At 39.4% G+C, this 57,671-nt stretch carries 39 protein-coding genes and 3 pseudogenes (2 of these 42 cut by a window edge); 9 read left to right on the top strand and 33 right to left on the bottom strand.

Annotated elements, in window-relative coordinates:
- The 6 genes from esaA to AC3ISB_RS01840 all read right to left on the bottom strand — a co-directional run.
- Positions 1-2,150: the 5' portion of a type VII secretion protein EsaA gene (gene esaA / locus AC3ISB_RS01865; RefSeq protein WP_489275403.1), read on the bottom strand. 778 nt of this gene lie to the left of the window's left edge; 2,150 of the gene's 2,928 nt are visible here — the first part of the coding sequence; it begins with the start codon at positions 2,148-2,150; its stop codon lies off the left edge, out of view.
- Complete coding sequence (essC, locus tag AC3ISB_RS01860) at positions 2,143-6,624, bottom strand: type VII secretion protein EssC (RefSeq protein WP_489275402.1); 4,482 nt, start codon at positions 6,622-6,624, stop codon at positions 2,143-2,145. The genes esaA and essC overlap by 8 nt, the downstream gene beginning before the upstream one ends.
- A gap of 30 nt (positions 6,625-6,654) precedes the next feature.
- Positions 6,655-7,992: a type VII secretion protein EssB gene (gene essB / locus AC3ISB_RS01855; protein WP_489275401.1), complete on the bottom strand. Its 1,338-nt coding sequence runs from the start codon at positions 7,990-7,992 to the stop codon at positions 6,655-6,657.
- A 71-nt stretch (positions 7,993-8,063) separates the two neighbouring features.
- Positions 8,064-8,303 carry an ESX secretion system protein YukD gene (gene yukD / locus AC3ISB_RS01850; protein ID WP_053537134.1) on the bottom strand — a complete coding sequence of 80 codons (240 nt, stop codon included), beginning with the start codon at positions 8,301-8,303 and terminating at the stop codon, positions 8,064-8,066.
- Between the two features lie 96 nt (positions 8,304-8,399).
- Positions 8,400-8,690 carry a WXG100 family type VII secretion target gene (locus tag AC3ISB_RS01845; RefSeq protein WP_034306171.1) on the bottom strand — a complete coding sequence of 97 codons (291 nt, stop codon included), beginning with the start codon at positions 8,688-8,690 and terminating at the stop codon, positions 8,400-8,402.
- A gap of 595 nt (positions 8,691-9,285) precedes the next feature.
- On the bottom strand, positions 9,286-10,200 hold the full coding sequence (locus tag AC3ISB_RS01840) for a nucleoside hydrolase (protein ID WP_480340278.1): 915 nt from the start codon (positions 10,198-10,200) through the stop codon (positions 9,286-9,288).
- A 380-nt stretch (positions 10,201-10,580) separates the two neighbouring features.
- Here AC3ISB_RS01840 and AC3ISB_RS01835 point away from each other — a divergent pair, with 380 nt between their 5' ends.
- On the top strand, positions 10,581-10,763 hold the full coding sequence (locus tag AC3ISB_RS01835; protein WP_098373529.1) for a hypothetical protein: 183 nt from the start codon (positions 10,581-10,583) through the stop codon (positions 10,761-10,763).
- Between the two features lie 382 nt (positions 10,764-11,145).
- On the opposite strand, the gene cuyA is transcribed toward AC3ISB_RS01835, so the two are convergent.
- The 11 genes and pseudogenes from cuyA to AC3ISB_RS01780 all read right to left on the bottom strand — a co-directional run bounded on the left by cuyA (position 11,146) and on the right by AC3ISB_RS01780 (position 24,673).
- The gene (gene cuyA, locus AC3ISB_RS01830; RefSeq protein ID WP_489275398.1) at positions 11,146-12,138 is read right to left on the bottom strand and encodes a D-cysteate sulfo-lyase; all 993 of its coding nucleotides are present in this window, start codon (positions 12,136-12,138) and stop codon (positions 11,146-11,148) included.
- Positions 12,139-12,230: 92 nt separating this feature from the next.
- A complete protein-coding gene (locus tag AC3ISB_RS01825; RefSeq protein ID WP_098373527.1) occupies positions 12,231-12,608 on the bottom strand; it encodes a RidA family protein in 378 nt (125 codons plus the stop codon).
- A gap of 95 nt (positions 12,609-12,703) precedes the next feature.
- On the bottom strand, positions 12,704-14,182 hold the full coding sequence (locus AC3ISB_RS01820) for an amino acid permease (protein ID WP_480340281.1): 1,479 nt from the start codon (positions 14,180-14,182) through the stop codon (positions 12,704-12,706).
- A 218-nt stretch (positions 14,183-14,400) separates the two neighbouring features.
- Positions 14,401-15,846, bottom strand: coding sequence for a sigma-54 interaction domain-containing protein (locus AC3ISB_RS01815; protein WP_144529401.1), 1,446 nt, complete (start codon positions 15,844-15,846; stop codon positions 14,401-14,403).
- A 63-nt stretch (positions 15,847-15,909) separates the two neighbouring features.
- Positions 15,910-17,085, bottom strand: coding sequence for a MalY/PatB family protein (locus AC3ISB_RS01810; RefSeq protein ID WP_489275396.1), 1,176 nt, complete (start codon positions 17,083-17,085; stop codon positions 15,910-15,912).
- Positions 17,086-17,326: 241 nt separating this feature from the next.
- Positions 17,327-18,730, bottom strand: a complete 1,404-nt coding sequence (locus tag AC3ISB_RS01805; protein WP_480340284.1) for an MBL fold metallo-hydrolase — start codon at positions 18,728-18,730, stop codon at positions 17,327-17,329.
- Positions 18,731-18,789: 59 nt separating this feature from the next.
- A complete protein-coding gene (locus AC3ISB_RS01800; protein WP_489276838.1) occupies positions 18,790-19,989 on the bottom strand; it encodes an NAD(P)/FAD-dependent oxidoreductase in 1,200 nt (399 codons plus the stop codon).
- A gap of 405 nt (positions 19,990-20,394) precedes the next feature.
- Complete coding sequence (locus AC3ISB_RS01795; protein ID WP_144553213.1) at positions 20,395-20,736, bottom strand: thioredoxin family protein; 342 nt, start codon at positions 20,734-20,736, stop codon at positions 20,395-20,397.
- A gap of 51 nt (positions 20,737-20,787) precedes the next feature.
- A pseudogene (locus AC3ISB_RS01790) lies at positions 20,788-20,889 on the bottom strand (thioredoxin-disulfide reductase); the annotation flags it as partial.
- A gap of 846 nt (positions 20,890-21,735) precedes the next feature.
- On the bottom strand, positions 21,736-23,463 hold the full coding sequence (locus AC3ISB_RS01785) for a glycine betaine ABC transporter substrate-binding protein (protein ID WP_480340286.1): 1,728 nt from the start codon (positions 23,461-23,463) through the stop codon (positions 21,736-21,738).
- Positions 23,464-23,467: 4 nt separating this feature from the next.
- Positions 23,468-24,673 carry a quaternary amine ABC transporter ATP-binding protein gene (locus AC3ISB_RS01780; RefSeq protein ID WP_098373519.1) on the bottom strand — a complete coding sequence of 402 codons (1,206 nt, stop codon included), beginning with the start codon at positions 24,671-24,673 and terminating at the stop codon, positions 23,468-23,470.
- A 2,048-nt stretch (positions 24,674-26,721) separates the two neighbouring features.
- Between AC3ISB_RS01780 and accD the strand changes: the two genes are divergently transcribed.
- Positions 26,722-27,585 (top strand): acetyl-CoA carboxylase, carboxyltransferase subunit beta, encoded by an 864-nt coding sequence (gene accD / locus AC3ISB_RS01775; protein ID WP_480340287.1) that lies wholly within the window; start codon positions 26,722-26,724, stop codon positions 27,583-27,585.
- The gene (locus AC3ISB_RS01770; RefSeq protein ID WP_489275394.1) at positions 27,582-28,535 is read left to right on the top strand and encodes an acetyl-CoA carboxylase carboxyltransferase subunit alpha; all 954 of its coding nucleotides are present in this window, start codon (positions 27,582-27,584) and stop codon (positions 28,533-28,535) included. The genes accD and AC3ISB_RS01770 overlap by 4 nt, the downstream gene beginning before the upstream one ends.
- A 562-nt stretch (positions 28,536-29,097) precedes the next feature.
- On the opposite strand, the gene AC3ISB_RS01765 is transcribed toward AC3ISB_RS01770, so the two are convergent.
- From AC3ISB_RS01765 to hutP, 3 genes are all read right to left on the bottom strand, one after another.
- Positions 29,098-30,495 (bottom strand): amino acid permease, encoded by a 1,398-nt coding sequence (locus AC3ISB_RS01765; RefSeq protein WP_489276836.1) that lies wholly within the window; start codon positions 30,493-30,495, stop codon positions 29,098-29,100.
- 324 nt (positions 30,496-30,819) lie between these two features.
- Positions 30,820-32,337 (bottom strand): histidine ammonia-lyase, encoded by a 1,518-nt coding sequence (gene hutH, locus AC3ISB_RS01760; protein WP_141993413.1) that lies wholly within the window; start codon positions 32,335-32,337, stop codon positions 30,820-30,822.
- Between the two features lie 115 nt (positions 32,338-32,452).
- Positions 32,453-32,902 (bottom strand): histidine utilization transcription antiterminator HutP, encoded by a 450-nt coding sequence (gene hutP, locus AC3ISB_RS01755; protein ID WP_141993412.1) that lies wholly within the window; start codon positions 32,900-32,902, stop codon positions 32,453-32,455.
- A gap of 107 nt (positions 32,903-33,009) precedes the next feature.
- Here hutP and AC3ISB_RS01750 point away from each other — a divergent pair.
- Positions 33,010-33,324, top strand: a pseudogene (locus AC3ISB_RS01750) (ATP-binding cassette domain-containing protein); the annotation flags it as partial.
- 100 nt (positions 33,325-33,424) lie between these two features.
- On the opposite strand, the gene pbp4b reads toward AC3ISB_RS01750, so the two are convergent.
- Positions 33,425-34,798 carry a penicillin binding protein PBP4B gene (gene pbp4b, locus AC3ISB_RS01745; RefSeq protein WP_489276834.1) on the bottom strand — a complete coding sequence of 458 codons (1,374 nt, stop codon included), beginning with the start codon at positions 34,796-34,798 and terminating at the stop codon, positions 33,425-33,427.
- A 682-nt stretch (positions 34,799-35,480) separates the two neighbouring features.
- On the opposite strand from pbp4b, the gene AC3ISB_RS01740 reads away from it, so the two are divergent.
- Genes AC3ISB_RS01740 through AC3ISB_RS01730 form a run of 3 tightly spaced genes read left to right on the top strand, consistent with a single transcriptional unit; the run spans position 35,481 to position 39,383 of the window.
- On the top strand, positions 35,481-37,055 hold the full coding sequence (locus AC3ISB_RS01740; RefSeq protein WP_336058552.1) for a spore germination protein: 1,575 nt from the start codon (positions 35,481-35,483) through the stop codon (positions 37,053-37,055).
- Between the two features lie 26 nt (positions 37,056-37,081).
- Positions 37,082-38,185, top strand: coding sequence for a spore germination protein (locus AC3ISB_RS01735; RefSeq protein WP_489275391.1), 1,104 nt, complete (start codon positions 37,082-37,084; stop codon positions 38,183-38,185).
- Complete coding sequence (locus AC3ISB_RS01730; RefSeq protein WP_489275389.1) at positions 38,169-39,383, top strand: Ger(x)C family spore germination protein; 1,215 nt, start codon at positions 38,169-38,171, stop codon at positions 39,381-39,383. Before AC3ISB_RS01735 ends, AC3ISB_RS01730 begins: the two co-directional genes overlap by 17 nt.
- A 100-nt stretch (positions 39,384-39,483) precedes the next feature.
- Here AC3ISB_RS01730 and AC3ISB_RS01725 read toward each other — a convergent pair whose 3' ends face one another.
- Entirely contained in the window at positions 39,484-42,669 is a 3,186-nt protein-coding gene (locus AC3ISB_RS01725; RefSeq protein WP_489275387.1) for a biotin/lipoyl-containing protein, read from the bottom strand.
- A 38-nt stretch (positions 42,670-42,707) separates the two neighbouring features.
- On the bottom strand, positions 42,708-43,400 hold the full coding sequence (locus tag AC3ISB_RS01720; RefSeq protein WP_480340292.1) for a coiled-coil domain-containing protein: 693 nt from the start codon (positions 43,398-43,400) through the stop codon (positions 42,708-42,710).
- A gap of 1,846 nt (positions 43,401-45,246) precedes the next feature.
- Between AC3ISB_RS01720 and AC3ISB_RS01715 the strand changes: the two genes are divergently transcribed.
- Complete coding sequence (locus AC3ISB_RS01715) at positions 45,247-45,474, top strand: hypothetical protein (RefSeq protein WP_489275385.1); 228 nt, start codon at positions 45,247-45,249, stop codon at positions 45,472-45,474.
- Between the two features lie 229 nt (positions 45,475-45,703).
- Here the strand turns inward: AC3ISB_RS01715 and gnd are convergent, their stop codons facing one another.
- The 5 genes and pseudogenes from gnd to AC3ISB_RS01690 form a co-directional block, all read right to left on the bottom strand.
- Positions 45,704-47,107 carry a decarboxylating NADP(+)-dependent phosphogluconate dehydrogenase gene (gene gnd / locus AC3ISB_RS01710; protein WP_098373503.1) on the bottom strand — a complete coding sequence of 468 codons (1,404 nt, stop codon included), beginning with the start codon at positions 47,105-47,107 and terminating at the stop codon, positions 45,704-45,706.
- A 77-nt stretch (positions 47,108-47,184) separates the two neighbouring features.
- Complete coding sequence (locus AC3ISB_RS01705) at positions 47,185-48,531, bottom strand: GntP family permease (RefSeq protein WP_076372451.1); 1,347 nt, start codon at positions 48,529-48,531, stop codon at positions 47,185-47,187.
- 18 nt (positions 48,532-48,549) lie between these two features.
- Entirely contained in the window at positions 48,550-50,094 is a 1,545-nt protein-coding gene (gene gntK, locus AC3ISB_RS01700; RefSeq protein WP_480340294.1) for a gluconokinase, read from the bottom strand.
- Complete coding sequence (locus tag AC3ISB_RS01695; RefSeq protein ID WP_098373501.1) at positions 50,087-50,818, bottom strand: GntR family transcriptional regulator; 732 nt, start codon at positions 50,816-50,818, stop codon at positions 50,087-50,089. Before AC3ISB_RS01695 ends, gntK begins: the two co-directional genes overlap by 8 nt.
- Positions 50,819-50,963: 145 nt before the next feature.
- Positions 50,964-51,155 (bottom strand): annotated as a pseudogene (locus AC3ISB_RS01690) (DDE-type integrase/transposase/recombinase); the annotation flags it as partial.
- A gap of 171 nt (positions 51,156-51,326) precedes the next feature.
- Between AC3ISB_RS01690 and AC3ISB_RS01685 the strand changes: the two are divergent.
- Entirely contained in the window at positions 51,327-51,536 is a 210-nt protein-coding gene (locus AC3ISB_RS01685; RefSeq protein WP_480340295.1) for a hypothetical protein, read from the top strand.
- A 1,227-nt stretch (positions 51,537-52,763) separates the two neighbouring features.
- On the opposite strand, the gene AC3ISB_RS01680 is transcribed toward AC3ISB_RS01685, so the two are convergent.
- The 5 genes from AC3ISB_RS01680 to AC3ISB_RS01660 all read right to left on the bottom strand — a co-directional run.
- On the bottom strand, positions 52,764-53,111 hold the full coding sequence (locus tag AC3ISB_RS01680; RefSeq protein WP_489275381.1) for a hypothetical protein: 348 nt from the start codon (positions 53,109-53,111) through the stop codon (positions 52,764-52,766).
- Positions 53,112-53,648: 537 nt separating this feature from the next.
- Positions 53,649-54,356 (bottom strand): SH3 domain-containing protein, encoded by a 708-nt coding sequence (locus AC3ISB_RS01675; protein WP_098373498.1) that lies wholly within the window; start codon positions 54,354-54,356, stop codon positions 53,649-53,651.
- 730 nt (positions 54,357-55,086) lie between these two features.
- A complete protein-coding gene (locus AC3ISB_RS01670; RefSeq protein WP_098373497.1) occupies positions 55,087-56,418 on the bottom strand; it encodes a peptide MFS transporter in 1,332 nt (443 codons plus the stop codon).
- A 548-nt stretch (positions 56,419-56,966) separates the two neighbouring features.
- A complete protein-coding gene (locus AC3ISB_RS01665; RefSeq protein ID WP_141993400.1) occupies positions 56,967-57,602 on the bottom strand; it encodes a response regulator in 636 nt (211 codons plus the stop codon).
- Positions 57,599-57,671 carry the final stretch of a sensor histidine kinase gene (locus AC3ISB_RS01660; RefSeq protein ID WP_489275378.1) on the bottom strand. Its footprint extends 1,268 nt past the window's final position, so only the last 73 of its 1,341 coding nucleotides appear in the window; the start codon falls outside the window, past its right edge — the gene reads right to left on this strand; its stop codon occupies positions 57,599-57,601. Before AC3ISB_RS01660 ends, AC3ISB_RS01665 begins: the two co-directional genes overlap by 4 nt.

The raw sequence follows: 57,671 nt of genomic DNA, 5'->3' as shown, positions 1-57,671 counted from the left end.
AGTTCGGAAATGAAGCCGACAGTTGTTGCCGTATTGTCTTGAAGTGATACAAACATTTCTCCATCAAGATTAACTGGAGGTTCGGCTTCCACTTCAGGAACTTCCATATGATCTGACAAATTGGAAGACACTTCTTGAGCATTCCCGGTAATTGCCGCTAATTCAGCTAAAGTGGCTTTCTGCCCCGTTTCAACGTTAGCATCATATTCTTTCATATAACCCTTAATGGAATCTGAGAACATGCCGAAGTTCTCATTGACTCCTGCTAAGCTGGCTTTAACGAGTTTCGCTTCTTCATCTACGTTTCCGGAAACCCCATTTTTCAAGTTTTCCAATTCTTTTATATTGGCTGCAAATACCTTATCTACATTTGCTTCCGTGACTCTTTCAGCCAATTCACCATAAGATGAGAGAGAACCGTAATAGGCAAGGAGGGTAGTTGAATCCCGGTTGGAGATAGGATTCTCAAAGGCCCTCACCAGCACCGCTCGCCTTTCTCCCCCCACTTTTTCAAGAAGTGACCGTTCGAGAGTCTTGATTTCTGCGATGGCCTCATCGATTGTCATACTCTGGATGTCCTGTAATTTTTGAATATCTTCCTGTGACTTTTTCCATTGGTCACCTAAATCCTTATAATTCGTGCCGAGTTCATTATAATCAGCTTGTAATTGCGTAAACTGCGCCATCAGATCATTATATGAATCTACCAGTGTATTAAACTCAGTTATCACTTGGTTATAATTTCCTGTCCTGCCGTTTACCGTTCCGCTGAGATTATTGATTTCCGTTTGGAGTTCTGCTGTAAGGATGTTGATTTGTTCAGCAGCACCTTCACTTCCTTCTGCCGGCACCAAACTTTGAAGTGCCGTGTTGATCCCATTGATTTGATCCAGCAGTACCTGTAGCGACAGTTCATCAATCGGGTCCTTCTTTTCAGGTGCAGCAACCGATTCACCTTTGCCCGTTTCCGTTTCAATATCTTCTATAGGCGCCGTTCCTTCACCAATAACCCCCCCATCACCAGAGCTGCTTGCAAGATTTCCTCTTTGCACAAGCAAAGTAGACTGAAGGTTATCAAGACCCGCCTCTTCAGATTGTTTCAATTGTTCAATCGAGCTTTGTTGATCTTGGGTGATTTTCGTAATTTGTTCTACTTGTTTGTCTTTCATGCTTGTTGAAAATTGTTCCAATTCATTACTGCTGGAATCGAGTTTCTGCTGCATGATTCCAACATTCTCACTAATGCCTTGATCATTAAGGCTGTATTTCGTATTCATCCCTTGCTGAATCTCCGGTAACGACTGGTTCCCCTCATTCAGCACCTTGTCATAAGATTGAACACTCTCGTTGACAAGTTGCTGATTCTGAGCCGAAGCCTTCTCAAAAAGAATACTTTGAGATTTTTGATATTCCTCAAAAGAAACTACATCTTCTACAAAGGAAGCCATTTGAGTCTTGGTGTTCCCTATTTCATCCATTGTTTCATTACTCGTTTTGCCAGCATCCTTCGTTTGGGCAAAGACTCCTTCAAGCATTTCCTTATGCTGCTTGATTTCGCCGGCGAGGCTTTCCGAGCTTGGAGTATAAAACTCGTACATCGTGTTTTGAAAAGCGATTTCTTTAGCAAGGACATTATCGAACTTCTTACGGATGTCCTCGACCGATTGGGAAACATAGCTCCAATACTGTGTTGAAATATGCTTATTCATTTTACTCTTTGTCTTCTCTAATTCCTTTTGTACCTTTTCCATGTTCTCTGCATTCAAACTAGGTTGCACCTTGTACTTTATCCCCGCCTTGACAGGCTGTTCATCATCGAACGTATAAATATTCTCTGAAAAATCGGATGGGAAATATATAACTGCATCATACTTTTCATTTGCAAGTCCACTTTCCGCCGTACTTCTATTAACCACAAACCACTCATATTCAGAATCCTTGTCCAATGTAGTAACAAGCTCTGAGCCCACGAAAATAGGATTATTATTAAATTCAGTGCCATTATCTTCATTTACAATGGCGATTTCACGAGAAGCCGTTTCTGTCTTTTTCATTGGATTTTGGCCAATATAAGAAAAAAACAAGATTGGCAGCGCTAATATCACCAGTATTTTACCGATTAATAGCATCGGTTTTATTTTTTCAGACACTCTCTTGCACTCTCCTTCTTTCTTCACTTAGTGGTATTTGGATTTTACTCTCCTGGCCATTCAGCACAAAGTATCCGTAACCCGGCTGTATTTCTTCTTCTTTTCTGGAATAGGAGAGGGTATACAAGCTTTGGTCCGATTTTTTAAGAAGCAAAACAGCCTGTCTGACTTGTTTCAGTTCGGTTGTCAAAGAATCATACCCCTTCGTGAAGTCGTTGGCATTTCCAGCGACAATCAGACTAAAGCCGAGATGGCTGTACTGTTTCATCAAACCGCTGATCCTATCCTGAATCCTGCCGTCTATCGTCTGCTGGATCCTTGAAATGCTATCTATGACAAACATGATCGGCGGGAATTCCAGTTGCTTCATCGGTTTCATTTCCAATGCCGCTAGATAACTTCGTTCACGTTCTTCAAATATTTCAGTGATATGATCGAGCCATTCGATTATCTGATCTTTTGTTTCCACATAGCTCACCTTCTCCTCTAAAGCATAAGAAGATAGGCCACGGTCAACTCCGTCAAATAAACCAATTTCCCCAATTGCCTGTGTAAGCAACGATTCCAAGAGCACTTTAATGACATTCGTTTTCCCTTTACGTGACTGTCCTACGACAAGCAGGAATGGATTGGAATTCAACTCCACGAAAACAGGTGCAACACTTTCCTCTGAAAGCCCGATTGGTATGGAATCCTTCTTAATGGCTTGTGAGCAATAACGCTTGAAGCTGCTGGAATCAAGATGTGCCGGTAACATCGGAATCGCCGGCGGTTTGGCTGTTTGCTTATATTTAACCTTATGTTCTGCCACAGCTTGTTTCATTTCTTCTAAAACGGCTATATCATCCGCACCATCGGCTGGTAAATAAACCTGCGTGAGATAGGTTTGGTCCTTTTTCACCAACGCCCTACCCGGAACAGGTTCATTTTCATAAGGGGTTCTCCCCAAAACAGAATATTGTTCCGAACTGTCCATTAAGTAATGGACGACCTTCGTCTTAAGACTATTCATTAACGGCTGGCGAATCGCATTGATTCTCGTTGCCGTTAAAATCATGAATATTCCAAGTGACTGTCCATCACGTGCAAACTGAACGAATTGCGCTTCCTGGTCTTGCATCTCATCCTTCACTAAGTCAAAATTATCGACCACGATATAAATAATCGGCAATTTATCTTCCACTAATGCATTATAAAGCTTTATGTTACTAAGCTCCTTTTCTGAAAAAAGCTGCTTACGCCTTTCCATTTCCGCCTTCATAAATAACATGAATTTTTCAATTTTCCTTAGCTCATCGAACCTAAAGTATTCCCCTGTATGAGGCAGCTGCCGCATTGGCAATAGAGCGCTATTCCCGAAATCGAAAATATAATAATGCAGCTCTTTTGGACTGAATTGATCTGCAAAACTAAAGAGAAGTGTCAAAACGGTGGTTGACTTGCCGTATCCGGAAGAACCAAAAACCCCAACATTCCCGTCTTCAATCCAGTTATATACATAATTTGTCTGGCTCTGCAATTCGGGCTCATCCTTCATTCCCAAGTGGAATTGATTGCTCGTCAAGCTTCTTTCAGTGTTTCTCGATAAACGATCTGAAAGAGGCGGCAGCCACGGGCTTGCCAACTTCTTAATCTCCAATTTTTCCTGTGTCGCCACAATTCGATCTGCCACGGCTTCAATTTCACTAATCTTTTCTTTCCTCTTATTAGTGATCTGTTCCGATACATTTGAGATTTGAACCAGACCGAGGTCTGTGACAAGTGCCACTTCATCCTCAGATCCAATCGTATCCTCTAAATATGGTGCACCGCTCCACGCAGACTGGAACAATTCATAAACCTCGTTATTTCCTACCTGCAAATATCCCCGTCCGGTGACAGTAATATTTGCCGCATCGCTATTTTTAAGAATTTCCTTACTATCATTGGCATCCTGCACTTTCAAGGAAATTTTAAAACGGGCATTACTCCAAATCTGGTTATCAATTACACCGCCTGGCTTTTGTGTAGCAAGAATTAAATGAACTCCCAAGCTCCGTCCAATACGCGCCGTACTCACTAATTCACGGATGAAATCTGGTTCTTCGTTTTTAAGTTCCGCAAACTCATCTGATATCAAAAATAAATGCGGTAACGGTTCATCCGCTTTGCCTTCTTTGTATAAGTCCGTGTAATCATTGATATGATTGACTTCGTATCGATCAAACATGCGCTGGCGTTTCTTCAATTCACTATTGATGGAGGCTAGTGCCCTGGCACTGAAGTTCTTGCTTCCCTCAATATTCGTAATGACTCCGAGCAGATGTGGAATCTGCCTGAATGGCTGTGCCATTCCCCCACCTTTATAATCAATGAGCAAAAAGGCAACTTCATGTGGATGATAATGAACGGCTAATGATAGGATGTAGGTTTGCAGTAATTCACTTTTCCCCGATCCTGTCGTTCCAGCAACCAATCCATGGGGGCCATGCGCCTTTTCATGCAAGTTCAATTCAACCCTATCCGTTTTCCCTTTCAATCCAATGGGAACTGCCAAGGATTTGGAAGACTGATTGGTCCGCCAGTTCTGGCTAATAGGCAGATCTTCCACTTCACGAGCTTTTAATAATTCCAGAAATGATACCGTTTCCGGTATGGAATTGTTCATGCCTTTTTGATGATCTAGTGAACGCAGCGTACGTGCATAACGCTCATTCCCTTCTTTTGAATGGGCATCAAGCTTAAAAGGAGTATGTACGGCCTTCGTTTGCTGGATGAGAATTTCACCTTCAAGATCATTTATATACTTCACAAGCGTATGGACATTTTCAGTCAAACTTTCTTTTGCATCCGCGGCAAAAATCGTCGAGATACCTAAATCGTCTGTTTTACCTTCTAAATATTCCAATATGACATGCTCCGCAATTAAATTACGATCCGTGACAATAAAGACAAAGTGGGGAGTAAATCTCACTTTCCCTTTGTTCTCATCCAAATCTCTTTCCCTCAATAGCTGATAAATCGAGGTCAGTAGCTGGTCACGTGATTGCTCATTATATATAAAGCCTTTTGCATAGGCATGCGGCAATTGAAAATGAGGGAGCCATTTCATCCATTCCCATTCTTGGTAATCCTTTTCCGGAAAAATGGCCACAAATCGAACATCATGATAACTATGAAAAAAGGCCAGTTGCCCAATCAGTTGTTGCAGCTCCCGTTTAACAATCGATTCCTTTCCGACCAGGCCCATCGATCCGCTTGATAAATCGATGGATAACGGAAGATCATCCAGGTTTTTGTATACATCCACAAGTTCTTGCGACTGCTCAAGTAAATCATCTATATCCCGATTGGACATATCGCTACTATTTACCGATACCTCATAACTTGAGGGTATGGTCGCCGTTCCGATCTTAAAGTGCAGGGCATCTTCACTTTCCAAAGTCCGCTCCCATATACGGTCGCTGATACTATCAGTTAGAAGCTTCATCCTTTCAAAGGAAGGGTAATGATAGAACAGCACATCCTTTTGTTTTTCAGACAGCTCTTGCAACTCTTCCCTCTTCTGCTCTAAATACCTGGTATATACACGTTGACGTTTTTCTTCTCTGAATTTTTGCTTCTTTTTGTCTTTAAAGTATTGTACCGTCGAAGTAACTAAAGTCGTTGTGAACATCACAATCGATATGATGATGAAAATGCCCCGAGGCTGAATCATCGTGATGACCCCCATGACGATTAACATCATTAAAGGCGGCATAAGGATTAGCCATAACCCTCTATTATTATCTTCCGATTCCTGGCTCGGAAAAGATATCGTCACTTTCTCATCCGGCAATTCGTAGATCATCCTTGGTGTCCTGCGATATTGAGGATAGTTTTTTTTCATTTCAGAGATCGGCTTCTTCATTTTAGATAAAGAAGTTTCATAACTCTCGGCACAGTGGATCATCAATAAGTCGCCTTCAACCAACCTCAGCGCCATATTCGGCCAGCAAATCAGATCACCATTTTGAATGGGAACAGCCTTCGCCACCCTTTCACCATTCAGGAATATCGTGCTATTTTCCTTAGGCATGAGAAGCCATTGCCCTTTATGAAGCAAAAAGGAAAATCCATTGCCGGAACCTGGTCCTTCTTTACGGATAGTCGCTCCCGCCTTGGCCGATAAAGTGATTTCTTTCAAATTGCCTATATAATAGAGGCTTTCTTCCAATTCCCCTGCTGTATAAAAAATCTCGACCGTTTCTTCTCCTTCATGAAAGGTGAAGCTTTGGAATGGCTTTACATCGCCAAGCTTCTTGTCCTCTCTAAACACCTCATATCCATCAAGTCCTTCATGTTTTTTCAGCTTGATGGGACCATGTTCAAAGGGAATGGAATAAACCGTGATCGTATCCTGTTTTGATGGCCCAATCGTAATTGGACCGTTATGATCATCCTTGATCGTATAGGATTGGTAGGTTTCCTTAGAATAAATCCATAATAAACTCATTAAATCTCACCTCCGCAAAAGGCCCATTGCTCACTCTTTGCTTTTCTCTTTTTCTTCAGATGATTTATTGGAGGAATCCTTACTTTCCTCTTTCCCCTCAGAAGCAGATTCCTTTTCCGCTTCTTCTTTTACAGCAGGTTTTGCTTCCGCTGCGCCTTTATCCTCTGTTGAAGGCTGGTTCTGATCTTGCTGTTCCTCCAATTGCTTTTGCAATTCCTTTAGTTCCTTTTCATATTCGGACAACTCAGTATCGATTTCTTTAATTTGCGTTTCCTTTTCTTCCCCAGAAAGGTTATCGTCCAACTTGATTTGTTCTTTCTGATTTAACAGACCATATGTAATTAATTCGCGATCCTCCATGATTCTCGCCAAATCGATCGCGTCCTCGTTCATGCCCCTGCCTATATAGATCCAATATAGGAGATACTGGCTATCGGTCTGCAATGTGATTGCATTTTCCACATTTTTCCTAGCTACTCCCTCCAACGGTTCATAGGTGACGTAGGACTTCGCCAGTTCATACTGAACGACATACGGCATTTTTTTCGGATCATAGTTTTCCAAACGGTCAATGACTTCACTATATTTTTGTTTTAAGAAGCTTTCACCGCTTTCTACATACGCCTCCTGCTTAGGTTGGGAGAAGAATAGTGTGTAAATCGCGAACAACAGCAGTGGCACTAGAACGATAACCGTACCCCAAAGTATATAACGGCCCGTTTTCCATTTCTTTTCAGGGATATGCACAAATGCTTTTTCTTCCTTCTCTAAAGCTTCTATCCGAGTTTGAATGAGAGTGGAAAGTTCATCCCAAGTCCCCGATTCCAATATACTTTGTGATTCGTTCGATAGTTTTAGTGTTTTATGGTAAAGCAAATACTCTTCGAATGTATACTGCCCATCCACAAGTGCCGAAATCGTTGCCTTCGTTTCTTTAAATAGCTCATCTTGATCATGCTCATAAGGAGGCAAACTGTCTTTTACGCCATAATGCAGGAAAAATGGGGCCAAGCCTGAATCAAAAACGATATTTTCCGGACAGACGACTAGTTGCAGGCGACTCAATTCATGATTCCTGATTTTCTTCAAGATTTGATAAGACGATAACCATCTACTTAACGGATTTTTTTCTTTAGCTTTGGAAAAAACAAAAAAAGAGGCTGGTGGATTTACTCTGATCTGCACCTCGTCCTCTGTCACTTCTATATGTTTCTGGAGAGTATCATCCGCTTCATGAATAAGCTGTAATTCCAGTGGGTCTTGCATCGATAATTTTGCCCGTTGGAAAACTAACAAATGCCCATTATCATCCTTCATCATTGCAGCTTCTGTTTTTTTCTCCAGATATGAGGATTTTTTCTCATCCATTTTATGTAACTCCTTTACCCCTGCTAAAGGGCTTTAGACTTTTTTCCTATAAAGAGTCCACACTTAATCCATTAGAGGATCTCAAGGCGGTCCCCCGTCGTAATTCCGCTATCAAGCAGGGTTTCATAACCTGAACATACGAACTCTTTATTCTGGACCCGCACCCAATAGCCTTCTTTAGGTGCACTGGCAATATCCTTTACCTGCCATATTATTTCCACAACCTTCTTGATGGATCGGTAATTCGACACTTGCAAATCAAACACTTCCCCTGTATACCTGTTTAAATCGATCGTCAGTTGAATATATATGGAAACCACCTCTTTTAAAGCAAAAAAACACCACGATCTACATAAAGAGTCGCGGCGCTTTTTCCTAGAAAATTCTTTATCTCATTGACCTAATGATTATCCGCGAATTTGACTAGCAATCTGATTATCTGTGTCTTCAAGGATTTGAGCTGATTTATTCAATTGTTGAGAAACTTCATTCAACAAACGAGCCATATCCATGAATGAAGGCTTTAATTCTTCGTACTGACCTACGAAAGCCTCACTGGAAGAACCTTCCCAAATACCAGTTAAATGATCTCTCATTCTATCTAAACGACCAATCATATCCGTTACTTGTTGGCTCTCATTATCATATTGTCTAGCTACATCTTTCAGTTCTGAAGGTGTTACACGAATTTGTGACATAGAAAAAATCCTCCTTTTATCTTATATAGTACATTTTAATAGAACCATACATTTTCTGCCATATAAATAAGCGCAAAGTCGAAAAATGGTAAATTATGATTATGCAAAAAAACCTAAATATGGCATTATGAAAGTCTATGTACCTGTTTTCTCAAATATTTAAACCCTTTTTTTAATTAATTTTTAACTTTTTACTTTTTCATGGTAAAAAAAGTTCCTTATACCCAATATTTCTGAACCATTATCGAATAATATGGTTTACACCATAATAATAGTGACTTTAGACTTTCTTTTCTAGGAAATTAATCAAACGTTTGATTAAAGTCTGAAAATCAAACGTTTCCATACTGTTCGCCTTTATAATTGATCGATCCCAAATCATTCAAAATGGACATCCGAATGAACGGGGGACCTTTTTTGCAAAGATATATTGTCCTGACTCCCTTTTTCGGCCAACCACTCACTTCAGCTACAGCAGGAATACGTCATATAGCGAGAATCGGTATATCCAACAGAAACAGGCCATCTCTTCCCAAAGGTTTTTGGAAAAGTGATGGCCTTTATACTTAATACATGATTCAATTACGTTGCTTAATCAAATAACCCGTTCCAAAAAATGTTTCAAAAACCGATCACTTTCCACATTCGTACAGACGCGGATTCTAGGTTCGCCATCCTCTTGACCAATTGTCCTGCCTGTTTCTTCACCCTCGGTCACCACCTTGACGTTCATCCATTCTGTATTCACAAAACTTGAATCAATCGCAACCCCGACAGCAAGCGGATCGTGAAGGGCGCAACCGCCCAAACCTGGATGGGAGTTTTCATATGCTTTCATATAATAATCGGTCATTTCCGCTAAAAATTTGGCGCTTTCCTTACCAGTGGCACGCCAATCATCAAGCTTCGATTTCAACAGATATGTTTGGAGTGTCACATCAAGCCCCACTAGGGTGATTGGCAGTCCTGAAGCAAATACCTGATCAGCTGCTTCAGGATCTGATATTATGTTCGCTTCAGCATAGGGCGTTACATTTCCTGGTACGTTTACGGCACCGCCCATAATAATGACCTCTTTTACTAAGGACATGATCGTTGGGGCTTTTTTAATCGCCAATGCGATGTTAGTCAGTGGTCCAACTGCAATAATCGTAATTTCATGCGGTCGGCTTTTCACTTGATCGATAATGAAATCTGCTGCATTTCCTTGTGATGCTTTGATGGTTGGTTCAAACTGAAGAGTATTTCCTAACCCGTCTTCCCCATGAACATGCTTCGGATATTTCTTCTTCCTTCCGCGCACCAAAGTTTGGTCAGCACCTTCAAAAACCGGAATACGCCTGTTTAATTTCTCCAAAACGGCAAGTGTATTGCGGGTCGATTCAACAACGGGCACGTTACCAAAGCAAGTGGTGAATCCGAGCACTTCCAATTCCGGGGAATTTAAAGCATATGCCATCGCCATGGCATCATCAATCCCAGTATCAACATCGAATATGATTGGTTTCAATATTTCCACACCTTCCAAAATCACTTTTTGAGAGCTTTTTCAATAGAGAAATAACAAATTGATTGCCTTCACTTTTCTCTTTCTTATGTATAATGAAACACTGTTTTCCAACTGAATTTTAACATTCAACGATAGGCAGTTCCACAGAAAGTTAGGAATACTCTTAATTTGCAAACAAATGACAATGCCAGCTGCTTCTTGTATCTACCAGTAATAATAGTTGACCGCTCATAAATATCAATGATATAAAAAGTGAAAAGAAGAAGTTGTATCTTAGTAGTGACCAATCCTTTTCAACTTTGTCAAAGCTATTACGTCTACTACAAAAGCAGTTATGAATACACGCGTTACGAATTTATGATATCCAAGGTGGAAAAAGGATGAAAATGTTTAAGTTGATTGAAGATGTTCCTTCTGCGTATAAAAAAGGAACAAAATTCTTTTTAATATCACATTCAGAATTCATTGGCGTGAAAAGTTATGTATTACTGGCTGAAGATTTGAAAGGAAAGATCGAAGTAACGGAAGAGGAATTGAGGAGTAAATTCGTTTCCATACATTGATTTAAAAAGCTCCATTTGGTTAAGCTGGAAGCTGCTTAGCCAAATGGAGCTTTTCCTTTCCAAGTCGCTGGTATTGAACCGGCGACTGAAAAAAACTGAATATGAGGAAGGAAAGGACATGTACATTATGGTGAATGTTTTCTTAAAAACTATGATTCTAATGAGGCGGAAATTTTCATCATATTCTATCCCACAGCAGGAGAAAGCATTGTTAAAGTCTGTACCAAATCAGATGAAGTTCATTCATATACTATTTGGTATGGCTTCATGGGGCTGATTCTATATATCTCTTTCAAATAAATGCATCTTAGAATCAGAAGCTCCTTTGCCTTCTATTTTATTGTTTTTTTGATTCACACTATCGCCATATAATAATCAAATTTCAATTAAAGAGAGAAGTATTGGCGTATAGCGATGAAGCTCCACCAGAGTGAACAAATAGAATGTTATCCTCAGGCTTAAGGGTGCCTTTTTGTATTAAATCGATGAGTCCCGCTGCCGCTTTACCCGTATATACCGGATCCAGCAAAATCCCTTCCGTTCTTGCCATTAGCTTGACTGCTTCCACCATTTCAGGTGTAGGCAAAGCATAACCCGGTCCGACATACTCATCAAAGCACGTAACAGCCTCACGAGGAATTGAATTTGAAATGCCGATGTGTGCTAAGGTTTCTTTAACTAGCTGATAAACTTTCTCTTCTTGTTCAGCTTTTCCTCTGCTTACGTTTATTCCAATTACTGATATTCCACTTTGGTTTCCATGAAATCCGGCCACCAAACCAGCATGCATTCCACCGCTTCCACTTACACAAATAACAGCTTTCAAATCAATTCCTTGGTCAAAGGACTGTGCCAAGATCTCCTGTGCGCAAGCAACATATCCCGTTGCACCAATGACATTCGATCCCCCAACCGGAATGATGTACGGGCTATGTCCATTCTCTGTTACCTCTTTAGCCACTTTCTGCATTTCTTGCATTAAGTCCGCCCCATTAGGCACTACTTTGATTTGTTCAGCGCCCAATAAATGATAGAGAAAATAGTTACCATTAAAATCTGGTTCAGAATTTGCAAGACCTTCTTCCAACACAAGAATGCACTTCATTTTCTCTTTAACCGCTGCCGCTAATGTTAAACGGCAATGATTTGATTGAATGCCTCCACATGTAATTAACGTATCAGCCCCTTTATCCAATGCATCGGCAACAAGGAATTCCAGTTTTCTTGTTTTATTTCCCCCAGCCGTCAGACCAAGCATATCGTCTCGTTTAAGATAAATAGAAGGACCACCAATAACTTCGGAAAAATGATGTAATTTCTCAATGGGTGTATCTGTTGGTGTATATCGCTGTCTGGGGAATTGTGCTAAATTCATTTTTAAAACTCCTCCTGATATTTCTGTTTAAGACTAGCCATATTACATTAAAGAAAATTGAATATCAATCTTCCCTTTTCAATTATATATAATTAAATAATAGCCACCGCTTCTATTTCAATAAAAGCATCTTTAGGTAAACGAGCAACTTCAACCGCACTTCTTGCCGGATAATTATCAGGGAAAAACTCTCCATATACTTGATTCATCACGGCAAAGTGATTCATATCACTTAAAAAAACCGTTGTTTTTATTACCTGCTGTAAGCTTGATCCCGCCGCTTCTATAACTTTCTTAAGATTCTCCAATGACACCCTTGTTTGCTCCTCAATATTATCAGGCATTTCTCCAGTTTCAGTCTGAATTGGAAGCTGCCCTGAAGTATACACTACATTCCCTGCCTTAATTCCTTGTGAATAAGGACCGATCGCCTTGGGAGCTTCATTGGTTATGATTGTTTCTTTTATCATATAAACCACCTCTTTTTTTGTAATCCTATTAAAAAACGGAATTGAATTTAATTTCCTTTAAATAAAACGCTTACATTCAACACAAGCCTTCCCTCTTATTCTTTGCGCTCAAAATCACACTCCATTAGCGGCACCATTTTTGTTTTCTTAATGATTTTATACCCAAGCCAGAGAAGCAAGAAAATAGGAAGACCTATATACGTCGCTATAATTTCTGCCCAGCTAATTTGATCTCCGTAAAAAAGAGTCTGTCCAAAAATGAAAACCACAAAAAATAACAGCGTGATAACTGGGCCCAGCGGGTACCATTTGGCTTTAAACGGCAATTCATTTAGATCTCTGCCTTGGGCTACATAGGCCTTACGGAAGCGGTAATGACTAACGGCAATCCCGAACCATTTGATAAATCCGGTAAGGGCTGAAGCATTTACCAACCAAATAAAAACTGAACCATTTCCAAAAAGGGAAGCCAAAAAAGAGGCAAGTCCTATAAAAGCAGTTGTACAAAGGGCCCACATGGGAATTCCCCTCCTGTTAAGCCTTGCAAAGACCCGTGGTGCCTTTCCTTCTTTCGCTAGTGCCCATAGCATACGTGAAGAAGCATACATTGCTGAATTCGCTGCGGATAAAACAGATGTAAGAAGCACCGCATTCATGAAGGAAGCAGCTAATGCCAACCCAGCTCTCTGAAGAACAAGAGTGAAGGGGCTGATAGATACATTTTGAACGCCTGATTTAAGCAGGTTTGGATCCGTATAAGGGATAATCAAACCGATAACAAAGATCGTCAGCACGTAGAAAATAAGGATTCGCCAGAAGATTGACCGAATCGCTTTCGGTACGTTTTTCGATGGATTTTCGGTTTCACCTGCTGCCGTCGCAATCACCTCAGTTCCCTGGAACGCAAAGCCCGCGATGAGCACTACACTAAAGATAGATACAAGCCCGCCATGGAAAGGAGCATCTCCTTGGGTAAAGTTACTGAACCCGACCGCATGTCCTCCCATAATTCCAAAAATCATGGCAACCCCAATAACGAGAAATACGATGATCGAGATGACCTTAATGCCGGCAAACCAGTATTCACTTTCCCCATATGCCTTGACTGATAAAACATTTAAGATTAGCAACAAACCCAGAAATAGTGCACTCCACAATATAGAAGGTGAGTCTGGAAACCAATACTTCATAATAAGAGTAGAGGCCACCAAATCTGCAGGAACCGTTATCGCGGTTGTATACCAATAGTTCCAACCTAACGCAAAGCCTAACGCAGGATCAATATACTTTGAGGCATAGATGTCAAAGGCCCCCGGGACCGGTAAGAAGGCCGATAGCTCTCCTAAACTATTCATGACAAAATAGACCATGATTCCTACCAGAATGTATGCAGCAAGCGCTCCCCCCGGCCCCGCAGTGCTAATCGTCGATCCGCTGGATACAAACAATCCAGTTCCAATAGCGCCACCTATAGCCATCATCGTTAAATGCCTGGATTGCAGCTTCCTTTGTAATGATCCTTTTGTATTTCGCTCTTCTAGGGTGTTACTAATCTCTGCTTCTAATTTCCCCATAGAGTATCCCCCTTTTTACTCATCGTTCAAATACAATTTGTATGCAGGCTCATCTTGTTGTTCTTTTGAAAAATCTCTTCATTGAAATGTTTTTATAATTTTCTGTCAACTTTCAAAATACCTCTACCTTCCGCTTTTATCCCCTCCTCTCAAATTCAGAAGAGAAAATGCTATAAGCACTCTCCCGCATTAATTTTAATTGAGTAAAATAGATGAAGTTAACATAATTTATACTTTTCCAACTTGCGATATAGAGTAGACAGGCTAATCTGTAGTTCCCTGGCAATCTGTTCTTTATCATCTCGATATTTTTCAGCCAGGAAATAGCTCTGGATTACGTCCTTTTCGTATTCTGAAATCATTTGTTCTAAGCTTAATCCACTGCACTCAACAGAGAGATGATCCTGTTGAAAGAGATAGTCAGGTAAATCTTGAAAGCCCACAATATCCGATTCGGCCATATTGACCATATATTCTACGGCATTTTCCAATTGCCGTATATTCCCAGGCCAATCATAACGGATAAGCCATCGCTCCAACATGGGGTCAAGTCTCAGTGGATTCCTTTGCATGATCATACAATGTTTATGAATGAAATGTTCGAGATACAAAGCAATATCATCACGCCGCTCTTTCAAGGGTTTGGTATGGAGAGGGAGGACATTGAGACGATAATATAAATCCTCGCGAAAAGTTCCGTTTTTCACCATTTCCTCCAGGTTACGGTGAGTGGCTGCAATCACCCGTACATTAATCTCGATTGATTTATTACCACCTATTCTTTCAATCTCTTTTTCCTGTAAAACCCGTAATAACTTTGGCTGCAAGAAAAGCGGCATATCTCCAATTTCATCAAGAAAAATGGTTCCGTTGTGCGCTAATTCGAATTTCCCCATTTTCCCATTCCGCCTTGAGCCAGTAAATGATCCGCCCTCGTATCCAAACAATTCACTTTCTAACAAGCTTTCAGGTATGGCGGCGCAATTAACTGCCACAAATGAATGCATTCGGCGCTTGCTTTCAAAATGAATCGCCTTAGCTAATAATTCCTTACCCGTACCGCTATCTCCCCTAATCAACACAGTGGATGGACTGTTTACAATCCTTTTTGCTTTTTTAATAACATCTTGAAGCCCGGAATCTTTACCAAGAATGTTTTCAAAAGTAATAGATTTCGTAGGTATCGGTATATCTTCTTGAATTTTGCACCCCTGTTCTTTACCAAGGTCCAGCATTGCTAATTTATTGACTAATAATGTACTAACATTGCGTAAAAACTGTATCAGGTTCTCTGATTCTATAATCATTTTCTCCTTTTGTTCAAGGGAAAAACCAATCATGCCGATGACGCCAACCGGTTTGTCTTGCTTTACAATAGGAAACCCGATGGTAGCGAGTTCTTTGCATTGATTTACGAATTTACAACTCCTACACTGCGACTCATCTTTTTTCACATCGTAAACCACTCCAGGCTCCCCTGTTTCCAATATCATTCTGAAAAAGGAGCCTTCCGGAGCCGTTTTGCCAATGAGATCTTTATAGTAGCCAGTTCCGCTAATGCGAACCCCCTTTTCATCAAGCACCGTTATATCCAGACCAAGGATTCCTGCTGTGTTCTCAGCGTAATCTTGAATAAACTGCTGCATGCCGATAAAGCCTGCCATATTATCCTCCTCTGCTATTGCGCTTTATGAAATAATAAAATTAATTTATTATAAAATAAATTTCTACGCTTTGCACAAAGAGGAGACAGCTTTTTCTATGCCACCCAGAGCATTTTTCAACATCGAACGCGGGCAAGCGATATTAAGTCGCATAAACCCTTCACCTTCCATACCGAAGATCTGCCCTTCATTCATTGCAACCCTTGCTCGGCGCAACATAAATTGATCCATTTCTTCAACTCCCAATTCCCGGCAATCAAGCCATACAAGGTATGAGCCTTCAGGCTGAATGACTTTGATTTGTGGGATGTTTTTGCTGAAGTAACTCAGAGTGAACTCCAGATTCCCCTGCAAATATTCAAGGAGCTGATCCAACCATTCTTCTCCATAGCGGTATGCAGCCTCTAACGCAACAACACCAAATATGTTCGGCGAACCAATAGATAATGTATTAAGTTCTTGATTATACCTTTCACGGTGTTGCTGGTTTGGAATAATGATACTTGACGTCTGCACACCCATTAGGTTAAAAGTTTTGCTTGGCGCAATGCAGGTAAGAGAATAATTCGCAAACTCTTCTGAAATAGAAGCAAAAGGAATATGGGTATGTGTTTTATAAACAAAGTCAAAGTGAATTTCATCTGCGACAACGAGAATATTGTGCTTCATACAAAGCTGCCCCAGTCTCGTCAATTCTTCTCTGCTCCATACCCTTCCTATTGGGTTATGGGGACTACATAGGATCAACATTTTCACTTTTGAATCCATCTTTGCCTCTAGGTCTTCGAAATCTATGGAATAACGCCCATTTTCAAGCTTAAGCGGGTTGTTTACAATTTCACGGCCGTTCGCTTGGACTACACGGGCAAAATGATGGTATACAGGAGGTTGGATAATTATTTTGTCCCCTGTCTGCGTGAAGGACTGAATCGCCAACGATAGAGCTGGGATCACTCCTGGGCTGTGGGTAATCCATTCTTTCTCAATGGACCATCGATGTCTTCTTTTCAGCCAACCAACAATGGATTCCATGTACGAGTCCGGTCTTAGCGTGTATCCATATACACCGTGGACCACACGTTGTTCCAATGCATCGATGACTGGTTGCGGAGACTTAAAATCCATATCAGCCACCCACATCGGAATAACATCCTTTACGCCAAAATGATTTTCAAGATCATCCCACTTTTCGCAGTCAGTGTTCAGTCGACGGATTTCTTGGTCAAAATTATATTTCATCGAGTATCTCTCCTTCTCATGTTTGCTTGTGTACCTTGCCTCTTTATATATGCAATTGTCATGCCAACCCATTTCTCTTATAAAATCTCCTTATTTCCTTAGAATATCTTGTTTGATTACCCTAAACACGCGGTCTTTTTTTTTAAAACCCTTTTATCCTAAGCTTTAGCACTTTTGCAATGTTAGGAAATATTTTCTTATAGATGATAAAATCAAAACATTCATTAAGATTCCTGGTGAGTCACAACTTCTTCTGTTTCCTCCATTCCTCATATCCACCTACAAGGCTTTGTACCTCTTTAAAACCATGAACTTGCAGAAGGCTTGCAGCGATGGCTGATCTTCCTCCGGTTTTGCAATAAACCAAAATTGGTTTATCATGTGGAAGTTTAGGTGCCTGTTCTTGTAAATGGCCAAGCATGACATGATTAGCTTGTGGAAGATGGCCTTCCTTCCATTCGGCCATGCTTCGGACATCTAGCACATATATGCTTTCTGTTTGAATTGCGTCATCTATCATGTCCATTGTCACTTCTTCATATTTCATAACACGTGAATCAGATTCGCCAGCCTGCTCAATGATATATGGATCCAATGTTGCAATGACGCGATCCAACCCAATGGACTGGAGATCTTTCACAATATCTGCAACATCAGCATTGCTTGCCAGAAGATATATAGGTAAGTCATAATCCAACAGCCACCCCGCCCACGTTACAAATGATTTGTTATATGGAATATTAATTGAGCCTCGTATATGCTTGGTGGCAAATTCACTGGCCGGACGCGTATCCAAGACTATTCCCTGTTCCGTCCACTCCTGCACAGTATCTATTGACCCCATCATTGGAAGTGGTGCTGCTATCCTTCGGATTTGTTGCGCTCCATCTTTATTCAACCGCTTCATCATTGAAAAATAAGGGGGTGCCTCAGGCTGCCCAGCCAACAGCGCTTCAACAAAGAGATTTTCATCATTATATTGCAGTGCCCAATTTGTCCGTTTTTCATAGCCGATGGTTGACGACGGAATCGCACCTAGCGCTTTACCACAGGCACTGCCCGCTCCATGCCCTGTCCATACTTGCAAATAATCTGGAAAGTTTTTAAATTGTTGCAATGACCGATACATCATGCGTGCCATTTTTTCTGAGGAACCATGTACCCCTACGGCTTTTTCTAATAAGTCGGGACGCCCCACATCACCGACAAATATAAAATCCCCCGTAAATATGCCAAGTGGGTCCGCACCCCCATCTGTTACGAGCAGCGATATATGCTCAGGTGTGTGTCCTGGCGTATGTACCACCTCAAAATTGATATTTCCAATGGCAAATACATCTCCATTTCTCAGAAAGCGGTGGTCATACCCAGTTGCGTACTCATATTTCCAGTCCGGCCTTCCTTCATCAGACAAATACAATGTCGTTTCAAGCCTGGAAGCCAGCTCCAGCGAACCAGACAAAAAATCGGCATGAATGTGTGTTTCCGTTACGCCCACGATCCTCACACCATGTGCTCTTGCCGTTTTTATGTAAGGCTCTATATTACGTGACGGATCGACAATGATCGCTTCACCGGTAGCCTGACATCCCACAAGGTATGAAGCTTGAGCCAGTTTCTCATCATAAAAATACTTCAATAGCATAAATCCTTCTCCTTTCAAGCACCTCGGATACTTTTGTTTTGTTATGACTAGCAACGTTTTTACATCTTTCCTTTAAGCATTCCGTTCCAATACATAATGGGAAGCAAGTTTTTCTTCAATAAATACATACTGAACCTCTCACGGGATTGATCGATTGGAAAGGTTTCTTGCGGCTGTAAATCATAATTGAACTCAGCCAGTATAAGCCGCCCATATCCGGTAACAAGCGGACATGATGTATAGCCGTCATATTTATGAACCATAAGTTTGGCACACATCCGATGAAGCAAATTTTGCACAAGCACGGGCGCTTGTTTGCGAATCGCAGCCCCCGTTTTCGACGTAGGCAGGTTTGTACAATCCCCTATCCCAAATACATTGTCATAGTGTTGATGCTGAAGTGTATATTTGTCCACATTCAGCCACCCATTACTTGCCGCGAGCGAACTATTCTTGATAAAATCAGGAGCGCTCATCGGTGGTACCACATGTATCATGTCATATTGCATATTCACGCGCTCTTCTGTGTTCAGGTTTTCAAATGTCGCTCGCTTCTTGTCACCATCAATTTCAACAAGATGATGCATAAAATATGTCTCTATTTCTTTTCGTTCAATTATTTTATTTAGTGCCTGTTCATATTTTTTCACATTGAATATGGATGGGTTCCCTGAAACAAAAATAACCGAAGATTGCTCGCGAACTCCCGATTTTCTGAAATAGTCTTCTGCCATATACATAATTTTTTGAGGAGCCCCACCGCATTTTACCGGCGTGTTCGGGTTGGTGAAAATGGAAGTCCCCCCCTTGAAGTTTCTGATCGCCTCCCATGTGCCATCAACATAATCATAAGAGTAATTACTACATACCCCATTCTTTCCAATACTCTCTTTTAAACCTTTGATTTTATGCCAGTCAATTTGAATCCCGGCTGCGACAACTAGATATTCGTAGTGCAGTTTCTTTCCGGATGCTGTTACAACAACATTTTCATCGGGCTCAAATGTGTTAACCGCATCCTGTACCCACACGGCTCCGCTCGGAATAACGGATGCTTCCTCCCTTTGTGTTACGGTTTTGTCAGCTTCGCCAGCTCCCACAAGTGTCCATAATGGCTGATAATAATGTTTCGTCGCAGGATCAATGATGGCAATGTTTCCGCTCAGAGTACGTGATTCACGCAAGAGACGAGCTGCGACCGTAATCCCGGCACTGCCACCCCCTACAATCAAAATTTTGTAATGGTTTTCATCCTTCATCTTTGCCATTCTAAGCACCTCATCTCAATTTTATAAAGTACCTCACCAATCTAACGCTTCAGCATTAATGATTAGCTTGTTTCGCCGACAGCTCCCCCTCCAACAAATGCGAGCATAATCCCCTAAAGCAAAAAAGTTATATTAAAAGTTATCTATTCTTCTCTTCTAGCCCTAAACACTGTATAGTTCCTATAAAAAAATAAGATGATAAAATCGGTGATTTTGAATATATTCCCAATAAATATTGTGTAACTACTCAATATTTATTGGCTTCAGATTAATGCGGGTCTCTGATTAACGTTACAAAGTAGAGCAGCTCTAATTGAGTTTCAGTATTGGATTTGTATGGAAACGGCACGATAATCTTTTTGGATAGGCGCCCTCCAATTAAATACTAGTAAATGATTATCTTTTTAATTTTCCACTTTCTACGATTTGATTGAGAAACTGTTCAACCTCTTCCTGGCTTTTTCCGATTTTACTTACAAAGCGATTAAGTTCCTTCCCTTCTTGAAAAGCAATAAAGCTTGGGATTCCATACACATCTAGCTTCTCTAATAGCTCCGGAAAATGGTCTCGATTTACTGCGATCATATCTATTTTTTCTTTATACGCTTCTTCTACAATTGGCATGAATAAATTGGTATTCTGACAGTCCGGGCACCATTCAACATAAAATTTGGCAACAACTGGTTTTGTTGATAAAATCGCCTCATCAAACTCTTGCTCAGTTTTGATCTCTTTCATAATTACAATCCTCCCTATATTTTGTTCTCAATGTTATACTGATTGTCTCCATTACTTGATCGCTCTTGCATCAAGATATCTTTCGCAATCCAGAGCAGCCATACAACCACTTCCTGCAGCAGTAATTGCTTGGCCGTATTTATGATCTTGTACCAGGATTCACGATGATATATTCCATATCGTCCGTAAATTGATCCATATCCGCCGAGCAAACTAAGTACGAATCCGACAATAGTTCCTGAAACAATGGAGAGGAGTACTTTAATAGTCGTCATTCTCTCCGAGACTCTTACCAACAAATAGTTGGCTATTCAGCTCTCCCTCCTTTCTTGATTTACTCTTATTATATAAGCAAAAACCATGCCAACTAATTTCTCCTGTAAAACCGCTTGTTTTACACACCCCGCACTTTATTAATTCTCAATTTTGCCACCATTTCCCTTAAAAAGACTTTCTCATCAAGCTTGATGCCTTCTTAAGAATGGGAACTACTTTTGCACCTGTAATAAAATCAACTTGTATAAAATGGTTCATTAACATATCGGTTATCGTTTAACTGAAATAGGATACATAAACAATGTTATTGTGTTACTTCTGATGAAAGAAAAAATCGCCCTAAATTTATTCAGGCGATTTAACGTTACTGGTATTATAGATTTTAAAGCTGGATGTATACTGTCGTCCTTCAGTTCAATCCTAAGCCAGGCCAAAATTGAGCTGAATAGGTCTTACATGGACAAAATTTGCGGCTAACTTCTGACGTGCTTCCAAACATCACGTTTATCTTCAAAAAGCTTTATTGGGCATCTTCCTTTTGGTATCACTCTTTAAACCAAATCGCTCACGAAGCTGACTATATGACTAACCCTTCATCCAACTTAAATCGTTTGACTTCTTGCATAAATTCTTTGTCGCTTTTTTGCCATAAAAAAATCCCCTACAGGTAAACTGTTAAGAACAGTCTACCTGTAGGGGATAATACAAATTTCCCTCGTTTTCTTATTTCAAGTCTTCAATCGAATCAATATCGACGTAATCCGGTACGACCAGACCAAGCTTTGTTCCTTTTAAGTTTGGTCCAAGGTCAACGATATCATCTTTATACTTATTATAGTATTCAAGATGTGTTCCCGGGAGCCATGCAGCCACCATTGCGTCCGCACTTCCGTTTGCTACACCAGCAAACATTGGCCCTACTTCGACCTGACTCAATGTTACATCATAGCCATTCTGCTCCAGTACCTTGCCAATCACATTCGTACTGGCAATTTCAGTGTCCCAAGCAACATAAACCAGTTTGATTTTTTCACCATTTCCTGATTCAGCACCTTTGGTCCATTCGGATACTTTGTCCTGATTTTCCTTTATCCATTTTTCTGCTGCTTCTGAAGGAGACATACCTTCAGTAACTTTGACCATTACATCTTCCATATCTTTAGTATCCCAGAAGAATTGATCAAGAATTTTATAAGCGCCAGGGGCATCTTGTTCAAGACCTTTTCTGGCAATCGAATTAATATTTTCAGCCTTGCCGAAGGATTCATTCGGATCTTCGAGATATTTCAAGTCATATTTCGAGAACATCCAATGCGGTGACCATCCTGTAACGACGATTGGTTCTTTTTTATCAATTGCTTTTTTCAATTCTGCAACCATCGCTGCCGATGACCCTTCAACCACTTTCCAATCATCCAGCTTATAATCATCTATAGCCGTTTTAGTCAACTTCATTATTCCTGCTCCAGGTTCAATTCCGATGATTTCATAATTGGCCTTGGCAGCAAGACTGTTTTCATCCCCGTTCACAGCTTTTTCTTTTGTAAAAGCACCGAATATTGCAGTACCCACAACAAGTAAAGCCAATATTGTAAAAATGATTTTCCTGCTAACGATATGTTCGTAAGCTGGTTTACGAAGATTTTGCGTGATACGATCTAAAATGATTGCAATGATTACGATGGATAATCCTGCTTCAAATCCTTGCCCCACATTAATTTGGCTGACAGCCCTGTAGACATCAGCCCCAAGTCCGGGTGCTCCAACCAATGAGGCTGTAACGACCATTGACAGTGCGAGCATGATGCTTTGGTTAACTCCTGCCATGATCGTTGGAGTAGCCAATGGTATTTGTACCTTGAATAACTTTTGGCTGCTGGTTGAACCAAAAGCATCCGATGCCTCGATCAAATCATTAGGCACTTCCTGAATCCCAAGATTGGTCATTCGGATTGTCGGTGCGATAGCGAAAATGAATGACGCAATGATCCCAGGCACTACCCCTATTCCAAAGAATAATATCGATGGAATCAAATAAACGAATGCAGGCATCGTTTGCATGAAATCCAAGATCGGGGTTACTATACTGCGCACGGTTTTATTTTGGGCACACCATATTCCGATCGGTATCCCGATCACTATCGTTAAAGCTCCTGACAATATAACGATTGCCAGAGTTTGGATGCTTGATTCCCAATAACCCAGATTATCAATCAATAGTAAGCTGATGAATGCAAATACTCCCAATGGCCATTTGCTTGTATAAGTAACCAGAAGGGTCAGGACGATGATTAAAACGATCGAAGGTCCTGCACTCATTACATCGACCAAGATATTCAATAGACCCTCGATTACATTAGTAATAAATGTAAATAATCCAGCAAATACAATAGTTATCCAATCCACTAAAGAATCGACCCAAGCTCCTAGTGGGATTTTCGGCATATTCATTGAATTATTCACTCTCCATTTCATTCAAGGAATCTTTATTTCCTGCCAAAGCACCGATAACGGCACCGCGAAGAAGAATTCCTTTAATTCTGTTCTGATCATCGATGACTGAGATTGGCAAGCTTGAAGTCGCCATCACATCCATGAGGTTTCCAAGTAATTCATCCTCTTTTACAGTTGGGATATCGGTTGACATCACTTCTGAGATCGATTGGTTATTGCTCATTGCCTGCCGAGCCTGTTCAGCAGTCACGGCCCCCAATAACTTCTGCTTTCTATCCACAACAAAAATACTGGAATACCCTTGTTTACGCATGATTTCCAAGGCAACCCTCGGACCTCTGTCCACCGCGATTTTCTCTGGGCGTATCATCACATGAGACGCTGTCAATACTTTTGATAAATCAACATCTTCCACAAACTTCTCGACGAATTCATTGGCTGGATTCATCATGATTTGTTCAGGGGTTCCCAATTGAATTACACTTCCATCCTTCATGAGGGCAATTCTATCCCCGATTCTTAATGCTTCATCAAGATCATGGGTAATGAATATGATCGTTTTTTTGTACTGATCCTGGATTTGAATCAGTTCATCCTGCATATCCTTACGAATCAATGGATCAAGGGCACTGAAGGCTTCATCCATCAATAGGATATCCGTATCACTTGCGAGTGCCCGGGCTAACCCTACCCTTTGCTGCATACCGCCGCTAAGCTGTGATGGCAGCTGATTCTCGTAGCCTTTCAATCCAACGGCCTCAAGAGCCTTCATCGCATTTTCATGACGTTTTGCTGGATCCACTTTTTGAATTTCGAGCCCGAATTCAGCGTTTTCCAATATCGTTTTATGCGGGAATAAAGCAAAGTTCTGAAAGACCATGCTTATTTTCTTTTGTCTGACTTCCCTTAACCGGGCAGCGTTCATCTTCACGATATCTTCATCATCAATTAAGATTTCACCCAAAGTGGGATCGATCAAACGATTGAACATGCGGATCAAAGTGGATTTTCCGCTTCCGGATAGGCCCATGATGACAAAAATCTCGCCGGGATAAATCTCGAAATTAACATTATTCACTCCGACCGTTTGTCCCGTTTCTTTCAAGATTTCTTTTTTCGATTTGCCTTGCTTCAATAAGTCTGTTGCTGCTTTTGGAGATTTGCCAAAAATTTTCGAGACATTTCTGACTTCAACATACGGCTTCATCAAGTCACCTCATTCTAATAGTTGCCCATATGATATTCAGTTTTGCTGAATTCCCCCGTTTTATGCGAGTGATGATTATTAATGCACAAGTACCTTGAAATAACCAAAATTCTACCCCATTACTTTTTCTTCAAAAAAAGCGGAAGTGACACTTATTCAGTGGCACAGGGCATAACGTGCATAAAAAAATAATCTAAATTTATTATTCCCAAGAAATAATTCTTTACTTGGATTATATTATGTGTGATAAATTGAGCATTTCAAGTAGGAAAAAAGAGGTGCAATCACAACTGAGGAAACTAGCAGGCACAACATATACCAACTGTAATATAAACGATTTCCACTTAGAGTTAGGTCCGGATGATGGACTTACGACTACCCTCTAAAGTACTTCATTTCCTTAACCAGATGGAATGGTACTTGCAGTGCAGTATAACACCAAAACGCATAGAAATATGATTATGGGATTCCCAATGTGTCTAATTTGAGCTTTGCAGGGAAAAGAGGTGCAATACAACTGAGGAAACTAACAGGCACAGCATATACCAACTGAAATATAATGGTTTTTTATTTTAGAGTTTTGTTCAGTCCGAGCACACATGGAATGAACCTGTAACCCTAAAGCACTTCATTACCTTAACAAACAATGAATATAAATTCAAATGATGTGCGGCGGAATTGTTGAGTACATATGTTAAGATGGTGCATCATATGAAAGTGGCACCATCCTTCTATAAACATTGATTTATCAACGGTTAAAGCCAAAAATGCGACATTGAAAATATATTTCTAGACACACGATTTATCATTTTTTTATAAATGTGAAATTATCTCACAATCGAATACTCTTTACGAACAAAACCAGAAGTACAAAAAATATGGCTACTTTAGTTAGTGGATTGCCTTCTTTCAATTAGCCCATTCATAGCATAGCTTCTTTGGCTGTACAAGCTTTCCATGCTGCAAAGAATATTCAATAATAATAATAAATACAGACCATGCATTTTAACTAAACCCGGCGTGATAAATCGCTACACTTCTATTGCCTTAATGTTCATTATAAAAATTTTATTTTCAATCATTTTTTGTTATTCTAAATATTTTTTTGACGTTGCCTGTCAGATAACAACCATATTTCCCTAGTTAAAAATATCCCTAACATTACTAGATTTCTTGTTAAAAAAATACTCATTTTCACTTATCAATTCATAATTATCGTATATCATCACTAATCTAACAGCAGGGAAAAAATCATGCACATGAAATACCTGCAGCCCCTGGCTGACATCCTGGGTCACTACGAAACGATTCTCAGGAGCATGGATGAACCAGCATAATAAACACGGTTTTCGTAGCGTAAATCAACAGTTGCTGCACCTTTCCCTAACTTAGCAATAAACTTCTTAAACATTTGGTTCATTTCCCCTTTAATTTCCATTAGTCTGGTAATTTCACTTTCGATTAAATCTCTATCAATTTATACAAATATATAGCTCTTAAAGTTTCATTTACATTCTAAGATTGCCCTCTTGAATATTATGTGTTCCTAATCTGCCCCTTTAAATTAAGAAAAAAACTATTAATCTTTATCTTTTTAACAATCTGATAAACCAATAAAATATTATCCATGGAAGAATGACCCATTCAATTATATTAGTAATTGCATATTATGTGCTTACACCAACTAATGGGAGTATTCGCTTTATTAAATGACGCCTTGCTATTTGGTAAATCGTTCTTTCTAAAAACTGGATCAATGGTGAAGCCATCGATAACCTTTATTCTCTATATAGAAGATAATAAGTGTTTTTTAATGTTTGTATACTCGATTTGTATACAAGCCTATGTATTTCCCTGATAAAATCGTTTCTGATTTTCCAAGTAAAAATGCATTCATACAGGAATAGATAATTTCATAATGAAGACCCACCAAATTAAATCTTCATTCTCTAGGATGATTGCTGATTGTATAAAACTTTTTAATGAAAAGCTAAAAAACACAGCGGTGAGCGTAACTTGTAAAAAGCGGTCTTACCAAAGGAGGATTGATGGAGATTTATCCATTAAAGAGAGAAAAAATAGAATCGAATTCTTTTTTTGAAATAGACAAAAGCATTACTCAAATCCCTTTTACTTGTAAATCATGTGGGGAAACTTTTGATGAATCTCTTATGAAAATAGAATTGTATGTATGTCCGAAATGCCAATATCACCACCCGGTTTCAGCTTATGACCGCATTTCAATGCTTACAGATAGTGGTTCTTTTTCGGAATTCAATAAAAGTTTAATTTCCGTTGACCCGCTGAACTTCCCTGAATATAAAGATAAATTAATTTCTGATAAGAATAAGACTGCATTAAATGATGCGGTTATTACCGGGGCAGCTTCCATAGGTGGCTATCCGATTGTGATTGGTGTCATGGATTCTCGTTTCCGTATGGGGAGTTTGGGCTCAGCAGTCGGTGAAAAAATCACAAGAGCCATTGAGGAATCATTAAAAACTCGAAAACCATTTATATTGTTTTCGGCAAGCGGCGGAGCTCGTATGCAAGAAGGAATTCTTAGCCTCATGCAGATGGCAAAAACGAGTGTTGCTTTAGAACAACTAAACTACGAAAAAATCCTTTTCGTATCCGTTTTAACGAATCCTACAACGGGTGGAGTTTCTGCTAGCTTCGCTTCATTAGGTGATATCAATATTGCCGAACCACAAGCTTTAATTGGCTTTGCAGGAAGACGCATAATTGAACAGACGATAAGAGAAGAACTTCCGGAAAATTTCCAAACCTCTGAATTTTTATTGGACCATGGGCAACTGGATATGGTTGTAAATAGGAGTGAATTAAAACAATCATTAACAACCATTTTAAAAATCCATCATCTCGACTTCAGGGAGTGTTTTAAACGATGAACTTGCAAGTATTAAAACAACTGGAAAATCAAATTGCTGAATTGAAAGAGGTGTCTACAAAGCATAATCTTGACTTTAACGAAGTAATAAATAATCTTGAGCAAAAAGTCAATGACATCAAAATTCATCTTAACGAGAACATGGAAGTTTGGGATAAAATTCAACTATCCAGAATTCAACAACGCCCTACTACTTTAGATTATATCCACCATATTTTTGAAGACTTTATTGAACTTCATGGTGACAGACTTTATGGGGAAGATCCTGCATTGGTTTCAGGAATAGCTACCTTCGAAGGAATGCCTATAACTGTCTTAGGAAATCAAAAAGGTAAAAATACTAAAGACAATATCTATCGCCGTTTTGGCATGTCGCAACCTGAAGGCTACAGAAAATCCCTAAGAATTATGCAACAAGCCAATAAGTTCAATCGCCCCATCGTAACATTTATCAACACGGCAGGAGCCTTCCCAGGTCGTGAAGCCGAAGAACGCGGACAATCTCAAGCTATCGCCCTCAATCTTCGTGAAATGGCAAGTTTTGGAGTTCCTATCATCTGTTTTGTAGTTGGTGAAGGTGGGAGTGGTGGTGCATTGGCTCTTGGTATCGGCAATCGAATCTACATGCTAGAAAACACATTTTATTCGGTTATTTCACCTGAAGGAGCAGCAGCATTATTATGGAAGGATGCCACACAAGCAAAACGAGCAGCTGAAGCATTGAAAATTACGGCTAAGGACTTGATGGAACTAGGAGTGATTGATGAGATCATCAAAGAACCTGTAGGAGGAGCACATATTGACATCCCACTTCAATCGCACTTTATCAAAGAAACCTTACGAAAAGCATTACAAGAACTTGGTCAATTTGATAAAGGCATTCTACGCCAACAACGTTTTGATAAGTTCCGAAAAATCGGTGAGTATATAGAAGAAAGGACATTTAAATAAGTAGATGAACAATTATTTCCGAACATGTTCATAGACCATTTGATATAGACGTTAGACTCAACATTTTGTAATGCAAATTATAGTGTCCATTCTTTCCTCCCCAATTACACCTGAATTATTTTATATCCTTTTGTTACATTATTCATGGCCATGCCAAATAACCCTCCAAACCCTTTTGGCAGGGTTTATCTCTGTTTTCCAAAACCGTTAACTAGACTATATCAAGGAAATCTCTTGCCTTTTTAACAAAGCATAAATACAATGAACCTCCTCCAATTTTAATCGAACTACTTCACGTTTTAAATGTTTGTCCCTTTTCGCCAATAAAAAAATCCCCTCCTAGGTAGATTATTTAATCTACCTAGGAGGGGATAAAAAAGGCATATCCCTTAAATGAAATTGATATTATGCGTATTGATTCAATCATCTCCAACAAGTTACTTCGGCTCAATCAACTGGCATCAACTTCAAATTATTGTTTATTTTGTTTCTTTGGCAGTAAGGAGCCTTGTCATTTCAAAGCTGCTAACTTTCTTAACAAAGAAATAAAGAAGTCTTATGTCTATTTTGCATTCCTATGTTCATCAAAATCGATTTTGCATTCCTCTAGCGGAACTACTTTTGTTTTCTTAATGAACTTATAACCAAGCCACATTATCAAAAAGAATGGGATGCCAAGATAGGCAGCAATTACACTTGCCCAGTTAATGTCAGCGCCAATGAAGGCCTGATAGTTTTGCGCCAATAAAACGAAAAAACAAAGAGCAAAGGAAAATATCGGTCCGAAAGGAAACCATTTTGACTTATAGGGAAGGTCGTCCAGTGAATACCCTTGAGCAATATAAGCCTTTCTAAACCTGTAATGGCTTGCCGCTATACCCAGCCAAAATATAAATCCAGTGACTCCAACCGCATTCATAAGCCAAATATAAATAACTCCATCACCGAAAATGGAAGCAAAAAAGGCCAACATTCCTACAAGTGAAGTGACAACCAGTCCCCAAATGGGAACGCCGCGCTTGTTGAGCTTCCCAAAAATACGCGGTGCCAGCCCTTCTTTTGCCATTGAGTACAACATTCGGCTTGTCACGTAAAGACTTGAATTACCAGCGGATAATACGGCTGTCAAAATGATGGCATTCATCACGGAAGCAGCAAATGCCAGTCCCACTTTTTCAAACACCATCGTAAACGGGCTAACCATGATCGTGTGTCCCTGCAGATTGCCATTCGTATAAGGAACAATCAATCCAATAACAACTATGGCCAGGATGTAAAAGAGGAAGATTCTCCAAAAAATGCTGCGAACTGCACGAGGTACATTTTTTGCCGGGTCTTCACTTTCACCGGCTGCAACACCGACTATTTCTGTACCTTGAAAAGAAAATCCAGCAGCAATGAAGATACCCAATGTTGCCAAAAAACCACCGGCAAACGGAGCGTCACCAACTGTGAAGTTTTTAAAACCAATCGCTTCTCCGTTCATAATTCCGAATATCATAAATATTCCGACAACAATGAAAATGATGATGGTTGCGACTTTAATGAGGGAAAACCAATATTCCCCTTCACCATACCCTTTAACAGATACGTAATTCAATAAGAATATCAAAACTAGAAACAAAGAACTCCATAAAAAAGACGAGCTGTCAGGAAACCAAAACTTCATTACCATCGTTGCGGCAGATAGTTCTGCGGCAAGGGTCATCGCCCAAGTGAACCAATAGTTCCAACCAAGCGCAAACCCTAATGCTGGGTCGATGAAACGCGAAGCATAGGTGCTGAAAGCTCCGCTGACTGGCATAAATGATGCCAGTTCTCCAAGGCTTGTCATAATAAAATAAACCATTATACCAATTACGGTGTAAGCGACCAAAGCACCGCCAGGCCCTGCAGAGTGAATGGCTGGACCGCTTCCGAGAAACAGCCCTGTTCCAATTGCACCGCCCAGCGAAATCATCGTAAGGTGGCGCGCTTTTAGCTTCCTTTGTAAAGTATTTGACGGCTGGTTTTTTTCATTTATGACAGGTGGTTGCAATTGCCGATTTTCCAAATTAGATTCCCCTCCAAAAATGCATATTTAATCTAGCACGAATAGGTAAAGCCGATCATTTCATCAATGGTCATTTCCTGCACTTATTACTATTTCAAGGTCATTTTCTCTAATGCCGGGACCTTTTTGGATTTCTGGGATCTATGTTGCATTTACATAACGATGTTAGGCTTAAAACCCAAGTCAAAGGGCTATAAGCCTAACGTTTATTCGGATATTCCGCACTTCATATTATGTTGTAGGTAAACTCCTATTAATAAATGAATTCCAATCGATCTGATGTAACCAGCTTGCCGTTGCTTCGATATCTTTTGAAAAGATACGATCTTGTGTAATGCTTGGAATGAGCTTTCTTGCTTCCGTATAAAACTCTTTTGTAAACGGAGCCATCTTTTCTATTCCACGGTATTCCACCGCTTGTAAGGCACAAATGAGCTCAATCGACAAAACGCGACGAACGTTTTGAATGATTTGATGTGCGTGTCGAGACCCAATCGTTCCCATGCTTACATGATCCTCCTGGTTCGCTGAAGATGGAATGGAATCAACACTTGCAGGATGTGCGAGTGTTTTATTCTCAGAGACGAGTGAAGCTGCACAATATTGCATGATCATCGCTCCCGACTGCAAGCCAGGCGACGGACTTAAGAATGGCGGTAAATCATTCAGCTGAGGATTGACGAGTCGCTCAATGCGGCGCTCTGAAATGTTCGCAAGCTCAGCAACAGCGATTTTCATGAAGTCCATCGCAAATGCAATCGGCTGGCCATGGAAGTTCCCCCCTGAAATAACCTTTTCCCCATCGTCAAAAATAAGCGGATTATCCGTCGCAGCATTCATTTCAATCTCCAATTTCTCTTTTACATAATCAAGAGTTTGCCATGATGCACCATGCACTTGCGGGATGCAGCGGAGCGAATAAGCATCCTGTACCCGCAGTTCTCCTTGCTTGGTGATGAGCTGGCTGCCGCTGATCATGCGAAGGATCCGTTCCGCAACCTCTGTTTGCTGGCGGTAACCGCGTGCTAGATGAACATCCGGATCAAAGGCATCTTCAATGCCGCGTAATCCCTCTAAAGTCAGTGAAGCAATCGCTTCAGTTTGGTGGGCCAGCTGTTCAGCTTCAATGTAATTTACTAGGCCCATCCCCGTCATGGCCTGTGTTCCGTTAATTAATGCAAGACCTTCTTTTGCTTTAAGTGTCACTGGAAGAATGCCTTCCTTCGATAAAGCTACGATGGCCTCCATTCGCTCTCCTTTATAAAACACTTCTCCTTCTCCCATCAATACTAGCGCTAAATGGGAAAGCGGCGCCAAGTCCCCACTTGCACCAAGAGAACCTTGCTGAGGGATTACCGGGTGGATATGAGCATTCAAAAGATCGATCAAACGTTCTATGACGACAGGACGGACGCCTGAAAACCCTTTTAATAGCGCATTGGCACGGAGAAGGACCATAGCTCTCGAAACCACCTCTGGAAATGGTTCCCCGACTCCGCACGCATGGGAGTGAATCAAATTCCACTGTAGCTGCTCTGCGTCCTCTGCATCAATCAAAACATCGCTGAACTTTCCAAAACCTGTTGTAATGCCATAGACGACCTTCTTTTGTTTCACGATATTTTCAACCGCTTCCCGGCTTTTTTCCACTTTCTTAACACTCTCGGCAGAAGCCGTGACAAATGCCTCTCCATACAATACTTTTTTCGCTTCTTCAATCGTTAAAGTTTGACCCGTTAACATAATCATTCCCTGCACCCCTATTCTTTTTTTAAACACACAAAAGGAGGCCATATTGACAGACTTATCCAGTCTTTCAATACAGCCCCCTATTTCACTAAAATAACTATAGGCTTTTAATTATTTAAATGTGGTTAATTCCCAAGCCAACGGCTTCATGTTCAAATCCCCGAACCGGTGCTCCAATCGTTCCATACACGGCGACAGCAATCCATTCACCTTCGTCCCCGCTTTTAAACGGCCTGCCCCGAACGATTGCAAACCGAAGGCCCGCAGTCCTCAAAAGACCGCCAAGCTCGACTTGGCCGCGTGTCACTCCTTGGAGTGCTTCGATGATCGCATGATACAGCGCATGCATTTCACGATACATATCGGGATTGACTAATCCAAGTCTTTTCGCTGATGTCTCAATGGCCGCAACTATTTTCTGCAGCTCCATTGAACCGACTTTACCTTTTCCATAAAGCCAATCCATCCGCTTTAGATCATTTGTCAATATGACTTCTTCCTCTTCGTCCGCAAACGCGTACATGATTGCATGGCGCCCGATTCTTCTGTCGAATTCATTTGTCATGCAGGTACCTCTTTTACAATTTTCTAAATACACTAATAACTAAATATTATTGTAAGCGGATACAAGCTGTTCAGTCAATATATTTTTTTAAAATAAATCTTTTAGGGGGAGTGAAATTATCGGGAGGGCAAAAGCAGCTTGTCTCGATTGCTCGTATATTCCTGAAGAATCCCCCGATATTAATCCTTGATGAAGCCACTTCAGCTCTAGACACCGAGACCTAAAAAGCAGTTCAGAAAGCATTGGAACGGCTCTCGATAAATCGGACAACACTTGTCATTGCACATAGATTGGCGACAATTAAACACGCCGACCGCATCATCGTTGTACAAAATGGGGAGATCATCGAACAAGATGCCCATGATAATTTGCTCCATCAAGACGGAGCATACAAAAATCTGATCCTTGCCCAAACTGTATAAAAAATTAAAGTGTGGCTAAAAGAAATCCAGACATTCATATAACAAGAATAAAGGCCTCCCGACTTTAATCGGAGGCCTTTTACTTTATGGTGATATTCATTCATTCATTCGTTTCCAATGCTTCATAAATCGCAGTCACAACACTTCCATAGCTTCCTGTTTTGAAGAGGTCGCCAAAAAACTGATTGGAATTGGCTACAGGGTTAACGAGCGGAGAGTGCTTTTTATTAGTAAGTAAAACAATTCCTAAATCCATCTCCGGATCAATGATCGTTACCGTCCCAGTCCATCCAGTATGACCGTAGGCACTGTCGCTCGCATAAGGGCTGAACATCCACTCCATGCTAGCATCGCCATTTCGTCTCCACCCAAGTCCATATGTCGGATTCATCGCCGAAGGTGCGACGAATTCATCGATGGTTTCTTGATTAAACAACATATGTTTACCGTATCCCCCGCCATTCAGCATCACCTGCAGGAGGACGGCCATATCTTCCGTATTCGAGAAAAGACCTGCATGCCCTGAAACGCCCCCCATCGAATAAAAGGCTTTTTCATCATGTACTTCCCCTTGAAGTGTGTATGTGCGAATGTTAGGGAAATCTATCACGCCGTCCCGGGTGTTACCAAGCAATTCAGTTGCAGCAAAATCCATTGGCTTAAAGCCCTTTTGAAGAGGATTGAACTTTGTATTTTTCAAACCAAGCGGCTTGTACAATTCATTTTCAACATAGGTGTCAAGCCGCTTACCCGTTATTTCTTCAACAATGGCGCCAAGCAGCATATAATCGACATCACTGTATACATTCTGTGTTCCGGGTACATATGTGAGCGGTGTTTTGGAAATGAACTCGATGGTTTTATCCCGTTCCTGGGAGTAGAGTTCTTTCGAAACCTTTGGATTATGATATTGCGGATCAGGTCTAAACCCTGCTGTATGATGGAGAACATCAATAATCCTCAGATTGTCCTTTCCTTTGATCACATCCTCCTCTGAGTCTTTGAATTCAGGAATGTATTGCTGCACTCTTGCCTGGATATTCAGCTTGCCTTCGCTGACTAATTTCTGAATGGCAAAATTGGTTGCATACATCTTCGTGTTTGAAGCAAGGTCAAATAACGTGTCATTTCCCATTTTTTGAAACTTCTTAAGAGATGTATGTTCATTAAACTTCTGTTTGTACCCGTAGCTTTCATTTTTAACGATCTTTCCGTCCTTTATGACAATCAAGGCAGCACCGGGGAAACCGGCCGCCACTTCCATTTCAATGAGCTGATCCACTTTTTCCAGCTTTTCAGACGAAAATCCCGCTTCTTCCGGTTTATTTACTTTCTTTAATATTGGATACTGACTGGCAGTCTCCTTACTCACAGCGGCTTCATGATTTGAGTTTTCATTAGCAAAAGACACGGAAGGTGCTAATAAGGAAAGTGCCAGAATTGAACTCAGTGTGCAGCTTGTCCATATATTCATCATTTTCCACTCCTTTGAAATCACTTTAAAAAATAAAGAACAACTTAACCGAAAGCTAATATTCTCATTCATTCCGTCCTTTTTACACCAGGCTTTACAATTTGTTAATATGTTCCGGGTTGTGATTTGGATCTCTTATTTCAAGTTGATTAATGCAGAAATTCCCCAAAATAGGGTTATTTTTACAAATAATTCTCAATTTTCAGTATATGTTATTTCGAACATCATTTCAATTTGATCTTGATATTTTTAAAATTATATTTCAAATCTTGAGCTTAAGTCATCCCCCGTTCTAAGAAGTAAAGCCTATGTTCATTAAAGCTCACTACTATAATCAATGAGTCATTCGGATAAGTCCCAGACATCGATTTCGCCTCTTCCTTCTCCTCAATTATATTCAAAATCAATTTTTCCACATAGTACATACGAAGTATAAAGTATGTAAATACGGCTAATTGCTTTTAACTTCATTGCATAAGAAACGTAGAAGATATTAATACTATTTGAGAATTAAAGGAATTTTAGCGGCTACTTGAAACAAGTATAGGGTGATGAAAATGTGGAAAACTATTGTTTCCTACCTTCCAGAATGGCAGGTTTTTATACAAGCTTTTATTGTGTTTGTTATTCCGTATTTAATCTCCAAATTGTTTAATCGGCTTCGCAACTCAAAGGATGAGTGATGAAAATGAAAGAGTGGATATCAAAGATCGGTAAAAAAGGAAAAGGTACCGATAAAGACAAACAAGAAGCAAATACCTCCCAAGATTCAACTGATCAGTTTACAGATAATTTTAATTTAAATCTAGAAATGGTTAAGCAAGAAATTGGACATAATTGGGATGTTCATTTTCGAGAATTTAATATCGGCCGTACCGGTATTCGGTCAATTATCATTTATGCGGATGGATTATCAGATAAAGACATCATTGATAAACATATCATGACATCATTGATGGTTGACTTTTCAGCAGAATATAAACAAGACCTTCCTTACATCAAAGGAAGCATTTCAAAAGAATTCATAAAAAATGAAGTGTTATCTATCAGTGAAGTAGAAGAAGTTGGTTCCATTAAAGAGTTAGCATCAAAAGTATTAACAGGTTCTACAGCGCTTTTAATTGATGGATTAGTGGATGCCCTAATCCTTGGTACAACAAAAATAAAAACAAGGACTGTTGAAGAGCCGGTATCAGAGGCATTAGTCAGAGGTCCACGGATCGGTTTCACTGAATCTTTAGTTGATAATACGTCTTTTTTAAGAAGTAGTGGTGAAATTGAAAATTTATCGTTAGTACAATTCCAAGTAGGTAAGCAGTCAAGAAAAGACTTAGTTGTCGCTTACATTAAAGATATTGTTGATCCCGAATTAGTTCAAGAGGTAGAAAATCGAATTAAAAAAATTGATATTGATAATGTGCCGGAATCAGGTTATGTAGAGCAACTCATCGAGGATAATTACCTTAGTCCTTTTCCTCAGGTACAGAATACAGAGCGTCCTGATCGCGTGATTGCTGCTTTGATGGAAGGCCGGGTGGCCATCTTATTGGATGGGACGCCATTCGCTTTGATCGTTCCAGTTACATTAAGCATGATGTTACAATCACCAGAAGATTATTATGAAAGATGGATTCCTGGCACATTCATACGTTTACTCCGTTATCTCACAGTTGTTTTGGCTCTTTTTACACCGTCTTTATATATAGCTTTCATCTCATTTCATTCAGGGTTGATTCCGACCAAACTGGCCATCTCCATTATAGGAACCAGGTCCGGGGTTCCGTTTCCGGCACTTATCGAAGCATTATTCATGGAAATATCCATCGAAATTCTGAGGGAAGCAGGACTGCGCTTACCTAAGCCAATTGGTCCGGCAATGGGTATCGTCGGCGGTTTAATCATTGGGGAAGCTGCTGTACAGGCAGGGATCGTTAGCCCTGTTTTGGTGATTGTAGTAGCGTTAACTGCTATATCATCATTCTCCATTCCGCACTATAGTATTGGGATTACATTACGGATTCTGCGTTTTCCAGCTATGATTTGTGCTGCCACATTTGGATTATACGGGGTCATTCTCTTTTTTCTTTTAATGACCAGCCATTTAGTGAAATTAAAAAGCTTTGGTGTACCTTATATGAGTCCAGCCGTTCCTTATCGCTTAAGTGAATGGAAAGACCTGATGGTTCGAATGCCGCTTATGATGATGAAGCGCCGTCCAAAGATGATGCATACAAAAAATCCCATACGCAAAGGATAACCTATCGGTGAAAGGGTGGCTAAAGAATGATTCTCAATCCGAAAGACCAAATCACGACTCCTCAAACAGCTGTCATTATCATCAACTTTATACTCGGTACAGGATTACTCACCCTACCCAGATCATCGACGGAGAAGGTACATACACCAGATGTATGGATAAGCGTTATAATAGGCGGGATTATCGCGATAATCGCAGGGGTGATCATGGTCAAATTAAGCCAACAGTTTCCCGATAAGACCTTTTATCAATACATCAATGAAATTGTAGGAAAATGGGTGGGGAGTTTTCTTAGTTTAGTTATTATATGTTATTTTCTTATGACTTCCGGATTTCAGCTCCGTTCAATGGCTGAAGTTATAAGGTATTTACTTCTGGAGGGTACCCCTACATGGGCAATTATTATGATTTTCATGTGGGTAGGTCTTTATCTCATCATCGGTGGCATTAACCCGATAGCCCGTCTTTTTGAAATTATATTACCTTTGACAGTTATCCTTTTTTTGGTAGTTACCTTTATGAGCATCAAAATATTTGAGATCGATAATCTGCGTCCGGTATTAGGAGAAGGAATCATTCCTGTACTAAAAGGAGTAAAAACAACGGCTCTCGCTTTTTCTGGGCCTGAAATCATGATACTGCTTCTTCCGTTTATGAATCAGCCAAAAAAAGCAGTAAAAGCCCTGCTTGTTGGAGTTTCCATTCCATTGATTTTTTATGTAATAACAGTCGTAATGGTCATCGGGGCATTATCTGTTGATGGAGTGGTCACGAGAACATGGCCGACTCTGGATCTTATACGCAGTTTTGAAATCTCCGGTTTGATCTTCGAACGGTTTGAATCTTTATTGCTCGTGGTTTGGATCATGCAAATATTTGCTACATTTACCATCACCTACTTTGCAGCCGCTTTAGGGCTGGCTCAACTTACGAAAAAGAGCATTCACCCATTTATGTTTGGCTTGCTTCCGATTCTATACATCATTGCCATGATTCCGAAAAATATGAATGACCTATTTAAACAAGGAGATTTCGTCGGCAATATCGCACTGTTTTTATTTGGTTTACTTCCGCTTCTTCTGCTTATTATCTCAAGAATAAAGGGAGGAAAATATGAAACAATCACATAACAATATACGCCCCCTCTTCATTTCCCTCTCCGTTCTTTTGTTCTTATCCCTTACAGGATGTTGGAGCAGTCATGAAATCGAAGAGCAAAGTCTAGGTATAGGTTTGGCATTCGATAAAGCCAAGCCGTCCTCCATCGAGAAAAAATTAAACGAACAAGGGGGTGGTTATTCAAAAAAGGACCGGATTACTGCAACCTATCAATTTATCACTCCACAAGTAGCAAGTTCAACAACGAAACAATCAGGACCAGAACAAAAATCTTATCTTAACGTTTCCGAAACTGGTGATTCCTTCCATCAAATGGTTCGTGAATTATCATTGAGAAGTGAACAACCCGTAACCGCTCACCATCTGAAAGTGGTTGTTATAGGTGAAGATCTTGCAAAATCGTATAAGTTGGAACAATTACTTAATCAAAATTTTCGAGAAAGTGAGGTTAGACCAAGCTGTCTTGTACTCATCAGTAAAGGAAGAGCGAGCAACACACTGGAAACAAAGAAAGATGGAGAAATTCCAGCGTTTCGTCTAGCTGGCATTGTAGAAAATGCCTATCGAACAACGAGGATTTTACCTCCCATGTCGCATATTAAAGTAGAAAGCAAGATCAAATCAGGATCTAGTTTTCTAATCCAAAAAGTTCTATCAGCAGATGGGCAAGTCAAATTTGCGGGTGCTGCCGTGATCGATGGAAAGACACACAAAATGACTGGTTTTTTGAATGAGGAAGAACTGGAGGGCGTTACATGGATAACAGGTAAGGGGAAAGGCGGTGTAGTGAAAAGCTTTGATAAAGAAACCGGTCAGCTGATTGTGTATGAGATAGAATCGATGAAAAGCAGTATCGTACCTCGAGTTAAAGGAGACAACATCTCTTTTGATGTAAACATTGAATCAGTGGGGAGACTGTCTGAAAACTGGGTAGTTTCAGGAGATACTTTTAAAAATGAATTTTTAAAAAAAGCAGAAAAATCATCTGAAAAAGAAGTGAAACGCTTGGTGAGAAATGTACTAGAAAAAATGCAAAAAGAATACCAAGTGGACGTTGCTGGCTTCGGAAATCGATTGAGAATTGAGCACCCAAAAGTATGGAAGAAGGTCAAAAAGGATTGGGACCAAACATTTAGTGAAACTCCGATCAACTACGATGTAAAACTAACTATTAATGATTATGGAGCATCAGATGGATCAAAGAAGTGAATCCACAGGTTGAACACCTAGCTGTGAATAACGATGAGCATGAAAAGGACTCCCACAGTATACTGTGAGAGACCTTTTCAAAAATTTTTTCATCGAAAGATTAACTTAATTCCACTTTAGTAATTTCAGATAAATAAACCCCATTTATAATCGTGCCTTCGTCTGCAACAACATATTCAATAACAGTCGGGCTTATGGTTCGAATATAAACAAAAGCTGAATCATCTACATGCTCAATTCGAAGCTTTTTCCTCTGTGCCTGCTTAATATCAAGCTGGTTGGTACTAGCTTCCGGCAGGCTTGTGTAATAAATTTCAAAATCTTCTTCTGACGCATCAACGAAAAGATGCCATAGGTTATACTCTTCTTCTTGATCAATCACTGTTTTTAATTTCCCTTTTCTCCCGATGCCAAGAAAATACTTGAACTTTGATTCACCATTCACCATATCACGGTCAATAACTTTTATACTTCCGCCTTTTCTGCTTTGTACAAGTCCAAAAGCAACGCCTGTTTTTCCCGTAGGAGCTGTTAAAATATCTCGGTTAACCACTCTGTTTCTCTCTTGTTGCTTTAAATAAGCGCCTTCTGTCCCCAGTGGTGGAAGAATCTCAAAAAGATTATCAGACACTTCTCCCCAGTTTTGAGTGTTCTGTACTTCCCTTTCAATCCATTTATTAAATAAATTCATAACGACCGGGGATTTACTTGAATTACCCGCAAGCAGTATATTTACTTTCTTAATATTACTAGGTTCTGATCGGGCAAAAGCGCGCCTTAATGACTCAAAGAAATTTTTAATGCCTTTTTCAATTCTTTCCTCAATCAGTTGCTCCATTTCATCTTGATCAATCAAAAGTTCCACATTGAGTTTTGCGTGGCCAGCTTTGTCAAACAAGTCTGCCCGAATCATGCCTTTTCCAAACTGTTCTTCATACCGTTCATGTCTTTCCCAAAGCGGCCTTAATTTTTCTACCAATTGTTTCGTATTTAAATAGGATTCTTGTGACTCATTAATCAGCGTTTCACTTCCGGGAAACTTCACACATTCTGCTGGGAGAGTAAAAGGAATATTTAGCTCACGCATTGTTCTTTGGTTGTTTTTAAACACTTGGAACGCCAAAAGCTCTAGCATGTTCTCTCCACCTAAATAACGGTCCCCGCCCGCAGCAAAATGCTCAATGACATAATCATATCTGCTTTCTTTCAGGCCTGCTTCACGCCAAATACCAAAATCAAAATCTGTCGTTCCTCCACCAAAATCAAACACACCATAGTACGTTCTTTCATCCTCTTCCGGTTCAAACCCGTATTCCTGTAACGCACAAACGGCATAAGCAGCTGGTTCGCTCGCCCCAGCGGTGACACGAAACTTTTTCATTAATTCTTCATCCTGCTGAATCGGCATAGGAAGCGTCTTTTTTAACCCACGCTCAAAACACTTTAGAATTTTTTCTCTTACCTCTTTTTCATACGTCACCGGGAAAGATAAGGTGTAGTCCAGGTATATCCCATTGTTCTGGTTATTGATATACAAACCGAGGTAGTAAGCGTATAACTCAATCGGGTTGATGTCCTGATCGGTTAAGTCCAGAAAGGAACGCAGTACAACGGCATATCCCCTCTTGTCTTTTAATCGGAGTTCGTTTTTCTTTTCTCCAGCCCACTGCTTTAGATTATTCAATATGGAATAATAATGGTCACTCTTTCCATTCATCAAATTGTTAAGAGCATTGTGGGAAACCGTCACATCCTGCCACCTTGTATCTGGTCTTCCTTCCTTTTCTTGATAAAGCTCCAGGAAATGTTCTAAATCAATAAATTCAATCACGGTTGGATTTTCATAATGCCAGTCTTGTACCTCCGTGTTAAGGTAGCCAACCCCAATACGCATGGGAAGAGTAAAATCACTTTTCTCTTGATGAACTACCACTGTACTTTTCGTTCCAAAATCAATGCCAACTATGCCGTCCTCCCTAATATCCATTTTAGGGTTTCTGGCCATTATTTCTTCATTCAGTTTTATCGTTAAAGGTTTTTCATCAGAGAGGACAGGCCATAAATCCCAATGTCCTCGGTTTGGATCTGTTAGCATCTTTTCATCATATGTATCAATATCAGCTCTTACTTTTTCAGAGTTTAAAAGCTTCTCATAAAACGTCTTGGAATCGATAGCGATTGATGGCAATTCTTTTAGAAAACTTTCATGATCTAAACCCTTTAATTGATACAATGCCAGCAAATAATCATACTCCTTTTGGCGTTCTGCGCTTAATCCACTTGGTACCAATCGGTTTTCCAGCCAGAGATGGAGAGCCATTTGATCATTGATTCCAAAGGCATTTTCCCCATTTAAACGGAAAACAGGAACGAAAAATCCTTTTCCTAGTAAATTGTTTTTTTGATTAACTACATCGAAACTTTGAATGTCGTACCCGTTGAATTTAAACGCTATTGATTTAGAAGAGTTAGCCGTTTGATTGGCAAATATCCTTGAAATGGAAGGATTTTTACTCGTGGAGTAATCATCTAAAGCTATTATTTTCTTATATATAGGGTGATCGGTTGTATTGAAACTTTTGGCTGCTTCTTCCCGAGTCATGGCATCACCTTTAAAACCGGAAACGTCCAGATGCTCTTTGTAGTCAAAATCTTCGTCCATTAATTCATAGTATTTTCTATAAGGAAATAAAGCTGCAATGTTGTGATCATATATAACATTCCCGTTATTCATGTAAACCCATCTGGAACGGAGCATCTTTTTAATGTCTTGAAAGAAGCTCGCTTCATCTTTAAAAAAGGTTTCTTCTGCACTCTGATATAAATGGCTAATTAAAGATCTCACTTCTTTATAAGTCATTGAAATGGTAGAGACCGGAACGGTTTGGGAATCAGGTGATAATTGAACCTGCTCTTCGTTCTTATTCATTAAGTATATAGAACTGTCTATGTTATTTTTTTCAGCTAAACTTGTTACGTTCTCAAGGGGCTCTTTATCTTCTATCATTTCTTGTTTTTCAACTTCTATTAATAATTCTTCTGAAAGAGCTTCACCAGAATCCAAATAACATATCAGATCACCAATCTTGACTATAGTGTCCTCCGCTACATTCAATTCTTTAAGGGTACCTTCCTTTTCTGAAAAAAGGTCAAATTCGATCCCCTCACAGCTGAATTTGGCTAAGCTTTCGCCCACCGTAATATAATCGCCCGGCTGTTTATACCATTGCATAAGAAGGATTTTTTCAATACCTTCTTCAATCTCTGGGATAATAATCGATGTCATTGTTATTTCTCCTTTATTATCATTCTCTTTTTCGCCTGCTAGATTCTCACAACGGATTTTTTAATGGTTTTACCATTAATGCTCATATATCCTGGCAGCAGGATGTCCGTAATGTTCCCGGATATTTTGCTATTAAGGGCTCTTATGTACAAGTCCTCTCTGAAGACCTCATTCATTTTCACTTCCTGTATTTTATATAAAGGGGTATCGTATGTTTTACTGTACTCTTGAAAGAAATACAGAAAAAGGGCGAGCAAAACCTCTCTTTCCTGCTCTCGTCCTTCCATAATCTCGTTTTTAATAAAATCCCACAAAGATGAAATGTTTTCATATTGCACACCACAGACAATAAATTCCTGCACCGAACCGCCCTTGAAGATTCCTTTTAAGGAACTTTTGGTGGTTTCGGATAATTGTTGAACAGCTTCGTAAAGTTCTTCTGCTTCCCGATAGTCTTCTCTTCTCTTTTGCAATTCATTAAAATAGGATTCCATTTTCTCATTTAGATGGTGGATCATTATTTGGCACTCACTAATTTCCTCTTTTTTCGACTCAATCTCTTGCTGGAGCTTTGCAATTTCCTTTTCTTTTTCTCTCAGTTGCTCCTTAGTTACCCCCATTTGACTAAACGAGCCCGCTTCTACTATTTCTTTTATCTTTTTAATGACCCTTTCGTCTTGAAGGGAAACCATTAATGCCTCAATAAAATCATCCTCTAGTTCTTTATTCATCTTTACACTCCTTTCAAAGTGTTACCCAACCATGAATAGCAACATAAGCTTGCTCTGCTGTTTTTGTACCAAATATACCTTCTCTGCCCATATAGACTTTTTAAAATAGTCCGCCTGCGCTTTCAGATAAAAATTTTCTTCTTCAATATTTACTGTTCGATATAATCTATTTGCACATCACTTTTAGCAACTTTCCGCTTTATTATTCTGTAAATGCATGAAAGGTTTGCCCCTTTTTTTCCAAAGAAAAATCCCCTCCCAGATAGACTGTTAGGAGAATACAACCATAACTTATATTATAAGAAAGCAGTAGTGAGATTACTTTTTTCCATCAAAGATACGTATATAACGTATTAAAGATGTATTGATAATATGATGCTTACTTTCACTTTTTACAATAAAATACTCACAGTGTTCCATCCTTTTTAGGACTTCTTGTAAAACATCTTCTTTTTTACTACTCATTCCTTTTTTTATTTTCTCCCACTTAACATCAGCGTCAAGAGTATAACAAACATAGAATTCCTTTAACAGGTTAATCTTCCCCTTAAATGCTTTAGTTTCTTAACTGTTTTTAGTTTGATAAAACCCTTACAAGAAATAAAAAGCTAAAGACAAATTACGATAACTTTATTTAGATACCCATCTGTTGTATACAAGAATATTTTGTTTAATATCTAATTCAATAATTTGCAGAATCAAATCATGTACATCCTATTTAATTTTTCCTCACTCTATTGCCTCATAAGTACCACTTAATAATATTCGGTATGATCATATTGTTTAAGTGGGTTGAAATAACTAGGGTTAAACCTACTGATTACTGGATACAAATTACGTGAGGAATTACTTGCAGTTACATTGTTTTTAAAAGTGACGGTAACATTTATTTTCACCCAGGCAGTTCTTTAATGTAGGAGTAGAATTGAAAGAAATCCAACAAAAGGCCACCCATCAGTAAACTGTGGGAGGCCTTCAACTTTAAAGATATTCACATGTTAGGTGAGCACTCATTCCTGAATCCCCGCCCCCCCTATATTAAGGGATTTGAGCGATGATACACATGCTCCCATTCATATTTAAATAAAGTAAGTAAATGCAATATTATTAGGAAGAGGACAAATCCGAACAAAAAAAGCCCTTCTCTTTTGAGATGGCCTATGAGCAATCGCTTAACTTTTAAAAGGCTTTGCTTGATGCTAGTGGGTTCTTGATTGTTCGCATACATCGGAATAGGAACGACCATGTTTGTATGGGAGCTTAAACAAATTATCCATAACATCAGTAACACAATCTTCGCAATAATAATTGACGAACTCCCTACCTTGTTCAAAAATTGGTGTCATCGTATCTATATCAGCCCATTTAAAACAGTAAATACACATTTGCCTCATGATATATCACTCCTTTATTATTTGAAAATAATTGGTAATAATCAAAAGAAGAATATGTGCTACTTATCGACATTATTCATGAAACGATACACTTTCGTAAAGAACCCCTAACATAATTAAGGTAGCAGGGGGAATAAACTGCTATAAACCGATATCCTTTATATACCACTTATACTGAGTATTAAACCTACCAAAAAACATTATCTTTCACACCAAGACTTTTTCTCTTTTAGTAGAAGTTCTCCCAGGGTTCAAATTTGTGTTTACTCCGTTTGCTGATTGGAAATAACATAATAAATCTTTTAACTATAATCAGAGTAGGAGTGATATTTATGACAAGGCGTTCCAACAAAATCAAACATAAAGCAAAAACTACTTTGAATAAAGTAAAGACTAATATTAAGGAAACATTATTTAATATCGCAGACATTCCATCAACATCTGTACAATAATTGGCTGATTTTATACAACATCACCCTGATGCAAAAGTCACCAAGAAACAAATGCTTGGAATTTCCTATGCCATCTATATTTTAGAAACAGAAGGGTATAATTATTATTTAGAAACCAATAAATCTAAAATTTTGCAGTTGGATGGACATTATCAGGATAAAAAAATTGTATCTTATCGATCATATAGGGATTATTATCAATTGAATGCACCAATTAAAATGCCATAACTAAAAGTTCCTCCTCTTTAATTACAGCCTGCGGGGTCTCCCTTGGACACGCTTTTCCCGCAGGAGTCTCGCACACCCCCTCCAATAACTTTGTTTTAATATATAGATAGACCCACTTTTTGTTACATAAGAAAAAGAGCTGCCAAAGCAACTCTCTTATTGAAGTAAAGTACCTGTCTCATATTCATGAACGGTTATTGAAAAATGACTGTGTCTTTGTCACTTTCCATCACTGCCAGTTTGTGTGAAAGACTCCTGCCAAATCACGTCGTTCATAGGTATGTGCACCAAAATAATCACGTTGTGCTTGCAAAAGGTTAGCATTTGAGATGCCTTTTCGATAACTATCGTAATAAGTGAGTGAAGCGCTTAAACATGGAAACGAGATACCGGAATTTATTCCCTCACAGACAACCTTTCGCAATCCTACCTGGTAATCCGTAACCTTTTCGGCAAAATATGGTGAGATTAATAAATTAGCCAGATTCGGCTGCTCTTGATAGGCTTCGCTAATGACGTTTAAAAATTCTGCACGAATGATGCAGCCACCACGGAAAATCAGCGCAATATCCTTTAAAGGCAAATCCCAGCCGTAAAGTTCGGAAGTCATTTTATATTGAGTAAAACCTTGCGCGTATGCACAAACTTTTCCCATATATAATGCTTGTCTAATATAGTCAATCCACTCATTTTTATCTAATTTTTGCTGATCGTTCTCAGGGCCTGTTAGAATATTTTCTGCATTAACCCGTTCTTCTTTTAAAGCGGAAATGTAGCGAGCAAACAAAGACTCAGTAATAATCGATGCTGGTATTCCGTTATCAATAGCTTGCATGCTGGTCCATTTGCCTGTACCTTTTTGTCCTGCTTTATCAAGAATCACATCGATCAAGGGTAAGCCGGTTACTTCATCTTTTTTCCTTAAAATTTCAGCAGTGATTTCGATTAAATAACTTTTCAGTTCGCCTTGATTCCATGTTTCAAAGATGTCAGCAATTTCATGAACTTCCAAATGCAACTTTTCTCTTAAAAATGTATAGGCTTCGGCGATTAATTGCATATCTGCATACTCAATCCCGTTATGTACCATTTTTACAAAATGACCTGCTCCTTTTGGACCGATATAGGTACAGCAAGGATCATCATTTACTTGTGCTGCGATTTTTGTCAGAATCGGAGCTACTTTTTCATAGGCGTCTTTATCTCCACCCGGCATGATTGAAGGTCCCTTTAATGCCCCGACTTCTCCACCAGAAATACCAATTCCCAAATAACTGATTCCTTTAGATTTCAATTCATCATATCTGCGTTCAGTATCTTCGTAATGGGAGTTACCGCCGTCCATGATAATATCGCCTGATTCAAGATGAGGAAGCAATGAATTGATCACCGAGTCGATCGGCTTACCCGCAGTCACCATTAGAAAAACCTTTCTTGGAGTTTCAAGTGACTGAACAAAGTCTTGGATTTCGTAATACGGATGGAGCGACTGACTATCCAATTCAGCTACAAGCTGATCCGTTAAATCTCTTGTGTAGTTATAGACAGCTACTCGTTCCCCTTTACTAGCCATATTTAAAGCGATATTACTGCCCATTACCCCTAAACCAATGACACCAATTGTATTGTACATTTATTTCTGCTCCTTCTATGTAAGAATAATAGGCAGTAAATCCCTGCCATAGTGGGGGATTTACTGCCAGGAAAGGCTTATACAAATAAGCTTAGTAATAGAATAAATCCTAATCCAGCTACTGAAATGATCGTCTCAAGCAAGGTCCACGTTGCAAATGTTTCTTTCATGCTTAAACCAAAATACTCTTTAAACATCCAGAAACCAGCATCGTTAACGTGTGAAGCAATTAAACTTCCCGCTCCTGTAGCAAGCACAACTAGAGCAAGGTTAACGTCCGTCTGACCTAACATCGGAATTACTAAACCAGCTGTCGTTAAGGCAGCAACGGTAGCAGATCCTAAGGAAATACGCAGGATTGCCGCGATGATCCAGGCAAGCAAGATTGGTGATAATGATGTTCCTTTGAACAATTCAGCTACATAGTCACCTACACCGCCGTCGATCAATACTTGCTTGAAGGCTCCTCCGCCCCCTATGATTAAAAGCATCATTCCGATATGCAAGATTGCTGATGTACAAGATTCCATAATATCTTTCATTGGAATCTTTCTTGCTAATCCCATTGAATAGACCGCAAATAATAAGGAAAGCAACATGGACGTACCTGCCTCACCAATAAAACGGATAGCTGCTAGTAGACCATTATCTTCAAATCCCATTGTTTTTTGCATCAAAGTGATAATCGTAGCAATTGACATTAATATAACCGGAAGTAAAGCAGTAAATACACTGATCCCAAATCCAGGTGTTTCTTCAAGTTTAAATGATTTTTGTTCTCCTAAAGAGGCAATGCTGCCTGTTTTCGTAAATGATTCAGGTACTAATCTTTTAGCTATCTTCGTAAATACTGGTCCAGCTAAAATAACGGTTGGAACCGCAATAATGAAGCCGTAAAGTAAAACCTGACCAATGTCAGCACCATATTCACCAGCGATAACGGTTGGTCCTGGGTGCGGCGGTAAGAAACCGTGTGTTACCGATAATGCTGCAACCATTGGAATACCAAGATACAATATCGAAACTTTCAATTCCCTTGAAATTGCAAATACGATTGGAATTAATAATACTAATCCCACTTCAAAAAACAATGCGACACCGATAATAAATGATGCTGCCACTACAGCCCATTGAATATTCTTTTCACCGAATTTTTTAACAAGGGTCATGGCAATGCGCTGCGCTCCGCCTGAATCTGCGATCAACTTACCCAACATCGCTCCAAGTCCAAAGATTAACGCTAAGTGACCAAGTGTCCCGCCTAATCCAGCTTCAATGGTTTTGACAATTCCATCAAGTGGCATCCCAAGTGCTAAAGCCACTCCAAACGATACAATGATCAAGGAAATAAAGGTGTTTAATTTTAAGCCCATTATTAATATTAATAAAGCGACAATTCCTAAAGCGACAATAACTAATGGCATTGTAATTCCTCCATGTCTTTACTTTGTAGCATTTATTAAGTTTCTTTGATAATTCGCAATCTGTGTATATTCGTTTTCCAATACCCTTGATAGGTTAATGAAAATCGGCAGTAGTTGCCTATATTCTTTAACAGAATCATCTTTCGGTGTGTGCTTGTGGGTATTGCCTATCATTTCAGAAACGACTTCGAAGGAATCAATTTCCCCGGTGGCATATAACCCCAATATACAAGCACCCAGGCACGAACTTTCGTAGCTTTCTGGAACCACGACTTCCGATTCGAAAATATCGGACATCATTTGCCGCCAAACAGCTGACCTTGCGAAGCCTCCCGTAGCTTGAATTCGGGTCACGGGACCGTCCATACATTCGGTTAAGGCTAAAAATACTGTATATAAATTGTAAATGACTCCTTCTAGAGCCGCTCGAATCATATGTTCTTTCTTATGCGAGAGTGTTAATCCGAAAAATGAACCCCTTACGTCCGGATTCCATAATGGTGCACGTTCACCTGCAAGATATGGATGGAATAACAATCCATCAGCGCCTGGTCTTACACGTTCGGCAATCTTGGTCAAGACTTCATAAGCGTCGATTCCGAGTCTTTTAGCCGTTTCTACCTCGGAAGAAGCAAACTCATCGCGAATCCAGCGAAGGACCATCCCGCCATTGTTTACCGGCCCGCCAATCACCCAATGCTTTTCCGTTAGGGCATAGCAAAAGATTCTTCCTTTTTCGTCTGTTTTCGGCTCGTCAATAATCGTCCGAATCGCACCGCTTGTCCCAATCGTGACAGCGATTTCGCCTTTCCGGATAGCGTTTACACCTAGGTTTGAAAGGACACCATCACTTGCCCCAATGACAAAGGGGGTTTGTGGATCAATCCCAATCTGTTTGGCTAAATTCGGGTCACAGTTGTTAAAGACCTTTGTTGTTGGTACGAGTTCAGATAATTGCCCACGCGTTATTCCGGCAATTCTTAGGGCTTCCTCATCCCAATCCAAATTTTTGAGATTCATCATGCCCATCGATGAAGCAAGGGAATAATCGACAACATATTGATCAAATAACTTTTTAAAGATATATTCTTTAATCCCGATGTACTTTTTAACATTGGTTGCGATCTCTGGGTGATCATTCACGATCCAGGTGATTTTGGATAATGGTGACATTGGGTGTATCGGTGTTCCGGTCCGTTTGTAAACTTCATGCCCATCTAATTCATCTTTTATTTTATGGGCCCAAGCTTCACTGCGATTATCTGCCCAAGTGATACAACGGGTCAGCGGCTGGTCATTTTCATCCATGGCTATAACACTATGCATCGCACTGCTAAATGAAATAAAAGATATCTGTTTATCTGAATGCTGTTTCGTTATATTTGTAAAGGCTTTCAAAACGGCCTGAAAAATCTCTTCAGGGTCCTGTTCCGCTGTTGTCATATCCGGTGTGTAAAGAGGATAACCAATATTCTCTTGCTGGATGACATCGCCTTTTTTAGTGAATAATACAGCTTTTGTACTTGTTGTACCGATGTCTACACCTAACATATAGCTAGTCATTTTCTTGTTCGACTCCTTTTGAAAGCATCTGTTGGGCCATCCATAAGTCTTCAACTTTCCCTTGAACATCATCAAAGTTTTCATGTAACGACTTAATCATGAGGTCCCTATTTTTTGTTCTGATCGCATCAATATAAAGTTGATGATTATTTATGATCCGTGTAAAGTCTTCATACTTTTCTTTAAAACGACTGCGCATGGATAGAAGAATCAAACTTTCCATCACAGGTTTTAAATTATCCCAGATCATCAGGATGTAGGAATGATCGATGGACCGAATGATCGTTTCGTGGAATAGGACATCCTGATAGGAAAACTCATCAGCATCTCGGTATTTTATGGAAATTTTCATCATTTCCAGTATTTTACTAAGTTCCATCACTAATTCATTCGTTTCCATCTTTACTAGACGTTCGAATACAAACGTTTCGATGAGTATACGCACATCATAAATTTCTGCATATTTTTTTTCTGTTAAACCAATGACAACCGCACCCATTCTTTCCAATCGGATGATATTTTCAGAGGCCAATATTTTTAACGCTTCACGAACTGGTGAGCGGCTTACACCGAAATCGGCAGCTATTTTATTTTCAGATAGGATGGCACCGCTTTCAATCATCCCCGAAATAATACGCATTCTAAGCTCGGATGTTACGCGATCACCAGCTGAAGCTTTCGAAAGCCATTTTACAGGATATAGAAACTCCTTTGATTCAGCCATAAATTCACCTTCTAATAGAGTTCAAGTACACTTGTATACAAGTATTCTATAATAAAGATAATGAATAATGCAAGCATTTTGAATGTAACCGGATACTGGTTAATATAGTTAAAGTTTGTTGGGATTTTAGAAGGTTCTGGTGCAAAAATAACTTATGAATGAATCCAACCTCATTTTGGGCAGACTTTGCCCGTTGATGAGGTTGGTTTTTTTTAACCCTATGCATAGCTTCGATACCACTCAAAATATAATCGCTGTTCGAAACGAATTCAATCCCCACATGGAACGGATCCGTTTTTGTAAAACGATGATCTTATTCCACAATGTTGTTCAGATACAGTTCCGGTAATATCAGGATTATTGCTTTCCACTTCAATCATTGGAGCGAATTTCGTTGACAATACTAATCTAGTTATTTTATTCATGTGTATCGCCTTTTTTGGAAACGGTTTCGCTTCAATCACCTGGGTGTTTGTTTCATTGCTTGCCCCAAAAAGGCTGATTGGGATTGCTGGAGGTATCTTCAATTTCATTGGTGGTACAGCATCAATTATTATACCGATTGGCAAAGAGCGGTGATTTTGCTCCTGCACTTACCTTTATTGCTTGTATAACCTTTGCGGGAGCCATGTCCTACATTTTCTTGGTTGGTAAAATCGAAAGGGTTCAGGATTTTGCTGATTTTGATTTACGGAATGGTAAGAAGTTATCGAGCTAATTATAAATGCGTAGAAAATCTACAAACAACAAAGCAGTGCATCCCGAAAATTGGGATCACTGCTTTGTTGTTTGTAATTCAACATTAATATTAAACTCTTCGTTATGCTCGATATAGAAATCCTCTTTTGCAACTTGTATATAAGTTAAAAAAGCGTCATCATATACGTTATTTACATTCTTATCTGAATCTTTATTTTAATACCCCACTACCAAAGCTAAAGTTACCGACTTATTACTAGTAAGGTAAAAAATCAAGCCATCATAAAAATATATCTTTGCAACTTTATCTGAAAATCCTGCAATAATTACTGCATTGATATCAATTTTACCCAATAAGTGTGCCTGGCTAAGAATTTAGCCATATTAACTCTTTTCAATGTACTTATGTTTTACCACATCTTTTAGAAGCTTCTAATTTTGTCGATATCTACTCAGAATTTGTAGATATTTCTCGGGAAATTGTTGAAACTTGAAAATAATGATTCTGAATAGAATTTACACTTTCGATTTGATTGCCTTAGGTTTAAATAGTTATTAACACCCCAATATCGTAAAAGAGACTAAAAAAAAGGTAATGAAACCTTTTTCTTATTGAAGTAATGTTTCGTAATGGGTTTTTTGTTGTTCATTTTTAAGCTATGACATATCGTTTGTCAGTGAGATGTTCATTTCACGCGTAGCTGCGAGTTCATTGATTAAAAATTTAAGCTCTCTTTTAATCAAATGAGAACATGGGCTAAATTGTCATATGTATCGGGTATCGCTATCTCTGTTTCATTGGTTCCATCTAATCTTTCTTTTTCATGATACAAGTGTCTCTTGCTTTATCGTTTAGGGGGTTGCCCGTATCGCGTAACGCTTTAAGCGTTTCGATATCGGATTGAACGAAGGGGAGTTAATTTCCATATTTTAACAACAATTATCCATTTCGCTCTACGTATTAAACTTACTTTCGAACATTGATTTTGCATCTCCACTTCTTTGCCACTTCCTTGGAAGAGGATGCTCATTCATTCGGATGTATATCTTGTAGCATATCGGACCTCCCTTTCTATAAAAGATAAAGGTTCTGTGGATTTATTTTCATGTTATATCGCCCAGCGATACGAAACACACAAAAGAACCGATAAGCACCTTTCTTAAGGAACACTATTAGGGACATGGATCTTGCTGGAGCTTCGAAACCGTTGTTTTAAGCTGAGAAATATCCTTTGTCTGTGGACGTTCATTTCAAGCGTAGCTGGAGTTCATTGGTTAATACAATTAAAATCTCTTTTATTTGTTTGGAATCATGGGTTAAGTTGTCATATATATCGGGTATCGCTATCTCTGTTTCATTAGATTCATCTAATCTATCTTTTTGTAGATACACAAAGTCTTTAGCTGTACCCTCTAGGGACTTGTCCGTATCGCGTAACGCTATGTGCGATTCGATGTCAGATTGAATAAAGATAGGCAACCGCCATCTTAAAAACTCATATCCGTTTCGGTCTAAGTTTTGACCATACTTTTGAACAGTGGGTGTTGCATCCCCACTTCTTCTTCCACTCCTTAGAAAAGAATACTCGTTCATTAGGATGTTTTTCATGTTTGCATATCGAACGCCGCTTTTCTATTAAACCTAAATGTTTCGAATTTATTTGCAAGTTATATCGCCGAGCGATATGAAACACACAAAAAAAGAGCTGATCAATCCCTGTCTGGATCAACTCTAGTAAGGATGACTCTTGTTTTTGAATGCAAGTTCTTAACCGCCTCAACTCCCATTTTATCAAACTGCCTTTTTTGCTTGCTTCAAATTGTGTATTTTTGTTTTGGATGCATATCGCTTAAACAAATCTCCAATGAATTTCAATTGGGCCTTCGTTTGCCTTTGGTAGAACGTCCGATACATTGGTGTCCCGAGCTCTTACATAGCAGGTACCAACTCCTGTGAATTTGAAATATTCTTTCTTAATTCTGTGTTTTAGCTACGCGAATCATATATGGCACTATGATTTTTTATAAGTTTTGTGGATTCGCAACTCAATGCTTTTATCCATCATTATTTATTTAAAAAAGATTTATCAAATGTTTCTACAATACACAGCTAGGCAAAAAAACAGTCACCTTATTTTTTGAATATGGAGAAAAGCCCCCGCCATTTTTCGGAACGTTTTTGTATAGTCACTTCTAAACGTTTATTAAATTCATTTTGTGAACTCCATTCTTTTTTCTGTTCGTCCCGCATATTTTGTATTTCTTTTTGTAAGAGTTCACTTTTTTGTTTTTCTTGTTCCAGCAATGTTTCGTAATGGGTATTTTGTTGTTCAGTTAATTGTTCAATTTTAGCATTAGTTCTTTGCGCTGAATTTCCAATACTAGAACTTATAACATGATGATCCTGCTGGAGCCGGGAAACCTTTGTTTTAAGCTGTGACATATCGTTTGTCAGTTGGACATTCATTTCACGTGTGGCTGCGAGTTCATTGACTAAAAACATTAGGGCCTCGTTTAATTGATTGGGATCGTAGGGTAAATTTTCATATGTATCGGGTATCGCTATCTGTGTTTCATTGGATTCTTCTAATCTTTCTTTTTGTTGAGATACAAGGTCTTTAGCTGTATCGTCTAGGGGCTTGTCCGTATCGCGTAGCGCTATAAGCGCTACGATGTCAGATTGAACAAAGATACGTCGATCTCCATCTTTCAAAAACTCATATCCATTCCGCTCTAAGATTTGACCATACTTTCGAACAGTGGGAGTTGCAATCCCCACTTCTTCTGCCACTTCCTTGGATGAGAAAGCTCGTTCATTCAGTTGTATATCACGTCGCATATCGGACCTCTTTTCTATAACTAGTTGTATCTGTAGTCTACCTGACCTTAAATTTTCTGTCTAGATAAGTATAGCCTATCAAGAAGTTGTTAGGGATACCGATAAGATTTCCTTTTCCTTTCTTCTGTTTCCATCTAGGATTAGATCATCTATTCGCTTCCCTCCTTCTCTTGCATAGCCTCTATCTATCCTTATCCATTGTGGGTGTTACATCTGGTTGGGCCTGGCGCCTGGTCCCGTAGTGAAATGATTTTTCGGGCAAAAAAAAATAGAAGTCCTTAGCATCCATTTTAAATACACACAATTATGTGCAGAGAGCTAATACTTTACAAAAGCTCTCTCTTTTATTGATGTTTAATTCCGAATCACAATTTAGCCTTTGCTTCTGTTGAGCAAAGGCTTCTTTTTGATCAGTTTCTTCTATTATTTTCGATACTTACTATAGTCCGTATTATATAAATAACTTTATATGATGTGCACTTGTTTCATTACTGTTTTATGGGTGTGAGCAAGTTGGATGGATTTCTTGCACCGAAACCGGTTATCCATGGTATTCTCTTTAAAAGAAAGATGATTATGTTTCATAAGAGAATCATTCCTTTCTGGTTTGGGCCGCTGTGGTGACTCCTCTACCCCAGTTTGGACCGATTCTTTTATTTTTTTATACTAAATAAAAAAGCTCGACCCAAAAGGCACATTATGCGCCTTTTGGGTCGAGCTCCTTTTCTCATTATTTCATCAGCTTTGCTACTGGCTTCGAAAGAAGCAATAATACAATACCTAAACCAATTGTTACAAAACCAATTACACTGAAGATTTCCAGGTAACCTAAAGACTGTGTATATGCAGCTAATTGGCCGGCTACCATATTAGCCACCGCGGAACTTGCCAGCCATACTCCCATTAGAAGAGAGGCAAGCTTGATTGGAGCAATTTTACTTACCATTGATAAACCAACTGGCGAAATCATTAATTCGGCTAATGTATGAAGGAAATACGTTACAATCATGAACAGGATGTTTACTTTCAGCGCTGTATCGTTTCCTGTATACATAACAGCAGGAAGCAGTACTAAGAAACCTAAACCAACAGTGACTAAACCAAGAGCCATCTTCGTTGGAGTTTTTAAGTCACCGCGTTTTGAGCTGCCAAGCTTGTACCATAAAGCAGACATTATTGGCGCTAAAATCACGATGAATAATGGGTTCAATGATTGGAACCAAGCAGTTGGAACCTCAAAACCAAATACATTCCGATCAATTTGGTCATTAGCATACAATGTCAATGAACTTCCTGCCTGCTCGAAAGCGGCCCAGAAGGCAATAACGAAGACTGCCAAAATCACGATAGCCGCTGTACGTTTTTGTTCTCTTTTCGTTAACGGTGCAGCTGATTTTTGACCAGCTGTTACATCCGGTTTACCAGTAGGTTCTTTACCGATATCACCTAAATAGCGATTGCCTAATAAGTTGAAAACTAACTGCCCTACAATCATACCAATTGCTGCTGTCAAGAACCCATATTTATAGCTCATAAGTCCAACTACTAATGGTGCGAAGAAAGCCCCAACGTTAATACCCATATAGAAGATGGTGAAAGCTCCATCACGACGCGGATCGTTGTCTTCATAAAGATCACCAACAATTGTCGAGATGTTTGGCTTGAAGAAACCATTACCGATAATCAATAAACCAAGACCAATGTAAAGCGCTGTCAAACTCTGACTTGCGAATAGCGAAAAGTTACCAAGCGCCATTAAAATACCACCAATCGTGATCGCCAATCTTCTGCCTATGAAACGATCAGTTAAGTATCCGCCAATCATTGGCGTAATATAAACGGCACCAGTAAAGAATCCGTATATGCCCATAGCCGTAGATTTGTCGACTCCAAGCCCGCCATTTACAACAGTTGCTGTTAAGTAAAGAACGAGAATTGCTCTCATTCCGTAATAACTGAAGCGCTCCCATGCCTCAGTCGCGAAGAGCATATACAGTCCAGGAGGATGCTTTTTTCTGGACTGGTTTGGCTGCTGAACATCATTTTTTAAAATTGCTTGCATAATAAAGTCCCCCTAAATATGGTTAAATATTAAACCATCCACAAATCGTTTACATTCACAAAATAATTGCATGGTTTTTATTTTATTATTGATTCGTTCGTTCCACCTACGCCTAATACGATGATGGCCACGCATGCCATCCAACTCACCATAGGTAAGCGTTTACATTTTTTTATTCTTCGCTCTGGTGCAAAAAGAATCAGATAGCAAACTTCCATAATGTTCGGTGTTTTCACTATATTTCCGTGTTTATTTTGACAACATTTAAGGTTACACCTGAACCAAGCCAACGTTCTTAGTCCACTAACAATGTCACCCCTCAGTGTAATCAATCTCTTTAAATGAACAATTCTTATTGCTTAAAAAAATGACATTCAATGAAAGCATGTAAATTTTAAAGAATTTTTAGTGTTGTAAAATAATTTTATATTATCAGAAAATATAAAAATACAGAAAAAAAAGAAAAAAAGTCTTGCTGCATTAGCGGTCTGTGTAGCAACGGGGACGCCCATTATAATAAAAAAACTGCCTTGTATTAAGGCAGTTTTTTAGTCAACAATCCATTGATATAAATTTTTCGGTCTTCCTATTTTTTGATAACTCACAATAATTTCTACTTTTCCTTCATCAAGTAAATGCATAATATAGCGATAGACGGTCGGATAAGCCAAACCAACTTCTTTAGAAATTGTATCAACGGAAAAAGGTTCACGATTAGAGTGTAAAAAATCACTAACGTGACAGAGTGTTCTCTTACTAATTCCCTTTGTTACAAATACATCCTTTTCTTCACTTGATTTTTGCTGCGTAGCTGATTGAGTTAATTTTGCAAGGCGTGCATGCAGTTGAATTCTTGAAATCAAATCAGGCGCTTTTACAGGCTTTAATGCAAAATCTGTTGCGCCTGCTTCAAGAAAGCGATCAGCAATTTCCTGTCGTTCATCGACTGTTAATACAAGTATCGGAACATCAGCATTAAGGTTACGAAGCTCACCCACTGTTTTTATTCCGTCCATTTCCGGCATATGATAATCAACTAAAACAACATCTGCTCCTTTTTCTGCAAACACATTTAACCCTTCTTTTCCGTTGTTTGCCGTATCTACATTCCAGCCGGCAAATTCACAAATTTCACTTAGCATATATTGAATTGATGCATCATCATCAATGACTAAGATGTTCATCTTGACACACTCCTCTCAGCTAGTTTTATCCAAATTTTTGTCCCGTGTCCAAGCTTGCTGTCAATTTCT

Source organism: Peribacillus sp. GL_122, from assembly GCF_057835005.1.
This window is presented reverse-complemented; position numbering and strand designations above follow the sequence as displayed.

Bases quoted from the DNA above. Each gene is read 5' to 3' on its own strand.
- pbp4b (WP_489276834.1), bottom strand. From the start codon at position 34,798: ATGAATATATGGACAAGCTGCACACTGAGTTCAATTCTGGCACTTTCC.
- AC3ISB_RS01795 (WP_144553213.1), bottom strand. From the start codon at position 20,736: ATGAAAGAGATCAAAACTGAGCAAGAGTTTGATGAGGCGATTTTATCA.
- accD (WP_480340287.1), top strand. From the start codon at position 26,722: ATGGAGATTTATCCATTAAAGAGAGAAAAAATAGAATCGAATTCTTTT.
- hutH (WP_141993413.1), bottom strand. From the start codon at position 32,337: ATGATTATGTTAACGGGTCAAACTTTAACGATTGAAGAAGCGAAAAAA.
- AC3ISB_RS01805 (WP_480340284.1), bottom strand. From the start codon at position 18,730: ATGCTATTGAAGTATTTTTATGATGAGAAACTGGCTCAAGCTTCATAC.
- AC3ISB_RS01815 (WP_144529401.1), bottom strand. From the start codon at position 15,846: ATGGCAGGCTTTATCGGCATGCAGCAGTTTATTCAAGATTACGCTGAG.
- AC3ISB_RS01730 (WP_489275389.1), top strand. From the start codon at position 38,169: ATGAAACAATCACATAACAATATACGCCCCCTCTTCATTTCCCTCTCC.
- AC3ISB_RS01665 (WP_141993400.1), bottom strand. From the start codon at position 57,602: ATGAACATCTTAGTCATTGATGATGATGCATCAATTCAATATATGCTA.
- AC3ISB_RS01820 (WP_480340281.1), bottom strand. From the start codon at position 14,182: ATGGGGAAATTAGAAGCAGAGATTAGTAACACCCTAGAAGAGCGAAAT.
- AC3ISB_RS01825 (WP_098373527.1), bottom strand. From the start codon at position 12,608: ATGATAAAAGAAACAATCATAACCAATGAAGCTCCCAAGGCGATCGGT.
- AC3ISB_RS01670 (WP_098373497.1), bottom strand. From the start codon at position 56,418: ATGCAAGCAATTTTAAAAAATGATGTTCAGCAGCCAAACCAGTCCAGA.
- AC3ISB_RS01680 (WP_489275381.1), bottom strand. From the start codon at position 53,111: ATGAACGAGTATTCTTTTCTAAGGAGTGGAAGAAGAAGTGGGGATGCA.
- AC3ISB_RS01810 (WP_489275396.1), bottom strand. From the start codon at position 17,085: ATGAAATATAATTTTGACCAAGAAATCCGTCGACTGAACACTGACTGC.
- AC3ISB_RS01800 (WP_489276838.1), bottom strand. From the start codon at position 19,989: ATGAAGGATGAAAACCATTACAAAATTTTGATTGTAGGGGGTGGCAGT.
- AC3ISB_RS01785 (WP_480340286.1), bottom strand. From the start codon at position 23,463: ATGAATATGCCGAAAATCCCACTAGGAGCTTGGGTCGATTCTTTAGTG.
- AC3ISB_RS01770 (WP_489275394.1), top strand. From the start codon at position 27,582: ATGAACTTGCAAGTATTAAAACAACTGGAAAATCAAATTGCTGAATTG.
- AC3ISB_RS01735 (WP_489275391.1), top strand. From the start codon at position 37,082: ATGATTCTCAATCCGAAAGACCAAATCACGACTCCTCAAACAGCTGTC.
- gntK (WP_480340294.1), bottom strand. From the start codon at position 50,094: ATGACTAGCTATATGTTAGGTGTAGACATCGGTACAACAAGTACAAAA.
- AC3ISB_RS01765 (WP_489276836.1), bottom strand. From the start codon at position 30,495: ATGATTTCGCTGGGCGGTGCAATTGGAACAGGGCTGTTTCTCGGAAGC.
- gnd (WP_098373503.1), bottom strand. From the start codon at position 47,107: ATGTACAATACAATTGGTGTCATTGGTTTAGGGGTAATGGGCAGTAAT.
- AC3ISB_RS01740 (WP_336058552.1), top strand. From the start codon at position 35,481: ATGAAAATGAAAGAGTGGATATCAAAGATCGGTAAAAAAGGAAAAGGT.
- hutP (WP_141993412.1), bottom strand. From the start codon at position 32,902: ATGACAAATGAATTCGACAGAAGAATCGGGCGCCATGCAATCATGTAC.
- AC3ISB_RS01705 (WP_076372451.1), bottom strand. From the start codon at position 48,531: ATGCCATTAGTTATTGTCGCTTTAGGAATTGTCGCTTTATTAATATTA.
- essB (WP_489275401.1), bottom strand. From the start codon at position 7,992: ATGGATGAGAAAAAATCCTCATATCTGGAGAAAAAAACAGAAGCTGCA.
- AC3ISB_RS01720 (WP_480340292.1), bottom strand. From the start codon at position 43,400: ATGAATAAAGAACTAGAGGATGATTTTATTGAGGCATTAATGGTTTCC.
- AC3ISB_RS01845 (WP_034306171.1), bottom strand. From the start codon at position 8,690: ATGTCACAAATTCGTGTAACACCTTCAGAACTGAAAGATGTAGCTAGA.
- AC3ISB_RS01675 (WP_098373498.1), bottom strand. From the start codon at position 54,356: ATGCGACGTGATATACAACTGAATGAACGAGCTTTCTCATCCAAGGAA.
- AC3ISB_RS01725 (WP_489275387.1), bottom strand. From the start codon at position 42,669: ATGACATCGATTATTATCCCAGAGATTGAAGAAGGTATTGAAAAAATC.
- AC3ISB_RS01780 (WP_098373519.1), bottom strand. From the start codon at position 24,673: ATGAAGCCGTATGTTGAAGTCAGAAATGTCTCGAAAATTTTTGGCAAA.
- cuyA (WP_489275398.1), bottom strand. From the start codon at position 12,138: ATGAATTTAGCACAATTCCCCAGACAGCGATATACACCAACAGATACA.
- AC3ISB_RS01695 (WP_098373501.1), bottom strand. From the start codon at position 50,818: ATGGCTGAATCAAAGGAGTTTCTATATCCTGTAAAATGGCTTTCGAAA.
- essC (WP_489275402.1), bottom strand. From the start codon at position 6,624: ATGAGTTTATTATGGATTTATTCTAAGGAAACCTACCAATCCTATACG.
- AC3ISB_RS01835 (WP_098373529.1), top strand. From the start codon at position 10,581: ATGAAAATGTTTAAGTTGATTGAAGATGTTCCTTCTGCGTATAAAAAA.